The sequence below is a fragment of the Streptomyces sp. NPDC059398 genome, assembly GCF_042751845.1.
GTDB lineage: Bacteria > Actinomycetota > Actinomycetes > Streptomycetales > Streptomycetaceae > Streptomyces.
In genome coordinates, this window is the sequence record NZ_JBHYWP010000032.1 from 10,406 (window position 1) to 68,076 (window position 57,671).

Annotated in this window: 39 protein-coding genes and 2 pseudogenes (1 of these 41 cut by a window edge); 24 read left to right on the forward strand and 17 right to left on the reverse strand. The window is 69.7% G+C overall.

Translation table 11 applies throughout. The annotated features are described in order from the left end of the window. Positions 1-186: 186 nt before the first annotated feature. From ACFXBC_RS14390 to ACFXBC_RS14400, 3 genes are all read right to left on the reverse strand, one after another. Entirely contained in the window at positions 187-738 is a 552-nt protein-coding gene (locus tag ACFXBC_RS14390) for an isochorismatase family protein (RefSeq protein ID WP_385023305.1), read from the reverse strand. A gap of 8 nt (positions 739-746) precedes the next feature. Beyond that, positions 747-2,198: an MFS transporter gene (locus ACFXBC_RS14395; RefSeq protein WP_385023307.1), complete on the reverse strand. Its 1,452-nt coding sequence runs from the start codon at positions 2,196-2,198 to the stop codon at positions 747-749. Positions 2,199-2,386: 188 nt separating this feature from the next. Then, complete coding sequence (locus ACFXBC_RS14400; protein ID WP_385023309.1) at positions 2,387-2,833, reverse strand: MarR family winged helix-turn-helix transcriptional regulator; 447 nt, start codon at positions 2,831-2,833, stop codon at positions 2,387-2,389. Positions 2,834-2,956: 123 nt separating this feature from the next. On the opposite strand from ACFXBC_RS14400, the gene ACFXBC_RS14405 reads away from it, so the two are divergent. Then, the gene (locus tag ACFXBC_RS14405) at positions 2,957-3,289 is read left to right on the forward strand and encodes a YkvA family protein (RefSeq protein ID WP_385023311.1); all 333 of its coding nucleotides are present in this window, start codon (positions 2,957-2,959) and stop codon (positions 3,287-3,289) included. Positions 3,290-3,323: 34 nt separating this feature from the next. Beyond that, positions 3,324-4,352, forward strand: a complete 1,029-nt coding sequence (locus tag ACFXBC_RS14410; protein WP_385023313.1) for a transglutaminase domain-containing protein — start codon at positions 3,324-3,326, stop codon at positions 4,350-4,352. Positions 4,353-4,415: 63 nt separating this feature from the next. Here ACFXBC_RS14410 and ACFXBC_RS14415 read toward each other — a convergent pair whose 3' ends face one another. After that, positions 4,416-5,036 (reverse strand): TetR/AcrR family transcriptional regulator, encoded by a 621-nt coding sequence (locus tag ACFXBC_RS14415; protein ID WP_385023315.1) that lies wholly within the window; start codon positions 5,034-5,036, stop codon positions 4,416-4,418. A 358-nt stretch (positions 5,037-5,394) separates the two neighbouring features. Between ACFXBC_RS14415 and ACFXBC_RS14420 the strand changes: the two genes are divergently transcribed. Further along, positions 5,395-6,348 (forward strand): cyclase family protein, encoded by a 954-nt coding sequence (locus ACFXBC_RS14420; protein WP_385023317.1) that lies wholly within the window; start codon positions 5,395-5,397, stop codon positions 6,346-6,348. Positions 6,349-6,392: 44 nt separating this feature from the next. Here ACFXBC_RS14420 and ACFXBC_RS14425 read toward each other — a convergent pair whose 3' ends face one another. The 4 genes from ACFXBC_RS14425 to ACFXBC_RS14440 all read right to left on the reverse strand — a co-directional run bounded on the left by ACFXBC_RS14425 (position 6,393) and on the right by ACFXBC_RS14440 (position 9,884). After that, positions 6,393-7,277, reverse strand: a complete 885-nt coding sequence (locus ACFXBC_RS14425; protein ID WP_385023319.1) for a class I SAM-dependent methyltransferase — start codon at positions 7,275-7,277, stop codon at positions 6,393-6,395. Positions 7,278-7,693: 416 nt separating this feature from the next. Then, on the reverse strand, positions 7,694-8,314 hold the full coding sequence (locus ACFXBC_RS14430; protein WP_385023321.1) for a helix-turn-helix domain-containing protein: 621 nt from the start codon (positions 8,312-8,314) through the stop codon (positions 7,694-7,696). Between the two features lie 63 nt (positions 8,315-8,377). Continuing rightward, positions 8,378-9,001 carry a TetR/AcrR family transcriptional regulator gene (locus ACFXBC_RS14435; RefSeq protein WP_385023323.1) on the reverse strand — a complete coding sequence of 208 codons (624 nt, stop codon included), beginning with the start codon at positions 8,999-9,001 and terminating at the stop codon, positions 8,378-8,380. Between the two features lie 187 nt (positions 9,002-9,188). Beyond that, positions 9,189-9,884, reverse strand: coding sequence for a DUF3159 domain-containing protein (locus ACFXBC_RS14440; RefSeq protein WP_385023325.1), 696 nt, complete (start codon positions 9,882-9,884; stop codon positions 9,189-9,191). A gap of 232 nt (positions 9,885-10,116) precedes the next feature. On the opposite strand from ACFXBC_RS14440, the gene ACFXBC_RS14445 reads away from it, so the two are divergent. Together ACFXBC_RS14445 and ACFXBC_RS14450 are read left to right on the forward strand one after the other, a co-directional pair. Continuing rightward, on the forward strand, positions 10,117-12,015 hold the full coding sequence (locus tag ACFXBC_RS14445; protein WP_385023327.1) for a S9 family peptidase: 1,899 nt from the start codon (positions 10,117-10,119) through the stop codon (positions 12,013-12,015). A gap of 94 nt (positions 12,016-12,109) precedes the next feature. Beyond that, positions 12,110-12,763, forward strand: a complete 654-nt coding sequence (locus ACFXBC_RS14450; RefSeq protein ID WP_385023329.1) for a GPP34 family phosphoprotein — start codon at positions 12,110-12,112, stop codon at positions 12,761-12,763. A gap of 71 nt (positions 12,764-12,834) precedes the next feature. Here the strand turns inward: ACFXBC_RS14450 and ACFXBC_RS14455 are convergent, their stop codons facing one another. Then, positions 12,835-13,917, reverse strand: a complete 1,083-nt coding sequence (locus tag ACFXBC_RS14455) for an Lrp/AsnC family transcriptional regulator (protein WP_385023331.1) — start codon at positions 13,915-13,917, stop codon at positions 12,835-12,837. A gap of 172 nt (positions 13,918-14,089) precedes the next feature. Between ACFXBC_RS14455 and ACFXBC_RS14460 the strand changes: the two genes are divergently transcribed. The 4 genes from ACFXBC_RS14460 (at position 14,090) to ACFXBC_RS14475 (ending at position 20,011) form a co-directional block, all read left to right on the forward strand. Next, a complete protein-coding gene (locus tag ACFXBC_RS14460; protein ID WP_385023333.1) occupies positions 14,090-14,992 on the forward strand; it encodes a polysaccharide deacetylase in 903 nt (300 codons plus the stop codon). Between the two features lie 512 nt (positions 14,993-15,504). Then, complete coding sequence (locus tag ACFXBC_RS14465) at positions 15,505-16,809, forward strand: MFS transporter (RefSeq protein WP_385023335.1); 1,305 nt, start codon at positions 15,505-15,507, stop codon at positions 16,807-16,809. Beyond that, on the forward strand, positions 16,809-17,660 hold the full coding sequence (locus ACFXBC_RS14470; protein ID WP_385023337.1) for an SDR family NAD(P)-dependent oxidoreductase: 852 nt from the start codon (positions 16,809-16,811) through the stop codon (positions 17,658-17,660). Before ACFXBC_RS14465 ends, ACFXBC_RS14470 begins: the two co-directional genes overlap by 1 nt. Next, the gene (locus tag ACFXBC_RS14475; protein WP_385023339.1) at positions 17,657-20,011 is read left to right on the forward strand and encodes a 2-dehydropantoate 2-reductase; all 2,355 of its coding nucleotides are present in this window, start codon (positions 17,657-17,659) and stop codon (positions 20,009-20,011) included. Before ACFXBC_RS14470 ends, ACFXBC_RS14475 begins: the two co-directional genes overlap by 4 nt. Positions 20,012-20,091: 80 nt before the next feature. Here the strand turns inward: ACFXBC_RS14475 and ACFXBC_RS14480 are convergent, their stop codons facing one another. Continuing rightward, a complete protein-coding gene (locus ACFXBC_RS14480) occupies positions 20,092-21,510 on the reverse strand; it encodes an ATP-binding protein (protein WP_385023341.1) in 1,419 nt (472 codons plus the stop codon). A 507-nt stretch (positions 21,511-22,017) separates the two neighbouring features. Here ACFXBC_RS14480 and pglW point away from each other — a divergent pair. The 5 genes from pglW to pglX all read left to right on the forward strand — a co-directional run bounded on the left by pglW (position 22,018) and on the right by pglX (position 34,168). Continuing rightward, the gene (gene pglW, locus ACFXBC_RS14485) at positions 22,018-26,694 is read left to right on the forward strand and encodes a BREX system serine/threonine kinase PglW (RefSeq protein ID WP_385023343.1); all 4,677 of its coding nucleotides are present in this window, start codon (positions 22,018-22,020) and stop codon (positions 26,692-26,694) included. 77 nt (positions 26,695-26,771) lie between these two features. After that, positions 26,772-27,299 carry a hypothetical protein gene (locus ACFXBC_RS14490; RefSeq protein ID WP_385023345.1) on the forward strand — a complete coding sequence of 176 codons (528 nt, stop codon included), beginning with the start codon at positions 26,772-26,774 and terminating at the stop codon, positions 27,297-27,299. Next, on the forward strand, positions 27,296-28,699 hold the full coding sequence (locus tag ACFXBC_RS14495; protein ID WP_385023347.1) for a KGGVGR-motif variant AAA ATPase: 1,404 nt from the start codon (positions 27,296-27,298) through the stop codon (positions 28,697-28,699). The genes ACFXBC_RS14490 and ACFXBC_RS14495 overlap by 4 nt, the downstream gene beginning before the upstream one ends. Then, entirely contained in the window at positions 28,696-30,228 is a 1,533-nt protein-coding gene (locus tag ACFXBC_RS14500) for a hypothetical protein (protein WP_385023349.1), read from the forward strand. The genes ACFXBC_RS14495 and ACFXBC_RS14500 overlap by 4 nt, the downstream gene beginning before the upstream one ends. Positions 30,229-30,331: 103 nt before the next feature. Next, positions 30,332-34,168: a BREX-2 system adenine-specific DNA-methyltransferase PglX gene (pglX, locus tag ACFXBC_RS14505; RefSeq protein WP_385023351.1), complete on the forward strand. Its 3,837-nt coding sequence runs from the start codon at positions 30,332-30,334 to the stop codon at positions 34,166-34,168. Between the two features lie 65 nt (positions 34,169-34,233). Here the strand turns inward: pglX and ACFXBC_RS14510 are convergent, their stop codons facing one another. Beyond that, positions 34,234-34,437, reverse strand: coding sequence for a DUF397 domain-containing protein (locus tag ACFXBC_RS14510; RefSeq protein WP_385023353.1), 204 nt, complete (start codon positions 34,435-34,437; stop codon positions 34,234-34,236). After that, a pseudogene (locus tag ACFXBC_RS14515) lies at positions 34,434-35,286 on the reverse strand (helix-turn-helix domain-containing protein). Before ACFXBC_RS14515 ends, ACFXBC_RS14510 begins: the two are co-directional and overlap by 4 nt. 276 nt (positions 35,287-35,562) lie before the next feature. On the opposite strand from ACFXBC_RS14515, the gene ACFXBC_RS14520 reads away from it, so the two are divergent. The 5 genes from ACFXBC_RS14520 (at position 35,563) to ACFXBC_RS14540 (ending at position 46,255) form a co-directional block, all read left to right on the forward strand. Next, positions 35,563-36,051 (forward strand): ATP-binding protein, encoded by a 489-nt coding sequence (locus tag ACFXBC_RS14520; protein ID WP_385023355.1) that lies wholly within the window; start codon positions 35,563-35,565, stop codon positions 36,049-36,051. A gap of 76 nt (positions 36,052-36,127) precedes the next feature. Continuing rightward, positions 36,128-40,036: a hypothetical protein gene (locus ACFXBC_RS14525; protein ID WP_385023357.1), complete on the forward strand. Its 3,909-nt coding sequence runs from the start codon at positions 36,128-36,130 to the stop codon at positions 40,034-40,036. Continuing rightward, positions 40,033-42,765 carry a BREX-2 system phosphatase PglZ gene (gene pglZ, locus ACFXBC_RS14530; RefSeq protein ID WP_385023359.1) on the forward strand — a complete coding sequence of 911 codons (2,733 nt, stop codon included), beginning with the start codon at positions 40,033-40,035 and terminating at the stop codon, positions 42,763-42,765. The genes ACFXBC_RS14525 and pglZ overlap by 4 nt, the downstream gene beginning before the upstream one ends. Then, on the forward strand, positions 42,762-44,093 hold the full coding sequence (gene brxD, locus ACFXBC_RS14535; protein ID WP_385023361.1) for a BREX system ATP-binding protein BrxD: 1,332 nt from the start codon (positions 42,762-42,764) through the stop codon (positions 44,091-44,093). Before pglZ ends, brxD begins: the two co-directional genes overlap by 4 nt. After that, positions 44,090-46,255 carry a DEAD/DEAH box helicase gene (locus tag ACFXBC_RS14540; RefSeq protein ID WP_385023363.1) on the forward strand — a complete coding sequence of 722 codons (2,166 nt, stop codon included), beginning with the start codon at positions 44,090-44,092 and terminating at the stop codon, positions 46,253-46,255. Before brxD ends, ACFXBC_RS14540 begins: the two co-directional genes overlap by 4 nt. A gap of 6 nt (positions 46,256-46,261) precedes the next feature. Here the strand turns inward: ACFXBC_RS14540 and ACFXBC_RS14545 are convergent. From ACFXBC_RS14545 to ychF, 3 genes and pseudogenes are all read right to left on the reverse strand, one after another. Further along, positions 46,262-47,010, reverse strand: a pseudogene (locus tag ACFXBC_RS14545) (transposase family protein). A 492-nt stretch (positions 47,011-47,502) separates the two neighbouring features. Continuing rightward, a complete protein-coding gene (locus tag ACFXBC_RS14550; protein ID WP_385023365.1) occupies positions 47,503-48,468 on the reverse strand; it encodes a tyrosine-type recombinase/integrase in 966 nt (321 codons plus the stop codon). Between the two features lie 1,483 nt (positions 48,469-49,951). Continuing rightward, entirely contained in the window at positions 49,952-51,040 is a 1,089-nt protein-coding gene (ychF, locus tag ACFXBC_RS14555; RefSeq protein ID WP_385023367.1) for a redox-regulated ATPase YchF, read from the reverse strand. Positions 51,041-51,353: 313 nt separating this feature from the next. On the opposite strand from ychF, the gene ACFXBC_RS14560 reads away from it, so the two are divergent. Then, positions 51,354-51,737, forward strand: a complete 384-nt coding sequence (locus ACFXBC_RS14560; protein WP_385023381.1) for a DUF6542 domain-containing protein — start codon at positions 51,354-51,356, stop codon at positions 51,735-51,737. A gap of 270 nt (positions 51,738-52,007) precedes the next feature. On the opposite strand, the gene ppgK is transcribed toward ACFXBC_RS14560, so the two are convergent. Together ppgK and ACFXBC_RS14570 are read right to left on the reverse strand one after the other, a co-directional pair. After that, entirely contained in the window at positions 52,008-52,745 is a 738-nt protein-coding gene (gene ppgK, locus ACFXBC_RS14565) for a polyphosphate--glucose phosphotransferase (RefSeq protein ID WP_385023369.1), read from the reverse strand. 124 nt (positions 52,746-52,869) lie between these two features. Then, the gene (locus ACFXBC_RS14570; protein ID WP_385023371.1) at positions 52,870-53,901 is read right to left on the reverse strand and encodes a 4-hydroxy-3-methylbut-2-enyl diphosphate reductase; all 1,032 of its coding nucleotides are present in this window, start codon (positions 53,899-53,901) and stop codon (positions 52,870-52,872) included. Between the two features lie 122 nt (positions 53,902-54,023). Between ACFXBC_RS14570 and ACFXBC_RS14575 the strand changes: the two genes are divergently transcribed. From ACFXBC_RS14575 to ACFXBC_RS14590, 4 genes are all read left to right on the forward strand, one after another. Then, positions 54,024-55,394: an APC family permease gene (locus tag ACFXBC_RS14575; protein ID WP_385023373.1), complete on the forward strand. Its 1,371-nt coding sequence runs from the start codon at positions 54,024-54,026 to the stop codon at positions 55,392-55,394. 337 nt (positions 55,395-55,731) lie between these two features. Further along, complete coding sequence (xseA, locus tag ACFXBC_RS14580; protein ID WP_385023375.1) at positions 55,732-56,976, forward strand: exodeoxyribonuclease VII large subunit; 1,245 nt, start codon at positions 55,732-55,734, stop codon at positions 56,974-56,976. A gap of 125 nt (positions 56,977-57,101) precedes the next feature. Continuing rightward, positions 57,102-57,359, forward strand: coding sequence for an exodeoxyribonuclease VII small subunit (locus tag ACFXBC_RS14585; protein ID WP_385023377.1), 258 nt, complete (start codon positions 57,102-57,104; stop codon positions 57,357-57,359). Positions 57,360-57,558: 199 nt separating this feature from the next. After that, a protein-coding gene (locus ACFXBC_RS14590) for a malonic semialdehyde reductase (RefSeq protein WP_385023379.1) crosses the window boundary here: on the forward strand, positions 57,559-57,671 show its beginning. Its footprint extends 478 nt past the window's final position; the window shows 113 of its 591 coding nt (coding positions 1-113); its start codon is at positions 57,559-57,561; its stop codon lies beyond the right edge, outside the window.

Sequence of the window (57,671 nt, forward strand, 5' to 3'; positions counted from 1 at the left end):
AGCTTGTCCTCGTCGAGCCCCGGCGCGTCGAACGGGTTGCGCCTGCGGCGGTGGGGGGCGGGGCGCGCGGCCGCCCGGCCCCCCCACGAGGGCCGGGTCTGCGGTCGGCCCGCCCCCCGCCCCCCCGCCGGCGCGGGGGGGGGGCCCACCCCCGCCCCGCCCCCCACCCCGCGTCCGCGTCCGCGCTCAGCCGAGCAGCTTGATGACCGCGTCGGTGGTGTCCGTCTCGCCGAGGCGCGGGAAGATCCGCTCGACGGCGTTGCGGTGGGCCTCGGGGTCCATGTCGGTGACCGCGTCGGTGGCGACGGTCACGTGGTATCCGTGCTCCTGCGCCGACCGGGCCGTCGACTCGACGCCGATGGCCGTGGCGATCCCGCCGAGCACGACCTGGGTGACACCGAGACGGCGCAGCCGCATGTCGAGGTCGGTCCCGTAGAAGGCGCCCCAGGTCTGCTTGGTGACGACGATGTCGCTCTCCTGCTGGTTCAGCTCGGGCACCAGCTCGGCCCAGTCGGCCGGGGGCGTGCCCTGCCGGGCGGGCGTCTCGTTGCGGCCGGGCGCACCGCCCGTGACACGTACGAGGACGACCGGCAGGTCATGGGCGCGGAAGGCTTCGGCGAGGCGCGCGGCCCGCTCGATGATCTCGCCGGCGGGGTGGGCGGTCGGCAGCCCGACGATGCCCTTCTGGAGGTCGACGAGGATCAGCGCGGTCCGGGCGTCGAGGGTGGTGGCTGTCATGGCGTGGCTCACTTTCGGTTACGGGCACGGAGCGCCCGGTCGGAGACGGTCAGGGCGACGAGCCCCAGACCGAGGACAAGGGAGACGGCGGCCATCAGATGCAGCCCGCCGTCGCTCGCCCGCTGCCCGTAGGCGAGGGCGATGAGGCTGGAGGCCGTGATGGCGCCGATGTACTGGGCGGTCCGCTGGAGACCGGCGGCCGAGCCGACGGTGTCGGCGGGCGCGTACTGGTAGACGGCGGCCTGGTTGCCGGTACCGATCAGCCCCTGCGGGATGCCGAAGCAGGCCCCGGCGATGAGCAGGACGGCGACAGGGGTGGCGCCGGAGGTGAACATCAGCAGGGCGCTGCCCGCCGCGACCAGTACGGCGGCGGTGGTGAGGGGTGCCCTGATCCCCTTCGTACGGGCTCCGAGCAGCGAACACACCAGCGCGGCCACCGACATGGGGAGCATCAGCAGACCGGTGTGCAGGGACGAGTAGCCGCGGCCGTCCTCCAGCCACTGGGTGAACCCGTACATCACGCAGTAGATGACGAGGTAGCTCAGACCGTGCCGCAGATAGGTGCGGGCGAGCGCGCTGTTGCGGCCGAGCATCCGCAGATCGATGAAGGGGCTCGGGCAGCGCAGCTGCCACCAGGTGAGGACGGCGGCGAGCACGGCGACGGGACCGAGCAGCCACCACTCCGGGTGGGCCAGGTCGAGGAGGAAGAAGACGAGGGCGGTGAGGGTGCCGGTGAAGAGCACGATGCCGAGCGGGTCGAGCCCGGCCGGTTCACGCCGGGCGCCCCCGCCGTCGGGTGCGGCCGTGCGCCGGCCGCCGTCCTTGGGGATCCACCGGACGGCGCAGACGCACGCGATGCACGCGAGCGGCACATTGACGGCGAAGATCGCCCGCCATCCCCAGGTCGCGACGAGCAGCCCGCCGAGGGTGGGGCCGACCGCGGCGCTGCCCAGCCCGGCGAAGGAGAGGCGGCCCAGGACCGGGCGGGGGGTGGGCCGGCCGAGCCTGCGCGACTCGGCACGCAGCACGGCCATGGCCGCCGGGTAGGCGGCGGACGTCCCGATGCCGAGGAGCAGCCGGGAGACGATCAGCCAGCCGAAGCCGGGCGCGGCCGTCCCGACGAGTCCGGAGGCGGCGACGACGGCGAGCCCGGCGAGGAAGACACGGCGCGGACCGATGGAATCGGCGAGCCGGCCGAGCACCGGCTGCGCGACGGCGCTGGCCAGGTAGAGCACGGAGACCAGCCAGACGGTGCTGGAGGCGCCGATCCCGAAGTGGTGGCCGATCGACACCAGGGCCGTGGAGATCATGGTGGTGTTGAGCGGATTGAGCAACGAGCCGAGCAGCAACGGGGCGGTGAGCCGGGCCCCGAACCCCGGGTCGGGGGCGGTGGGGGGCGTGGCGGTGCCGGCGGCTGTGCCTGTGCCGGCGCCTGTGCCAGTGCCAGTGCCGGTGGACATGTCCGGCCTCGTGGATATGTCGGCGTCGGGGGACGTGTCCGTGCCGGTGCACGTGTCCGTGCCGGTGGATGCGTGTGTACCGGTGGACGTGTCCGTGCCGATGGACGCATTCGTACGCGTGGATGCGCCCGTACCCGTCCCCGTACCCGCGCCCGAACCCGCGCCCGTCTCCGCCTCGCCGCGGGACGTCACCGCTGCACCAGCCGTTCGAGCAGCGCGACGGCGTCGGTGAGCGTGCGCCGCTCCGATGGGTCCAGTTCGTCGCTGATGGCGAGCGCGAGCCAGCCCCGCTTGTCGGCACGTACGCCTTCGAGCGTGTGATGGCCGAGTTCGGTGACCGACATGACGGACTGCCGGCCGTCCGTCGGGTCGGGGGTGCGCTCCACCATGTCCCGGGCCTCCAGGGCGGCGAGCGTCAGCCGCATCGACTGCGGCCTGACCAGTTCGGCGCGGGCCAGCGCTGCCGTGGTCATCGGCCCCTCCCGGTCCAGCAGGGAGAGCGCCGACCGCTGGGACTGCGTCAGCTCCAGACCGGGAGACGCCTGCCTCAGCCTCCTCGCCACCCGTCCGAGTGCCACCGCGAGTTCGGAGGCGATCTGCTCGGGGCTGGGTTCGCGGGGGGAGGTGGTGGCCATGGAGGTCACCGTAAGAGGTCGACAGGCAGCCTTGCAAGTTTCCCTGCCCATCCACCCTCGCCCGCATGCGGCGCCCGGGGGCGGCCCAGCGTGGCGTTCCGGGCGGCGGGTACCCGTACAGCCATGGACCTCCACTCGAAAGTGCTGCTGGCCGTCATCGCGCTCGCACTCCTGGCGACCCTGGTGGTCGCGGTGGTCCTCGTCGTACGCCTGTTCCGCGCCCGGCGCTTCCTGCGTGACGCGGGCATCCCCCTCCAGAACAAGCTGGCCTTCTGGGGAGCGCTGATCTACACCATCAGCCCGGTGGATCTGCTGCCCGACCCGGTGTACCTGGACGACATCGGCGTCCTGCTGTTCGCCCTGCACTCGCTCGAACGGGCGGCCCGCCGGGGAGTTCCGCGGAAGCCTGGACACCCGGCCGGGAAATTTGACACGGTGGGGCCGCCGGCCCCGTAATCGAACGTGCGGCCGAATACTTCGGGGGTCCCACATGCCATCTACCGGCAAGCCGTCCATCAGCGAGCCCAAGCCCCACGCCCGTCCGTCATCGGCTGGCCTGTCACCCATCGACCAGGCGCCGGAACCCGCCGAACTCGCGCCGGATGCGGTCGGCCTCGCGCCGGATGTGGCCGCGTACTACACCGCCCAGAGCACGTTCTCCAGCCCCGGCACACTCGCGCCGCTCTACGCCGCACTCCCCGCCGACCCCGCTCAACTCGCCAAGGTCGCAAGGGACTTGACGATCCACCGGCTGGAGGGCGACCTCTTCGGTCACGCCATCCCCGAGGACCGCATCCACCACGACGCCGAGACGCGCTACACCGACGACATCCTGCGCCTCATCACCGCCCGGAACGGCGCACCGCTGACCGTGCCCCGGGCGCCCGGCGACCGCTTCGTGGGGGTCTGCCGCGACATCGCGCTGCTGCACTGCTCGTTCCTGCGCCACACGGGCGTCCCGGCCAGGCTGCGGTCCGGCTTCGCCGACTACTTCGGCACGGACGGCTTCCACCACGACCATGTGGTCACCGAGTACTGGGATGCCCGGCGGGGCTGGCTGCTCGCCGACGCGGAGCTGACCGACCCGGCGGTCGCGGCGCGTTACGCGGTGCCGTTCGACCCGATGGACGTTCCGCGCGACCGCTTCCTGGTGGCGGGCGAGGCATGGCGGGCCATCCGCGCGGGCGAGGCCGACCCGAAGACGTTCGGACTGCTGATCCCGGCGGCCACCCTGACCGGCATCTGGTTCGTGGCGGGCAACGTACGACTGGACCTCGCGGCGCTCAACCGCACCGAGACGCTGCTGTGGGACGTCTGGGGAACGGGTGCGGGGGACGACGAGGGGATGACGGAGGCGATCTGCGGCCTGTACGACGCGGTGGCGCGGGTGGCGGGCAACGAGGTCCTGTTCGAAGCGGCCCGCAGGCTCTTCACCGAACAGGACGGCCTGCGCACACCCCGCACCGTACGGTGCCTGGCCGCGTTCGAAGGTCCGCACGAGGTGGAGCTGCGGGCCTGAGACCAGGACCGGGCGGCTCCACTCAGGACCGGGTCCGAGGGGCATCAGGGCCCGGCGGCGCCCTCAGGACCGGGTCGCACCCTCAGGGCCGGGCGGTGCCGAACCGCTCGGCCCGGTACCGAACCCCTCGTCCAGGATGCGGCAGGTCTCCTCCAGGAGCCGTTCCCGTCCGGCCGGATCGGTGTCCGACGGATTCATCGTGACGGTGAGCGCGGCGACAGCGGTCACCGCGCCGAGCCGCACCACATGGGCGTCGACCGGCAGGCCCAGGCGCTCGGCCATCCCCGCCTCGACGGCCCGGACGACCTTACGGGTGAGCTGGGTCGCCTGTGCGGCCACGTCCGGATGGTTGGCCATCACCTCCCGGACGACGGTGGCCCGGCTGCCCGGCTCGGAGGGGAAGGCGGTGGCCGTCATGGCCCACAGGGCCGCCCGCACCGCACTCTCGGACGGGGGCCGGTCCACGATGAGGCCGGCGATATAGGCATCGTCGGAGGCGTCCCAGGCGAGGAAGACCTCGTCCTTGGTGGCGAAGTGATTGAAGAAGGTACGGCGGGAGACTCCCGCATCGGCACAGATGTCGTCGATGGTGACCTGGTCGGCGCCGTGCCGGCCGGCCAGTTTGGTCGCCGAGTCACGCAGCCGCGCGGTGGTCGCCCGCTTCCGGTACTCACGCTGGCTCACTGCCTGCCCCTCTCCCGGGCCCTTCGCACGACTCGCCGCCCGGCCCGCCGCATGGTCCTGCGGCTGGCCTGCCTGACCTGCCTGGCTCGGCGTCTGACCTGGCTGGCTCGCTGCATCCCGCCGGGATTCCATCCGTCACTCTTCTGTCCTGTGCCCTGTCGACCCTGCGTCCTGTCGACTGGCCGAGTTCACCAATCGACTGGCCGAGTTCACCAAACGTAGCCTTTTGCACTCATTGCACCCCCAGGGTACCCTCACCACCAGAGTGCAATGAGTGCATCTTTTCTGTCACCAATGGTGCATTCAGTGCACTGGAGACCTCGCGGGGCACTGCCGCCCCCGAGGAGAAAGGCACGACATGTTCGACACAGAAGACACGGAAGACACACGGGACAGGACCGCGTACACGTTCAAGGAGACCGGCCGGAAGCTCTCCAACTGGGGGCGCTGGGGCGACGACGACGAGCGGGGCACCCTCAACTTCGTGACACCGGACACCGTGAAGCAGGCGTTCGAGGCCGTACGGACCGGTGAGCGGTACGAACTGAGCATCCCGGTGGGCGACAGCGGGCCGCAGACCGGCTGGATGCGGCGGATCAACCCCGTACACACCATGACGGTCACCCCGCACGACTTCACCGCCGCCGAGGGCCTGGTCATCAGCGACGACTTCATCGCAATGCCGCTTCAGTCCGGCACCCAGCTCGACGGCCTCACCCACGTCGGGTACGACGGCGCCTTCTACAACGGCGTACCCGCCGACGCGGTCACTCCGGCGCGCGGGGCCACCCGCAACGCGATCGACGCGACCCTTCCCGGCTTCGCGGGCCGCGGCGTCCTCCTCGATGTCGCCGCCCTGGACGGCGGAGCGTGGCTGGAACCGGGCCGCGCCATCACCGTGGCCGATCTGGAGAACGCCGAGAAGGCCGCCGGCACCCGGCTCGGCAGGGGCGACGCGCTGCTCGTCCGCACCGGCTGGGTGCACAAGGGGCTCACCGAGGGCTGGGAGAAGTGGCTGGACGCCGAGCCCGGCCTCGCACCGGAGTGCGCGGCCTGGATCCACGACCGCGAGCTGGCGATGGTGGCGGCCGACAACTGGGGCGTCGAGGTCCAGCCCACCACCGGCGGCCTCATCCCCCTGCACGCCGTCCTGATCAGGGACATGGGCATGATGCTCGGCGAGATGTGGAACCTCGACGCACTGGCCGCGGCCTGCCGCGCCGACCACACCTGGGACTTCTTCCTCACGGCCACCGCCCTGCGCATCACCGGCGGCGTCGGCTCCCCGGTCAGCCCGGTGGCGATCCGCTGAGCCCGGCCCCGAATCAGGGGTGTTGGGGACCGTTCACGGAGGCATCAGCCGCTGCGGCGCGCGGCCCAGACCGTGCGTTCGGTGCGTACCGCGAGGTCGTCGCGGCGCAAAATGCTCTGCGGGCTTTCGGTGTCGAGCAGCCGGTCGAGTGCGGCGAGGTCCTCGGCCGGGAGTGCGTCGGCGACGGTTCCGCGGATACGCCGCAGGCTGCTGAGGGCGTACGCGCCGATGGCCTCGTTGCGGGACCCCGGGATGTCGACGGTGACCGTGCGTTCGGCTTCGACGGTGAATCCGGCGGCGGTGAGCTTGGGGCCCCAGTCGGCGCCGCGGTGGGGCACATGCTCGGCATGATGGCGCTCGCTCGCCGTGTGGCAGCGTTCTTCCAGCCCCGGCCGGTCCTCCGGGGCGTTCTCAGGCAGGAAGCGGGGGAAGCCGGCCAGTTCGACGACCGCGAACAGCCCGCCGGGCGCGAGGGCGTCGTGGACCGCACGCAGCGCGTGGTCGGGGCGGGCCATGTGGTGCATCGAGGCTGATGCCCACACCAGGTCCGGCGTGCCGAGGCCGGGCCAGACCTCCTCGTCGAGGTCGGCCGGGACCGTACGGACGCGGTCCGCGACTCCCCGGGCGGCCGCCTTCTCCCGCAGCCGCTGGAGGTGCTCGGCGGAGGAGTCGACAGCGGTGACGCTCGCTTCGGGGAAGCGGTCGAGGAGTGCGAAGGTACCGGCCCCGGTCCCGCAGCCCAGATCCACGATCCGGCGCGGGGGCGCGTCCAGGGGCAGCCACCGCGTGATGCCGGCGATGTGCTCGGCGAGGACTTCCGCGTCCAGGTCGAGGATCTCCGCCTGGCTGTCGACGCCGGGCTGCTGGTGGTGGGGGTGGTCGGGCTGGGCGGCGGCGTGGTGGGATGAGTGCGTGTGTACGTGAGGCATGTGGCCACGTTAAATCGGCCATGCGCACACGGCACGAGAGCTTTCGGTATCGGCAAGAAGATGGCCGTACGGCGGGCGGGACGCGCAAGACCGGGGCCCGGTGGGCGCTGCGTACGGCGTCGGGGTGTGGTCGGCGTTGAGCCGAGGTGCGATCCGTACGGCGTCGGGGTGTGGTCTGCGTTGAGCCGAGGTGCGATCCGTACGGCGTCGGGGTGCGGTCCGCGTTGAGCCGAGGTGCGATCCGTACGGCGTCGGGGTGCGGTCCGCGTTGAGCCGAGGTCGGCGTGTGGTCCGTACGGCGTCGGGGTGTGGTCCGCGTTGAGCCGAGGTGCGATCCGTACGGCGTCGGGGTGCGGTCCGCGTTGAGCCGAGGTCGGCGTGTGGTCCGTACGGCGTCGGGGTGTGGTCCGCGCAGGTCAGACGTCGGTGCCCGGGTCGCCGTCCGTATCCCGGTCACCGTCCGGGCGTCGGCCGCCCTCGGCGCGCTGGTGGCCGCGGCGCGCGTCGCGGTCGAAGATCCCCAGGACCTCGCAGGGGCCGCCGTCGGCACCGATGGCGTGCGGCAGCATCGTGGGGAACTCGGCGGCCTGATGGGCTTCGACGCGGAACCGCCGGTGCCCCAGCATGAGGATCGCGGTGCCGGACAGGACGACAAGCCATTCGTGGCCCGGGTGCGCGCGCATCCGGGACGGGTTGTCCGGGGGCGGTTCGGTCATCCGCTGGCGTACCACGGTCATGCCCGGGTCGGACTTCACGAGCCAGCGCATCCGCCCACGGGCACCATCGATCACAGGGCTGGTGACGACGTCGTCGGGGGCCGTCTCGACGAGCTGGTCCAGGGTGGTGTCCAGGGCGCGGGCGAGCGTCACCAGACTGTCCAGCGCCAGCCGGCGCCGACCGTTCTCGATACGGCTGAGCGTGGACTGACTGAGCCGGGCCCGCCCGGCCAGCTCCTCAAGCGACCAGCCCTGCGCCAGCCGCAGGGCACGGATGCGCTTACGTACGAGACTGTCCAGCTCGGCATCGTCTTGCGTCATGGGCAGTACCGTATGCCTCACATGCAAGCCGAGGGCGGCTGCGTCACCCGCCACCCGCTCGTCTCAGTGGGCGACCGGGTCTCCCACGGCCCCTCCGGTGGCTCTGCGGATGGCCGCCGCCACGCGTGCGGGGGCGTCGGAGAACTCCGCCGGATCGGCTCCGTCGAGGAGCGCCGCGCCGATGTCCTCGTTGAGGACCCGGAAGGCGGCGGAGGCCGCGGCGGCGTGCAGGCGCACCTGGAGATCGGTGGCCGGCTGCCCCAGCCGTTTCGCGATGATCCCGGCCATCTCGCGCTCGACCTGGTCGCAGGCCATCAGCCAGGCGGTCCGCAGAGCCGGTTCGGTGTCCGCCAGCCGGATCATCCGCATCGCGAGTGCGTTGTCGGCCAGTTCGACGGCGCCGGCCTCACGGCCGTAGCGGCTGACCTCCTCGCTGAAACGCTCCTCCAGCGAGAGATGGGCGGGCCAGTCACGCAGCGTACGCATCTCCCACTCCAGGCCCTGCGTCACGATGGGTTCGGCGCAGCTCTCCTTGCTGCGGAAATGGCGCCAGATGGTACGGGTGGACAGCCCCACCGCTTCAGCGATCTGGTCACCGCTGGTGGCATCCACGCCACGCTCCCAGAACAGCCGGGACGCCTCCCGGGAGATCTCCAGGCGCAGCCGGTGACGTCGCTGCTCGCTCATTCCGCCACCACTCCCGGCCTTCGCCGCCATGCCGATTGCCTCCCGCTCGTATCCCGTTCGCACATCTCGTATCCCGTCCGCACATCCAGTGCCAGAATGACACTGAGTGACACCCGAGTGCCACTCCGGCGTACGCACCGCTCACCGGCACCCGAGCACGCTGAGGCCATCGGCCAGGGGTCCGGCGTCACCGCTGCGGGCCGACGGACGGCGAGCCGATGGCCGCCAGCCGCTTGTTCGAGCGCCGGACGGCCCAGGCGACGACGAGGAAGGCCAGGGCGAGCAGGGGGAAGCCCATGGCTATCTTGGCGAAGCCCAGCGAGCCGACCTGGTCGGTCTCGTAGAAGTACTGCTGGACGGCGAACCGGACACCGAAGACGACCGCCAGCACCAGGGTGGCGATGTCGTAGGAGATCCGCGAGTGCCTGTCGGTGCGCCAGGCGCTCCCCTTGCGCGCGGTGACGTTCCAGACCACACCGGCCAGCGGCCAACGCACCAGGACGGACAGGACGCAGAGGACCGCGCCGGCCAGGCTCGCCCAGATCCCGATGAGAAAGTAGTCCTTGGCGGAGCCGGTCAGCCAGACGATGCCCACGGCGATCACGACGCCGAACATGCCACCGATCGCCGGCAGCACCGATTCCTTGCGCACCAGCCGCTCGACGCCGATGGCCACCGCGACGGAGAGGGCGGCGACGATCGACACCTTGAGCCCGCCGAGGTTGTTGGCGACGACGAACGCCAGCACGGGCAGCGTCGAGTAGACGACACCCCTGACACCTCCCATCTGGTCGAGCGCCGAAGGCCGCTGCGGCTCCGCCTGCTCCGTCCGCTGCTCCGTCCGCACGCCGGACTCTGTCTTCGAGAAGCCCTTGGTCTTCACCGTGATCAGTCCTTCCGAGTTCCTCTGGGGCAAAGGGCAGGTTCGTTTGTGTCACTTAATGACAGCACGACAGTTAGCGACAGGTCAACACCCCCAGGACCGCCGGACGAGGCGCCGCCGCGAGACACCCTTGCCGCGCCTGTCATTTAGTGACACTGTCATTAAATGACAGAAAGTCGTCCCCCCTGCCCGCTGTCCGGCAGCGGAGCCCCACCCCAGAGGAAGGACCGGTATGGCACTGCGGGAGACCATCTCCGTCGAGGAGCTCTTCGGGCCACCGCCCCGCGCGCGGACGACCCTCTCCCCCGACGGTGAGCGGATGGCGTACCTGGCGCCGTGGAAGAACCGCCTGAACGTCTGGATCGAGAGCGTCGACGCCCCGGGGGACGCGAGGCGCGTGACCGCCGAGGACCGCGGGGTGCTGAGCCACCACTGGACCGACGACCCGCGGTGGCTGCTCTTCACCCGGGACCAGGACGGTGACGAGAACACACACATCCACCGTGTCGATCTGACGGACCCGGAGGCCCGCGCGGTGGACCTCACGCCCTTTCCGGGGGTGCGGGCCGTGGGTCTGGACCTGCCCGCAGGGCGGCCCGGCAAGGCGGTCACCCAGCTGAACCTCCGCGACCGTGCCCAGTTCGACCTGGTCGAAGTGGACATCGCCACGGGTGACATCCGGACCCTCGCCCAGAGCACCGGCGGACATGTCGACGGATGGCTGTACGGCGAGCGTGACCTGTTCGCGGTGGCGACGACGGCCGACGGCGCCGTCGAGCTGTCGCGGTGGGACCCGTCGACGGAAGCGCTGGATCCCGTGGCGCGGTTCGACGGCGGTGACGCCCCGCTGGGCGTCTACCCCATGGAGATCACGCCGGACGGCACCGGGGTGTGGCTGGGTTCGAGCCGTGGCGGCGACCGCCTCCGGCTGGCCCGGCTCGACCTGGCCACCGGCGAGGAACACGAGGTCGACTCGCACCCGCGCTACGACCTGGACATCCGGGCCCGGGTCTTCCCCGCCCTGCCCTCCCCCCTGATCCGCAGCAGGCGCACCGGTGAGCTGCTCGGGGTGCGCTATCTCGGCGAGCGGCAGACGATCCACGCCCTGGACCCGCACTTCGCCGCGGTACTCAAGAATCTGGAGAAGCTGTCCGACGGCGATCTCGCCGCGCTCTCATCCGACGTCGAAGGGCGGCGCTGGGTGGCCGGTTTCACCCACGACCGCGACCCCGGGGCCATCTTCCTCTACGACCACACCACGGATGAGAGCCGCCTGTTCCACCGGGCGAGGCCACATCTCGATCCCGGGTCGCTGGCCCCGATGCATCCGGTGACGATCACCTCCCGGGACGGTCTGGCCCTGCCCTCCTATCTGACGCTGCCGGTCGGCGGCGAGCAGGAGCGGCTGCCGCTGGTGCTGCTCGTCCACGGCGGTCCGTGGACCCGGGACAGCTGGGGATACCACCCCGTCGTTCAGCTCTTCGCCAACCGCGGCTGTGCGGTGCTCCAGGTCAACTTCCGCGGCTCCACCGGCTACGGCAAGGCGTTCACCCGGGCCGGCATCGGAGAGTTCGCGGGCCGGATGCACGACGACCTCATCGACGGCGTGCGGTGGGCGGACGACCGGGGATACGCCGACCCGGACCGCGTGGCGATCATGGGCGGCTCCTACGGCGGGTACGCGTCCCTGGTCGGCGTCACCTTCACCCCGGACGTCTTCGCCGCCGCCGCCGTCGACGTCGTCGGCGTCGGCGTCACGGATCTCGCCCACTTCCTGCGCAGCCAGCCCGACTTCGTCAAACCGATGGTCGCCCACAACTGGTTCACGTACGTCGGTGACCCGGCCGACCCGGAGCAGGAGGCCGACATGCTGGCCCGCTCCCCCATCAGCCGCGTCGACCGGATCCGCACCCCGCTGATGGTGGTGCACGGCGCCCATGACGCCCGTGTGGTCCGCGCCGAGTCCGACCGCTTCGTCGAAGCCCTGCGCGCACGGGACATTCCCGTCGACTACACCGTCATGGAGGACGAGGGCCACGCCATCGAGAACCCGGAGAACGTGATCGCCCTCTACACCGCGGTGGAACGCTTCCTCGCCGGGCACCTGAAGTTCGGGACCCACCCGGCATGAGGCCACCCGGCTCCGGATCGGGCTCCGCCCCGGTGCGGCCCGCACCCCTCAGCCATCCGTCCCGGCCGACCACTTCCTTCCCCTGGGGGACCACATGATCCAGACACTGCCGCAGCGGCTCTATCTGCTCTGTTACACCGTGGACAAGGGCAAGTTCCAGCTTGAGAACCTGCAAGGACGGGGCCAGTTGCTGCGTGCCGGCGCCCTGACCGAACTGGCCCGCGACGGACTGCTCGACGCGGCCGGGAAGAAGGTCGTCCGAAAGCCCGGGAAGGCACCGGAGGATCCCTTCGCCGCCGCGGTCTGGGACGACCTGCCCGACAGCACCCCGAAGGGCTGGCTCAAGTTCGTCCACGACAAGGCCCACACCGCGGAGACGCCCGTACGCGACCAGCTGCGCGCCGCCGGGGAGGTCTCCGTCTCGCGCGACCGGGCGATGGGGGTCATCCCTGTCGAGCGGGTCACCGTCACACACCCGGAGAAGGTCCGCGCCCTTCAGGAGCGGGTACGTGCCACCGTGCTCGACGGCGCCGACCCGGCGGCGGTCCCGACGGAGGAGCTGACCATGGCCGTGTTCACCGTCGAGCTGGAGGTGACCAGCGTATGGAGCCGTGCGGAGCTGCGCACCCACAAGCAGGCGGTCACGGCACTCGCGGCGCGGTACGACGAGATCGTCCCCGGTCTGCGCAAGGCCCTGCGCGACTCGTACCTGTCGAGCCGGGCGGTCGGCGGCGGCTGGAGCGCCTGACCGACGGGCCGCCGGTCGCGCTGCCGGCCGGGCCGGACCGACCCGCCTCCGCGTCGATCGGCGAAGGCGGATCACCCCGCCTCCGCGACCCCGGTCTCTCCGTCGCACCACGGGTCGATGGGCGCGCTCTCCAGACGGCGCCCCAGTTCGTCGAGGATCCAGCCCTGGCGCTTCACCGTCCGCAGCACGATGCCGTGGTCGACGATCTCAAGCCCCGGGCACTCCGCCCCGATCCGCTCCTCCAGGTCATGGGCGCTGTCCACGGAGTGCAGCCACGTGGAGAGCAGGATGTTCGTCTCGCCGCTGGTCGCCGTCAGCAGCCGGACACCCGGCAGCCGGCTGAGCCGCTCACAGATCTGGCGCCGCTGCTGGACCGCAACCCGCGCCCACATGAGCGAGGTGACCGGCCACCCCGTGATGTGCTGGGCGATCTCGCAGCGGAACGCGACGGCGCCCGTACGCTCAAGCCGGGCGAGACGGCGACGGGCCGAGGTCTGGCTGGTGCCCGTACGTTCCGCGAGATCGGAGACGGGCAGCCGGCCGTCCGGGGCGAGGGCCAGCAGCAGGTCTCTGTCCGGACCGTCCAGCGTGCCGGGCAGGGCCTGGCGCGGTGCCGTCTCGTCCGCGGCGGCCTGGAGCAGCAGCTGCTCCGAGCGGGGGAGCGCGTCCAGCCGCCAGTCGCTCCCGGAGACCAGGATGCGCGTGGTGATCTTGGTACTGACCCGCACCACACCGGGCAGCCGGCTCACCCGCTCCAGGATGAACCGGGAAAGCCCCGGCAGATCCCGGGTCACGGCGTTGACGTGGATGTCCCGTCCGCTGGCCAGCTCCATCACGGACTTCGTACGCGGGTCCCTGGCCAGGGCGAGCGCCACCGCGTGCCGGGCCGACGGCTCACAGTCCACGTCGATGAACGCGTTGCACAGGGACCGCCAGAGTCCGGGGCTGCCGGTCGCCGTCACCCAGGCCAGGCCGCGGTCCGAGATCCGCCCCCAGCGGCGCGCGACCGTCACCGCGCTGAGCCCGAGCACCTCGCCGATCGCCGTCCAGGAGGCACGTGGCGCGATCTGCAGGGCATGGGCGATGGCCATGTCCGTCTCGTCCAGCTCGGCCTGGAGCGCGACGGCGGAATCCTTCACACGGAGACGATCCATGGCGATTCTCTTCGATTTCGTGGGTCGGTGAACGGGAGATGCCCACGATGGGCTACCAGCAAGGGGCCACGCAAGAGTGTCGAACGGAGCACTGCCCATCGGGCGGACCCCGGGCCGCCCACAGACCCCGGACAACCCAGCACACACACCTCTCAGGAAAGGCCGGATTCCGATGGCGGAGAGTGAACAGCAGCCGTGGGAATGGGACGAGCCGACCTGGCGCGGCCATGTCGAACACGTACGCGCCGGGCGCTCCCTCGCCCCGGACACCTGGCCCGGCGGCGCCCGCTGCGCGGTGGCCGTCTCCTTCGACTCGGACCACGAGACCCCGGCCCTGCGCGACGGTGAGACGCGACCGGCGAAGCTCGCGCAGGGCGAGTACGGCGCCCGCGTGGCCGTGCCCAGGATCCTTGACCTGCTGGAGCGCCACCGCGTTCCCGCGAGTTTCTTCATGCCTGCCGTCTGCGCGCTGCTGCGCCCGCAGGAGGCGAGGGCCTACACGGCCGCCGGCCACGAACTGGGCATCCACGGCTGGATCCACGAACGCAACACTCTGCTCACCGCGGAGACCGAGCGCGAACTCCAGTTGCGGGCCGCCGACACCCTGGAGCGGGCCGGCGGCGTACGTCCTGTCGGCATCCGCACACCGAGCTGGGACTTCTCACCGCACACCCTGGCGATCACCCGTGAGATGGGCCTGCTCTACGACTCCTCGCTGATGGCCGACGACGAGCCCTACGAGCTGGTCGAGCACGGCGAGCCGACCGGCGTGGCCGAGATCCCCGTCGAGTGGATCCGCGACGACGCGCCCTATTTCATGATGGACCGCTTCGCCTCGCTGCGGCCCTACATCGCGCCGCGCGACGTGCTCCGGATCTGGCAGGACGAGTTCGCCGCCGCGTACGCGGCCGGCGGCCTGTTCCAGCTCACGATGCACCCGCACATCATCGGACACCGCTCGCGTCTCGTCGTACTGGACGAGTTGCTCACACACATCGGCGAGCACGACGGGGTGTGGTTCGCCACCCACCGGGAGATCGCCGAGTACTGCCTCGCACAACTTCCGGCCGGCTGACCGCACGGGTTCGTATCAGCTTCCGTACGGCCTCCGTGTCGGCTTCCGTACGAACTGGCCTCCGTACCGGCCTGCGTACGGGCCTTCGCGCCGGCCTCCGTGTCAGCTTCCGTACCGACCTCCGCACTGGCCTCCGCGTCAGCTTCCGTACCGTCCCCCGCATCGACGACAGCCGCCGTCGATCACCACCCCGGCGACCGCGCCACCATCGGCCACCACCATCGGCCGCCACCATCGGCCGCCAGAGGCGACGGCGGCACTCCGCCCACCCCGTCTGCGCCCAGCGCACATCCCCGTATACGTCGCTTCTGGGCGCACACCGGCATCCCGGCGCCCACCCCCGCATCCCCGCCCCGGCACACAGGCCCCAGCCCCACACGGGTCCCAGCCCCACAGGCCCCAGATTCCAGGCCCGAGGCCCTCAAGACCCGGACCCGGGAGCCGAGTTCCCTCCCCCGCTCCCTCCCCCGCTCCGTCCCCCGTGACGTTCCAAGGAAGGCGAGGAATTCCTCGTGCCACTCGACACCGCCGCATCCGGTATCGCCCCCTCGCCCAAGCTGACAACCCGGCAACGCAAGGCCCTTGTCGCCGGAGCCGTGGGCAACACCGTCGAATGGGTCGACTGGGCCCTCTACGGGATCTTCGTGAAGATCATCGCGGATGTCTTCTTCCCGAAGGCCGACGGAACGGTGGCGCTGCTCTCCACCCTCGCCGTCTTCGCCGTCGGCTTCGTGATGCGCCCGGTGGGGGCCGCCGTCCTCGGTGCGTACGCCGACCGGCACGGCCGCAAGAAGGGGCTCGCCCTCACCATCGGCCTGATGGCCGGGGCCGGTTTCGTCATCGCGCTGACCCCGGGCTACGAGACGATCGGCATCGCGGCCCCGGTGGTCCTGGTGCTGTCGCGGCTGGCCCAGGGGTTCTCCGCCGGGGGTGAGTTCGGCTCCTCATCCGCGTTCCTGGTCGAGTCCGCTTCGCCCGGCAGGCGCGCCTTCGCCGGGTCCTGGCAGCAGGTGTCCGTGGCGGGCGGCGTTCTGATCGCCTCCCTGCTCGGCACCGCCTTCACCTCACTGCTCAGCGAACACGCCCTGCACACCTGGGGCTGGCGGGCCGCCTTCGTGATCGGCGCGCTGCTCGGTCTGGCCGGGCTCTGGCTGCGTGTCTCCGTCGATGACACCGAATCATTCACCGAGGCCAAGGCCGGCGGACAGGCCAGGAAGAACCCGTTGCGGGCGATGCTCGTCGAGCACCCGGCCGCCGCACTCCGGGTCGCGGGCATCACGATCGCCGGCACCCTGACCTATTACATCTGGGTCACCTACCTGCCGACGTACGCCAACCTCACCACCGGCATACCGCTGAAGCGGGCGCTGCTCTCCCAGACGCTGTGCCTGGTCGTCTTCGTGGTGCTGCTGCCCTTCGCGGGCCTGCTCTCCGACCGGCTCGGACGCAAACCCACCATGGCGGGCTTCGCGGCGGGCTTCACCGTCCTGGCCTGGCCGATGCTGCACGTCCTGACCGACAGCTTCCTTGTGCTGTTCCTCGTGCAGCTCACCGGCATGCTGCTGATCCTCGGCTACTCGGCGAACTGCGCGGTGATCATGGCCGAGCAGTTCCCGCCGGAGGTACGCGCCACCGGCATAGCCCTCCCGTACGCGCTGGCCGTCGCCGTCTTCGGCGGTACGGCCCCGTACGTCACGACCTGGATGAGCGACTCCGGCCACGCCGACAAGCTGTGGCTGTACGTCTCCGGTTCGGCCCTGATCTCCCTGCTCATCTACCTGACCATGCCCGAGACGAAGGACAAGGAGTTCACCTGATGGCGCATGTACTGGTCACCGGCGCCGCGAGCGGTATCGGACGGGCCGTCGCCGGGCACTTCGCCGCCGCCGGCCACCGGTTGACGCTCGTCGACATCGACGCCGTTCCGCTCGCGGACGCGGCGAAAGCACTGGACGCGGCCCACCAGGTCCGTGACCTGTGCTCGGCCGAAGGGCCGGCCACCGCGGTCGACGACGGATGGCAGGCCCAGGGGCCGGTGGACATCCTGGTCAACGCGGCCGGTGTCTACCCGTCGCTCGACATGACCGAGGTCACCGCCGCCGACTGGGACCGCGTCTTCGCCCTCAACACCCGCGCCCCGGTGCTCGCGACGGCCGAACTGGCGCGGCGCGCCATCGCCGCAGGCCGTACCGCGTCGGTGGTCAACATCTCTTCCGGCGCGGCCCTGCGCGCCCGGCCCGGCGGGGGCCCGTACGCCAGCTCCAAGGCGGCGCTGGAGATGGCGACCCGCGCGGCCGCCCTCGAACTGGGCCCGCACGGCATCCGCGTCAACGCCGTCAGCCCCGGCTTCGTCGGCGTCGACAGCACCTGCAACCCCGTCACCGACGAGTACGCGGCGGCCGTCTCCGTCAACCCGCTGGGGCGGCCCGGCACTCCGGCGGACATCGCCCGCGCGGTCGTGTGGATCGCCGGACCCGACGCCTCCTGGGTGACCGGCGAGATCCTGCGCGTGGACGGCGGCAGCGGCACCGGCGCGACCCACCTGCCCCGACTGTGGCCCCCGCGGGCCACCTCGCCCGCCGACGGCTCGTACAGCGGCGCTTCCTCCACGGGTGCCACCCCCACCGACTCCCCCCACCCGGACACCACGAAGGGACACATTTCATGACCGGCGATGCCTACACCGTTGTCGGGGCGGGCGCCATTGGCGGCACCCTCGCCCACAGTCTCGCAGCGGCCGGACACCCGGTCACCGTCATCGACACCGACGCCGACCATGTGGCAGCGATCCGGGCGAACGGGCTGACCATCCTGCGCGACGGGGAACGCGAGAGCGTCCGCCTCGACGCGGCCACTCCCGACACGTACCAAGGGCCGCCCCTGGGCCGGGTCCTGCTCAGCGTCAAGGCCCACGCGACCCAGAAGGCCATGCGCTGGATCGCGCCGCGCCTCTCCCCCGACGGCTATGTCGTCTCCGTACAGAACGGCTTCAACGAAGCGCTCATAGCCGAACACGTCGGCGCCGGACGTACCGTCGCCGCCTTCGTCAACATCTTCGCCGACCTCGTCGAACCGGGCGTGGTGCGTGACGGCGGGCCCGGCGCCTTCGTCATCGGCGAAGTGGGCGGTGCGCCGGTCTCCGCCCGGGTACGCGACCTGGTCGCCGATCTCCAGGCGTGGGGGCCCGCCCGCGCCACCGACAACGTCGACGGCCATCTGTGGGCGAAGGCCGCGTTCGGCGCGATGCTCTCGGCCACCGCACTGGCCGACGCGCCCATGGCGGACCTCATGGACCGCCACCGCTCCACCATGTACGCGCTGGCCGCCGAGGTGTACGCGGTGGCGGACGAGGCCGGCGCACGCCTGGAGTCCTTCGACGCCTTCGACGCGCCCGCCTTCCGGCCCGACAACGACCCCGCCCTGCGCGACGCCGCGTGCGACCGGCTGACCGCGTGGCTGCGCACCCAGCCCAAGGACCGCAGCGGCATCTGGCGCGACCTGGCCGTCCGCCGCCGTCCGGTGGAGGTGACGACGCATTACGCACCGGTCATCGGTCAGGCGCGGCGCGCGGGCCTGGACGCTCCGGTGCTACGGGCCGTCCTGGACGGTCTGCGGGAGCTGGAGCAGGACCCGTCCACCATGTCCGAGTCCCGGCTGGACACCCTCGACCGCCTCGCCGTGCCAGGTCGTACCGCCGGACCGGAAGACCCAGGGCACCACACCCACCCCACCGAACCGAAAGAGCCAGGGCACCACGCCCACCCCACCGGCCCGGAAGACCCCAAGCGCCACACCCACCCCACCGAACCCGAAGAACCGGGGCACCACACCCTCCCCGACGGCCCCGTACTCACCGACGCGCAGGCGGTGCTCGTCCACGCCTGGCTGGACGAGCACCGCGACGCGATGGCCGCCGACCTCGCCGCCTACACCTCCCACGAGAGCTCCAGCGACGACACCGCGTCCCTCGCCGCCTGCCTCGACTGGCTGCGCGGCTGGCTCGACGCCTCCCTCGGCGCACCCGTCAGCGAGGAGGTGAGCCCGCGCGAGGACGCGGGCGACATCCTGGTCCGCCGCTACGCCGGCACCGGCGGCCCGTCAGCAGAGGCCCCGCTCCTGCTCCTCGGCCACTACGACACCGTCTGGTCCACCGGAACCCTGCCGGACTGGCCCTACCGCCGGGAGGGGGACAGTATCTCCGGCCCCGGCGTGTTCGACATGAAGGCCGGACTCGTCCAGGCCGTCTGGGCGCTGCGCGCGCTCACCGCGCTCGGCCTGCCACGTCCCGAGTGCACGCTGCTGCTCAACGGGGACGAGGAGACCGGCAGCAAGGCGTCAAGCGGCGTCATCGTCGCCGAGGCGCGGAAGTCCCGGGCGGCGCTGGTCTTCGAGGCGAGCGCGGACGGGGCGGTGAAGACGACCCGTAAGGGGGTCGGACTCTTCTCCCTCACCGTCACCGGTGAGGCGTCCCACGCCGGACTCGACCCGACATCCGGCGCCAGCGCCATCAACGAGATCGCCCGCCAGGTGCTCGCACTGGAGGCCCTCGCCGACCCGTCGGCCGGAACCACCCTCAACGTGGGCGTCCTGCACGGCGGCACCCGCAGCAACGTCACGGCGGCGGCGGCGACCGCACAGCTGGACATCCGGGTCGCGACCGACGACGAACGCGCCCGCATGGACACCGCCCTGGCCGGACTCACCCCGTACGACCCCCGGACCAGCCTGCGGCTCGACGGAGGCTGGAACCGCCCCGTCTTCGAACGCACCGATGGCGTCGCCCGCATCTTCACACTCGCCAGGTCCTGCGCCGCACCACTCGGCCTGGACCTCCGCGAAACAGCGGTGGGCGGCGCCAGCGACGGAAACTTCGTCCTCGCCGCGGGCACCCCGGTCCTCGACGGCCTCGGCGCCGTGGGCAACGGCGCCCACGCCCGCAGCGAACACGTCACACTCACCGGCATGACCGAACGCTCGGCCCTGACGGCGGGTGTCCTTGCCGCTTTCGCCACGGGCTGAGGGGAGCCGAGGGGCTTCTCCGCAGCATCTGCGGCCCCACCGCGCTCACGAACTCCCGCGCCTCGCCGGCGATCCGCCACTCACAGCGGCCAAGCGGTCAGCAGATCACCGGGGCCGTAGGCTGCATCGAGGCCCGGAGATTCGACGCCGCTGCGTGAGACCGCCATGACTGGAACGGACTCGCCGGTGAGGGCGGCCCGGTGCCGATGGAGAGCTGCCAGGTCGTGCCGGTCGAACGGCGACTGCTCCAGCCACTTGACGGAGCCAACAAAGAGGAGCTCCTTGGCGATGGGGGCGCGATCCGCCCCGACGATATCGATCTCGACGTCGTTGGTACGGGTCCAGTAGCCGCCCACTGCGGGGGCTGTGGGCAGCCGATCATCGGGCAGTATCCGCGCCAGGGCCTCGCGGACAAGGGGCTCGACGGCCCGGCCGCGCCAGCTGGTCCAGCTTTCCCGGATCCGCGCCAAGGTCAGATCGCCCCGCCCCCGCTCGATCTCCTCCATGGAGGGGCCGAGCAGGTGCAGCCAAAACCGCGGGTAGGGATCTGCCACCCGGTAACGGCGGTCCTTCGACGGACGCAGCGATACGGGCAGCTGCGCAGCGACGATCCGCTTATCCGTGAGCAGCTCCAGCGCTCGTTGCAGCGGCGTGGCCCCGATCCCGTCGGCTGCACGACCGATATTGGTGAAGGTCCGCTCACCACTGCCGATAGCCGCCAGCACCGTACGCGCCTGAGCCTGCGGGGGAAATTCGGCAGCCAGCGAACGTTCGGCCGACACCAGCAGGGCCGAGACCGGGTCGCTCAGCGCCTCACCGAGAAAGTCCCACAGCCCTGCGCCCCGCGGCCACTCCGCGCAGATCAGCGGCAGACCGCCAGTGACCAGCGCGGCATCGAAGGCTTCCGCCGGATCCAGCCCGAGCATCCGCCCCACCTCCGCGGGGTTCAGCGGTCCCAGCACCATCTCCCGGCCGCGCTGGTGGAAGGGTCGTCCATAGCTGTTCAGCGCCTCCATCATCGACAGATCGGAGCCGATGAGGACCAGCAGCACCGGCTTCGTCTCCAGCACCCGATCCCAGGCCCGCTGCAGCATCCCCTCAAAGGCTCCGCCGGCGACCATCAGGTACGGCACCCCATCGATGACCAGCACGCTCGCCCGGTCGGCGGGCAGTGCAGCAGCCAGCACATCGAACGCGGCATCCCAGCTCTCCGGCCGTGCGGCGGCCACCAGCCCCGCCAACGGCAGCGTCGACGCTTGGGCGTCCCGGGCCAACCGTGCCAGATCATCCCTGGGGGACGCACCGGTCGCCGCGTAGAACAAGAACGGGGCTCCGGAGTGCTCCGCAAACCGCTCGACCAATCGCGACTTGCCCACCCGGCGCCGCCCACGCAACATCACGCACCGACCGGGCCGCTCCCCGCCAACCCCGGCCGCCACCTTCTGCAGCTCTCGCTCCAGCGTCGCCAGCTCCTGCCGACGGCCTACGAAATCCACCACGCCTATCAACCTCCAGGCATGGCACTAACAATGATGTTAGTAACATGAAGGTTGGCGTGCGCAGTCTTCGTCAGCCGTCGTTCCCAGTCGCGTTCTGTACTCAGAGGCCAAAGGTCCGACCCCGAAGAGCCGGACCCTTCATGACCTGCACATTTGCCAGATCAGCTACGTGGTGACATGTCACCCGCTATACGTTGAACCGGAATCTCTGTCTCAGAGCTCCCACCTGCGGAAACACGGTTCTGGAGGGGTTCCTCCCAGCACGATCCCAGCACGGCCTCTTTCTCCCAGCACCATGCGGCTCAGGAGCCCCCATGGCCACCCGGACGGTGTGTGTCGGTACTGGTGCTCTCCTCCTCCGAGGGTTGGGGTCCTGCGTTGAGTGGCGCGGGCCTCATGGCCCGCTGTAGGGCCTCCCGGCAGCGATTCCCAGGCGTTCGGCAACAGGTGTCCGTAGACGTCGGTCGTGGTGTTGACCGAGCGGTGGCCCAGCCAGAGGGAGACCTCGTGGATCGGGACGCCGTTGGCCAGAGCGGTCGATGCGAAGAAGTGCTGCAGGCAGCCGGGAGTGTACTTGGCTATCCCGTCGACATCGGCCAGGCCGGCCGAGGGCTGTGGGTGGAGACGAGCGGCATCACGTATTGCTTCCCGCAGGTTGCAGCGTCCGAACCGTGTTCTCGGCGGTACGCACTGCAGCGCGGCACCGTGGGCAACATCGCTAGTCTTGCCACGTCTTTGGCATTGCCCCACAGCGGAGGTCCTCAGGTGACGCCGACCCATCCCCAGCCCGGCTCTCCGGCGCCCCGTGAGCGCTGGTTCCAGCCGCGTCGGTCCGGATTCCGGTGGGAGCAGGAAGGCTTGGAGCACGTGCGGCAGATCATGCCTGCCGCAGAGCCCTACCGGGCGTGGGCGACGTTCCGGTTCACCGGCGTTACGGGGCGGGTCAACGAGTGCGACCTGCTGATCGCCGTGCCCGGCGGCATCTACTTGCTGGAGCTCAAGGGCCACCCGGGCCGGGTGGTCAATCGAGGCGACACCTGGCAGTTCCACGACGACCGTGTGCGCACGCTTCGCAACCCACTGCATCTGACCGACCTCAAGGCGAAAGAGCTGAAGGCCCAGCTGCAGCGTGCTGCGCGGGCGGCGGGAATCCCCGAGGCGAAGATCCCCTTCGTCAAACCCGCGGTCTTCCTGCACGATCCGGGCCTCGTGAGTGAGCTGGACGAGTTCCAGCGCGTCTCCGTTTACGGACGTAACGACGGCACAAGCGGTCTTCCGGGTATCTGGGACGGTCTACTGGGTCTGCCGCCGGAGCGAGAGAGCTGGCGTGTTACCGCGCAGGACAGCCAGCGCCTGGAAATGCTGATGAAGCGCATTGGCATCAGCCACTCCACCGCCCACCTGCGCTTCGGGGACGACTGGCGGCTCGCCCCACGAGCACTGGACGCCGGTCCCGGCTGGGAGGACCGGCTCGCGGTACGCGACGACGAGCTGGTCAAGGAGAACGGCCGGGTTCGCATCTACCTGGCGGGACAGGCCGCGTCGGCGGAACAGCGCAGCCGGGTGGACCGGGCGGCCAGACGCGAGTATCAGGTGCTCCAGGGCATCAATCATCGCGGTATCGTGCAGGCGGTCCAGATCCGTGAGCACCAGGGCGGTCCGGCCATCCTTTTCCGGCACCGCGAGTCGGACCTGCGGCTCGACTCCTACCTGAACGCGTACGGGGATCAGCTCACGCCCGCCGTGCGCATGGACCTGGTCCGCCAGCTCGCCGAGGCTCTCCGCTACGCCCACAGCCGGGCGCTGTACCACCGGGCGCTCTCCGCCCGGTCGGTCTATGTCTCCGCGGCCGAGGACGGCACTCAGCCGGTACTGAGGATCGTGGACTGGCAGACCGCTGCCCGGGACTTTGACACCACCTCGCATCTCACGCTCGGCCCCACACCGCTCGATTCGGGTCTGGTCGCTGACATCGCGCAGGTCTATCTCGCTCCGGAAGCCTCACGTGAGTTCGCCGATCATGCGGATCTCGACGTGTTCGGTCTCGGCGCGCTGTCCTATTTGCTGCTCACCGGCAAGGCGCCAGCGGAAGCCCGCGGGGCCCTGGTCGACCGGCTGGCTACGGAGGGGGGCCTGCACCCCTATGCCGTATCCGACAGTGTGTCCGCCGCGCTGGACGACCTGGTCTTTCGGGCCACCGCCTCCGACGTGCAGAACAGGCTGGCGTCCACCGAGGAGTTCCTGCGGCTGCTCGACGCGGCGGAAGCGGATGACGTCGCCGCCGGTGCTGTCGAGGTGGAGGATCCGCTCACCGCCAAGGCAGGCCGGCACGTCGACGCCGAGTGGGAGGTCGTGCGGGTGCTGGGAACCGGCGCCACGGCTCGCGCACTGCTGGTGCGGCGGGTCGAGGAGGGGCTGCCGGACCCAACGTCGCTGCGGGTGTTCAAGGTGGCGCTCGACCAGGAGAAGGGTGCCCGCCTTTACGCGGAGGCGAAGGCGCTGCGCGAGGTGGGCGGCAGCCGCATCGTGAAAGTCCTCGCAGACCCGCGCGAGCTGGGTGGGCGTACGGTCCTGGAGATCGAGTACGCGGGCGGATTCCGGCCTGCGGACGACCACGAGCCGGTCAGTCTGGGGTCCCGGCTGCGCAGTGAGGGGAAACTTGGATACGCCCAACTGGAGCGATTCGGCAAGGATCTCTTCGAGGCCATGGACACGCTGGCCGCACGAGACGTCCGTCACCGTGACATCAAGCCGGACAATCTGGGCCTGTTCAAGCGTCGCGAAGGCTCCTGGCAGCTGATGTTGTTCGACTTCTCCCTGGCTGATGCCAACGACCAGGACCTGCACGCAGGCACCCGCGGCTATCTGGACCCCTTCCTTGGTGGCAGCCGCCGTTCCCGTTACGACGATCATGCCGAGTGGTACGCGGCCGCGGTCACCCTGCACGAGATGGCCTCGGGCGAGCGGCCGGTGTGGGGGGATGGACAGAGCGATCCGCTGACTGTGCCGGACGCTCAGCTCTACGTGGCCCGCGAGCTGTTCGACCCGGCACTGGCCGATGGGCTCGCTGCATTCTTCGAGCGGGCGCTGCACCGTGATGTCGAGCAGCGTTATGACAGCCTCGACCGGATGCAGGACGCATGGCGCGAGGTCTTCCGCCGGGCCGACTCCAAGCGCCCGCCTACGACGCCCGCGACGGTGGACACGCAGGCCGAGGACGTGGAGGACGCCCGTGAGCAAGCCGCTGACGCCGCAGACCTGACGACACCCCTGGATGCCGCAGGTCTGTCGCCGCGAGCCGTGTCTGTTGCGGCTGGGCTCGGTGCCGAAACGGTGGGGCAACTACTGGACATTCCTCCCCACGCGATCTCTCGTGCCCGGGGCGCGGGCAATGTGATCCGCAAGGAGCTGAACCGGCGCCACCGTCAGTGGACTCTGGATCTGCGCAAGCGCAGCGCCCACAAGAAGCCCGCCTCGGTGGCGGCCGATGCTCCGGTGGACGTCCTGGAGTCGGTTGAGGGTCTCGCGGCCCGGTTGACCGCTCCGCCGGGCGGGAGCCTCGCGCATGCCACGGTGCTCGCATGGCTGGGCCTGCCGGGGACGGACGGCGCCCGTGATCTGTCGCTGTGGCCGTCCCAGTCCGTCATCGCCACGACCCTAGAGGTCAGCCAGTCCACCGTCTCGCGGCAGCTGAGTGCCGCACTCGAACAGTGGTCGCAGCTTCCCTGGCTGAACGCGATCCGCGACGAGGTGGCGGCGGTTCTCGCTGGGCAGGGCCGAGTGATAACTGCTCAGGAACTGGCCAACGAGCTACGAGCACGGCACGCATCGAACGATGACGCCGGGAGTATCGCGCAGGATCCGGCCGGTCTCCAGACGCAGGCCCTGGCCGTTGTCCGGGCGGCAGCCGAGATCGAGTCCCGCCGCGATGATGCTTCCGCCGCGACGGCCCAGGAGAACGCGGGAGAAGGCGCGGCCAGGTTCTCGTTCCTGCGCCGCGGCGGTGTGATCCTGCTGGCCCTGGTGGACGTGAGCAGTGACGACCCCACACCGGTGGAACTCGCCGATTACGCAACGTCGCTGGGCCTCAAGGCCGAAGAGGTGGCGGCCCGTGATCCGCTGCCGGGTGGGGCCACGGTCCTGCGCGAGCTGCGCGCGGTGCCCGCGCCGGAGGGGATGACTCCGGTGGCTGACACGCGCCTGCTGACGCTGGCCGCGGCCATGGCAGGCGGAGTCGGTGTCACACCGCGCCTCGAACTGTTTCCGTCCTACCTCAGCCTCGCGAAGGCGCTTCGGATCTCACAGGCTGCCGCCGGCGTCCGCTCGACCGTCGGGATCACCACCGACGAACTGCTGGCGCGGGTACGCGCCCGATTCCCCGGTCTTGCCGCACTCGCCGACGTCACCTTCGTGGAGCTGGAGGAGGCGCTGCCCAAGGCCGACTTCCCGCTGGAGTACCGCCGGGGCACACAGCGATTCTTCCCACCGGTCAGGGAGTCCTCGCACAGCCTGATGATGTTCAGCGGCTCCGTCCTGACGAGTACCGGAGCGCTGTATGACGCCGCACAGGGACAGATCGCGGAGGGCCGCGACCCGCGTCGCGTGACAGAGATACGACTCCAGGAGTCGGTGCGCAGAGGCGGATTCCTGGCCCTCACCGTCAAGGGGGCTTATCTGCCGGGTACGGCACAGAGGCTGGCCGTCCTCTTCGGCGTACAGCCCGTTGATCTTGACGAGCTGTTCCTGACCGCTCTGCGGGAACTGGCGGACGAACAACAGATCAGGTGGCGGGCCCTGCTGAAGGCGGACGGCAAGTTTGCTGCGACCGGCCGCATCGGTGCGGCGCTTGCGTCCTACACCAGGCTCGCGGCCGAGCGTGTCGCCTCCCGCTGTACGGATCTCGCAGAGCAGGCAGGCCCTCGTACGGTGCTGCTCGCACACCAGGCTTCCCTGGTGGCCCGCTACTGGGAAGTCGGCGGCCGTGAACTGCTCGTGGGTCTGCAGCAGTCGGCCCGCAGCAGCACCACCGGACCGCACGGGCTGTGGCTGCTCGTGCCGATGGACGACCCGCAGGCCACCCCGGCCCTGGACGGACGGACCGTGGACGTGGTGGACAGGCAGAGCGAATGGGAGGTGCTGGAGGGGCTGTTCATCAGAGAGCTGTCGCTCCATGCGGCAAGCTGACGGGTTGTCGCGTCGGCCGCACCGAGGGCGACGGAGTTCACCGGATCGGAGCAACCCAGCGCTCTATGATCGGCATCGTGCCGGACGACAAAGCCGCGGGTGCACAGCCCGCAGACCCCGCAGAGCCCACGACCGACTACCCCTGCGCGGGGGAGCGGCACTTCACCGACGCCTGCTATCTCCACGATGACGGAAGGCTGTTGACCGCAGACCACCTCTTCGGTCTGGCGGTGGAGTGCCTGATGAAGGGGCTGCTGCTCAGGTTTGGCACGGCGTACGGGGTCTCCATGAGGAGGAAGCCGGAAACGGATGACAAGGACAGCAACCGGCCCTGGTGGGACAATCCCGGCACGGGTAAACGCGAGCCGTTGGGGCACTGGAGCGAGGTCGTCCAGGCGCTGCCGATACTTCTCAGCGGCCGCTCCGCTCCCTCGCTCCACCACGCCGTCGCGAGACTCTCCGCGGACTTCGACACCTGGGTCGTCGACGACCGCTACACCGATGGCGCGCACCTGGAACCGGCCCTCATGACCCTCCGCAGGGAGTCGGCCACCCTCGCCAGCGACCTGCAATTGCACGTGGCATTCACCGGAAGGCTCCCATGACCTACTACGACGTGCCGGTCCGCTTCGACGAGGCCCGTCCGGCAGCTTTCTCGCTCGCCCGTGAAGTGGCGGGCGAGGGCTTCGACGTACTGCTCGTTCGGGACGTCCTGGGCCGATTCTCCCTCCTGGTGGACGACGCCGAGGGGGAGGACGCGAGCAGGGAGCAGGCCGACCGCTGGCGGGAGCTGGCCGAGTCCCGCCTCGGCCGCTACCGCGGGGAGCGTCCCCTCGTGCTGACCTCCGTCACACGCCTGCCGAGGACGCTGACGGCCCCGCCGCACGCCATGGACGTCGTGGAGGCCACCGGCACGACGGGCTCGGTGCGCTTCCTCGACAACACCGTGGTGGGCGAGGACTGGTCCAGGGTCACGCTCCCCTCCACCGACGAGCAGGAAGAGGGGGCGCAGAAGCAGCCCGTCCGGCGCACCGCCCTGTACGGCTTCAAGGGCGGCGTGGGCCGCACCACGGCCGCCGCAGTGCTGGCGCGGGCCCTTGCCGACGACGGGAAGATCGTGCTCGTCGTCGACCTCGACCTGGAGTCGCCCGGGGTGGGACCACTCCTGCTCGGATCGGGCACCCTGTGCCGGCACGGCGTTGTGGATCATCTGGTGGAGTCGGCGCTGGACAACGCTGAAGGGCTGGAGATCGTGGCCCGCTCCGGCTACACCCCCCGCAACAAGGGCGAGCTGTGGATCGCCCCGGCGCGCGGCGCGGGCACCGATGGAGTACGTAACGGATACGTGGACAAACTCAACCGGGTGTACGCGGACGCGGGCGGGGCCCGTTTCGCCGACCGGCTGGCTGCGACGGTCCGCGCCTGCGAGGACGCGGTGGCACGAGGCGACAGCGGGCGCGGCCCGGACGTGGTGCTGCTCGACAGCCGGGCGGGCATTCACGATGTGGCCGCCGTGACCATCTCGCACCTGTGCGACTACGCCCTGCTGTTCGGCGCGGACAACGCACAGACCTGGGCGGGGTACGGCGACCTGTTCGAGGCGTGGGCGGTGTCGGGGCAGGCCGCAGCCATCCGGCAGAAGCTGCGCATGGTCGCGTCGATGGTGCCGGACTCGGCGCACTACTCGAAGGACGTCCACCTCAAGTCCTTCCGCGCGGAGGCATTCAGGACCTTCGGCGTCCTCTACGCATCGCTGACACCGGAAGAGGTCGCCGGTGACGGGAAATCGGCCTGGGACCTGGACGACGACCCGGCACCGCACTCCCCGATCCCGATCCTCTTCGAACCGGGCATGGTCGGCATGAACGTGCCCGACTCCCCCGACTGGCAGGAGCGTGCCTTCGTGGAGGCCGCGTACCGTGACTTCCTGAGCACGGCCGTACCCCTGATCATGGCGGGCCCGGCCGGCGAGGCCCCCGCCGAGCCAGAGGAAGTCAGCCTGTGACCGATCCGCTGTCCCCCGGCGAGTACCGCGGCCTGCTCCTGCACGCGCTGGAGGGCACCGTCGACGCGGACACCCGCCCCCCCACCCCGCACACCCTGTACATGCCGGACGCACACCGCACCGCCCTGTACGTGGACAGTACGGTCGTGCTGGGGGACCGAGGCGTCGGCAAGACCTTCTGGGCGCGCTCGCTCCTCGACGCCGAGCTGCGCGAGGCCGCGGCCGACGAGTACCGCATCTCCCGGCTGCGCCGACTGCGCGTCACCGGTGGTTACGGCATGGACATGTTCTCCCCGCACTATCCGGGCCCGCTGGTCCTGCCTTCCCTGCTTGACGGTGGCGCCCGCCCGGAGGAGATCTGGTACGCCGTCCTGCTCACGGCACTGGGACAGCCCGAGTTGCGGGCGACGGCCGACTGGGCCGCGCGCATCGCATGGCTGCGCACGCATGCCCCGGAGGCGGAGGCCACCCTAGCCCGGGCGGACGCGCGCGCCGCAGCCGAGGACGAGGTGCAGCTGCTGGTCTTCGACGGCCTGGAGCACCTGCACCGCGACTGGGAGACACGCAACCGGCTGATCGCCGAACTGCTCCGGGTGGCGTTGCGGATGCGCTTCGGCACCCGCAACATCCGGCTGAAGGTCTTCCTGCGCCACGACATGTTCGAGGCGGCCAAACAACTTTTCCCCGACGCCTCCAAACTGTCGGGCAACGGCGCCCGCCTGGAGTGGGAGCACGCCGATCTGTACGGTCTGCTCTTCCACCACCTGGGGAACGGGGCCGAAAGCGAAGGCGACGCGATCGACGCGCTGGAGGCGGCCGACGACTCGGCGGCACGCTTCCGCCACTTCACCGGCGGCTGGGACGACCCGGCGCCCTCGGGACCCCTCCGGTACGCGCCTCCGCACATCCTTCGCAATGAGGAGAAGACTCAGCGGCCGCTGTTCGAGCGCATCGCGGGCCCCTACATGGGCACCAACATCCGTCAGGGCCGCCCCTATACCTGGCTGCCCAACCACCTGATGGACAGCAAGGGCCTGATCAGCCCGCGCAGCTTCCTCAAGGCGCTCCACGCCGCCGCCGCGACGACCGCCGCCGCGCACTCCTCGCACCCTTACGCGCTGCACCACGATGCCATCCGCTCAGGGGTGCGGGAGGCGTCCAGGGTCCGGGTCGACCAGGTCAGCGAGGACACGCCGTGGGTGGATCTGGCGATAAGGCCGCTCGCAGGCTGCCAGGTACCGATCTCCCAGGGTGACGTCATCCGCGTGTGGGAGCGGGACAACCTCTCCGCGCGGCTGCGTGAGGACGCGGCCCACTACACCCAGGCCGACCGCCCCGAGCTGGTCCGCACCGGACCCCGCCACCCCGACGACTTTCCGCGCCTCGTCGAGGAGCTCATCGACCTCGGTGTACTGCGTCGCCGGGACCAAGGCCCTGCCGACAAGTTCTCGCTCCTCGACCTGCCCGACATCTACCGCCTCGCCTTCGGCTTGGGCCGCCGCGGCGGGATTCCGCTGGTGGGCCGGTAGGAGCGGGGCACGCCCGTTCGGGGGTCCGGCCTGGCAGGATGGACCAGATGGCGTGTGAGAGCAACCGCGCCGGACCCAGAACGAGAGGACAAGAGGTACTCCGGTGCCCTCCGAGGAAGCCCGTACGACCACCGAAGCGCCGGACGCCCCTGCCGCGCCGCCGCACGCCACCCTCCTCAAGGACCTCCAGAAGCAGGTCGCGCTCCTGGAGGAGGATCTGCGCAGGCGGGCCCAGGAGGACAGTGACCAGACCCGGGCACTGAAGGCGGAGTACGAGGAGGCCGCGGGTAAGCGCACCGAAGCGGCCCGGTACGAGTCATGGCTGGAGGAACGGGTGGTGCAGATCGCCGCCGCCTGGGTCCTTGCCTGTGTCTTCGTCCGCTTCTGCGAGGACAACGGTCTGGTCCCCGACGCCCGCATCTCCGGTCCGGGGGAGCGGCTGGTCGAGGCGCAGGACAACCACGACGCGTTCTTCCGCGAGAATCCCCAGCTGAACGACCGCGACTGGCTCAAGGAGTGCTTTCGCAAGCTGGCCGGTGAGCACGCCGTCACCGAGGGCCTCTTCGACTCCGGTTACAACCCCCTGTGGGAGCTCGACCCGTCCTACGACGCCGCCGCCCGCCTGCTCTCCTTCTGGCGTGAACGCGGCTCGGACGGCCGGCTCCGTCACGACTTCACCGATCCCACCCTCAACACCCGTTTCCTCGGCGACCTCTACCAGGACCTGTCCGAGCACGCCCGCAAGACGTACGCGCTGCTCCAGACCCCGGAGTTCGTCGAGAAGTTCATCCTCGATCTCACGCTGACCCCTGCGCTGGAGGAGTTCGGCCTCGACCCGGTGTGGAAGCACCGCCCCGAGGGCTGGACGGGCGAGACGTACGAAGAGATCGACACCGACGGGGCCCCGATCACCGTGGTGCGCGGTCTGCGCTGCATCGACCCGGCCTGTGGCTCCGGCCACTTCCTGCTTGAGCTCTTCAAGCGGGCCCTGGCGGCGTGGCGAGAGGCCGATCGGGGAGCGGAGAACTGGCTCCTGGTACGCCGAGCCCTGGAGTCGGTCCACGGCGCCGACAAGAACCCCTTCGCCGCCTCCATCGCTCGCTTCCGACTGCTGGTCGCGGCCCTTCAGGAGTGCGGGGAGCAGAGGCTGTCCGCCATGCCCGGCATGCCGATCCGCATTGCCGTCGGGGACTCGCTGCTGCACGGACGAGAGGCGGGCCGCGACACGGACCGGACCCTGGACGATGCCGTACGCGAGGACGAGACGTTCACCTACCGCACGGAGGACGTCAAGAGGCACGTGAAGGAGGCCGACCTGCTGGGGCGCGGCTCGTATCACGTGGTCGTCGCCAATCCGCCGTACATCACGGTCAAGGACAAGACCGAGAACGAGAACTACCGCAAGATCTACTGGGCCTGCTCGGGAAAGTACGCACTGTCGGTGCCTTTCGCGCAGCGCATTTTCGAGCTTGCGGTGCGGGGGAGCGGGGATCACCGGGTGGGTGGCTTCACCGGGCAGATCACGTCGAACTCGTTCATGAAGAGGGAATTCGGGGCGACGCTGATCGAGTCGTTCTTCCACGGGGGGCCTTACAAGGATCCGCAGACGCGGCGCAGGCGCGACTTCCCGGGAGTGGAACTCACGCATGTGCTGGACACGTCCGGGGCGTTCATCCCTGGGCACGGTACGCCGACAGTGATCTTGGTGGGACGTAACCGGACAGCTTTGCAGCGGGAGCCGATTCGGGCAGTGCTGGGGGTGCGGGGGGAACCTGGCCAGCCGGAGGACCCGGCGCAGGGCGTGGTGTGGCAGGCGATTGTTTCGCAGTGGCGGAAGCCGGGGGTGGGGTCTGAGGAGTGGGTGACTGTTGAGGACCGGCCTCGATCCGACCTGGCCTCATTTCCGTGGAGTTTGTCGGGGGGCGGGGCGTCCGGGCTGATGAACAGGGTGGAAAGGGCACCTCGTAGACTCGGTGCGCTTCTCGACGGGAAGATCGGGTTCGCGAGCTTCCCTGGTCAGGACGAGGTGTTCTTCCTGACCCCGTCCTGGTTCCGTCAACGGCCAGATGCGCTGGAACTGCGTCGTCCTCTGGTCACAGGCGATGTCGTACGAGACTGGGACATCGATGCAGAGGCGCCGGCTCTGGTGCCGTACGACGCGGATCTTGAGCCCATCGCGTATGAGCCGCAGACAAGGTGGGGACAGCATCTGTGGACCATGCGCACACAGCTCGGGTCCACGACCGGGTTCGGCGGCAAGACACGCGCCGAGTCCGATGAGCCGTGGTGGACGTGGTATCGGTGGGTGGCGGATCGGTATCGGACACCGCTGACTATTGCGTATGGCGAAGTCGCCACTCATAACCACTTCGTGCTGGACGGGGGCGGAAAGGTTTTCAAGCAGACCGCACCCGTGATCAAGCTGCCCGAGTCCGCGAGCGAGGAGCAGTATCTTGAATTGCTGGGGGTGCTGAATTCCTCAGTAAGCTGCTTCTGGATGAAGCAAGTGAGTCACGTCAAGGGTGGCAGCGGGATTGGGCGAGGCATTCAGGATGAAGCCTGGGAGAACCGCTACGCGTTTAACGGGACTCGTCTACAGGAGTTTCCTGTCCCGGCTGAACTGCCTCTTCTGTGGTCCCGTCAACTCGATTCCCTTGCTCAGCAATTGGCCAGCCAGGAGCCCGCTGCCTTCACATCTCCAGGCGTCGCGGCTCCCACCCGCGAAACCCTCGAAGCCGCCAAGGGCGAGCAGGAGCGGATTCGCGCGCGGATGATCCTGCTCCAGGAGGAGCTGGACTGGACCGTGTACGGGTTGTACGGGCTGCTGACCCCCGCCGAGGTCGCTCGGACCACGCTGCCCGGCGACCCTATGGAGATCGTCGACGCTAACGTGCCTGAACTCAAGCTCGGCCAGCGGGCGTTCGAGATCGCTCTGGCTCGCAGCGGGATGGAAACCTCCTGGTTCGAGCGGCACGATTCCACTGATAATCGGACCACCGAGGTCCCCGTCGAGGGCTGGCCCGAGCCCTACCGGCAAATCGTTCAGGCACGTCTCGATCTCATCGCCGAGAACAAAGACATCCGCCTCATCGAGCGGCCGGAGTTCAAGCGCCGCTGGTCCACCAAGAAGTGGAAGGACCGCGAGGCCGCCGCCCTGCGGTCCTGGCTGCTCGACGCCTGCGAGCGTGAGGAGCTGTGGTTCGAGGAGCGGGACGGACTCGACTCCCCCCGCCCGCTCACCATCTACCAGCTCGCCGATGCCCTCCGTCACGACCAAGACGTCCAAGACGTCGCTGCGCTCTATGCTGCCGACCACCTCGGCGCGCGCGACGTTCCGACCTCCACGGTCCTGGCGGCCGTCGTCGAGTCCGAGCACGTCCCCCACCTGGCCGCCCTCCGCTACAAGGAGTCCGGTCTGCGCAAGCGTGCCCAGTGGGAGGCGGTGTGGCAGGAGCAGCGCAAGGAGGACGAGGACGGCGAGCGGCGCGACATCAAGCCGCCGCCCAAGTACACCTCCGCCGATTTCCTCCAGCACAGCTACTGGTCGAACCGCGGCAAGCTTGACGTCCCCAAGGAGCGGTTCGTTTCCTACCCGGGTTCATCGCCGGACAACGATCCCTCCCTCCTGATCGGCTGGGCGGGCTGGAATCACCGCCACCAGGCCGAAGCCCTCGTCAATCTTCTCAACGACCGTTTCAACGTGGATGGTTGGTCCAAGGAGGACCCTCGCTACGTTCCGCTCCTCGCCGGACTCGCGGAGATCATGCCGTGGGTCAGGCAGTGGTACAACGCGTACGACGAGGAGTGGGAGGGGAACCCGTCCGAGGACTTCGACAGCGCCCTCACCGCTGGCCTGTTCGGCCGTGACCTCTCCCGGGCGGACCTTGAGGCATGGCGTCCGGAGAAGAAGGGTCGGGGTCGCCGCAAGGGTGGTGACTAGCTCCAGCTCTGAACACGGCTGAGGGACCGGGGCTCGATGTCCCGGCCCCTCTCCTGTTCAAGGTTTCAGCCGCGCCTGTCCGCCATCTTCAGGAACGCAGCCCACTCCGCGGGGGCGACCGTGAGGACGGGCCCGGCGGCTCGCTTCGAGTCCCGTACGTGAACAAGCGCGTCCGCCCGGGCAACCTCGACGCACTGGCCGCCGTCTCCGGAGCTGTAGCTGCTCTTTGCCCAAAGCAGTTTGGCCGGTTTTCTGCTGTTCGCTGTCACAACTCTCCCAAGAGCTTCTCGATCCAGTCCAGCGACTCCTTTGGAGTCAAGGCCTGGGCCCGCAAGATGCCATACGTGGCTTCGAGATTCTGCACTTTTGCCAGGTCCGCATGCACGATGCTCTGGCTCTGCGCTTCCACGTAGGCCATCCTGCGCCGAGCCTTCGAGAGGAGCAACGTGAAGGGGCCTGCCAAACTGGCGTGTTCGTCGCGTTCGATCGGCGTCACTTGGATCTCGACGTTCCGCTGATGCCCCACGATCAGCAGTTGTTCCAACTGGCATCGCAACACCCTGCGTCCGCCCAACGGCCGCCGCAGCGCCGCCTCTTCAATGACGAAGCTCATGAGTGGCGCAGGCCTGCGCGTGAAGATCTTCTGCCGCATCAGTCGCGCCGCGAGGCGTTGTTCGACGGTTACTTCGTCGAGCAGGGGGCGCCACATCTCGAACACAGCCCGCGCGTATTCCTCGCACTGGAGTAGTCCGTTCGCCAAGAGGGCGTCGTAGGCATGCAGCTCAACGGCCTCTGCCTCCAGGTGGGCGAACTTTTGGAAGAACCCGGATACCGCGCCTTCTCCACCTCCCCCTTCATCACCCCAGCACCCCACCCGCCCCCAGCACCCGGTCCAAGTCGTCCACCAGCCCCGGCTTCGGGATGCGCCGCCCCTATTCCACCGACGCGATCTGCGCTTCCCCGTACCCCACCAGTGCCCCCAGCTCCGCCTGGGTGAGGCCCGCCGCCTCCCGGAGCAGCTTCACCTGGCGGCCGAAGCAGCGCAGGAACCCGCTTCCCGCCTCTCCCGCGTCCGCGCCCACCTCCGCCACCGTGTCCGTGTCCACATCAGAGTCCATCAGATCCATGTCCGCCGCCCCTGGCCGTTGAGCCCCAACAGCGCCCACACCCAGGCAAGTTAATCAGCGTACGGACAGCCCTCCCGCCCGCGAGGGCCGATCGCGGAGACTTCTCCCATGTGGGTGACACCACGGACGTGCGGTGGCCCCGTACAACCCCGACAACCGCCCCCACCCGCCCCCACCCGCCCCACCCGCCCCACCCGCCCCGACAGCAGTTCTCCGTACCGGCTCACCCCCTGTCCGTGCCGGTCCCGGCCGCGCCACCGTCGGCGTATGACAACTCCCTCACCCGCTCCCTTCGAGCTGCGCTTCACCTCCACTCCACGAGGTGCCCGGCTCGCCCGGCGCCTCGCCGCGCACTGCCTCGATGCCTGGGGGTACGGCTACGACACGCCCGCTCACCACGATGCGAGCCTCGTTGTCGCGGAGCTCGCTGCGAACGCCGTCACGCACGGTGCGGTACCCGGCCGTGACGTACTGCTGCGCCTCACTCTGCTCCCGGCACAGGGACGACAGGAACAGCTGCGCATCGAGGTCAGCGACACCCGGGGGGAACGTCGGCCCGCCATCCGCACCCCCACCACCGCCATTGCCCCCATGCTCGAAACGGGGCGAGGCCTCCTGATCGTCGCCGCGCTCGCCGAGAGCTGGGGAGTGGAGCCCCGGAGGGGCGCGCCCGGCAAGACGGTCTGGGCGGTGGTGACCTTGATCGCTCCGGTTTCCGTGACCGTCCGCTCTGCGGCCGTACCCCTGGCACCATAGAGAGACGTGGTGTGTGCGGGACGCGGGCGAAGGCCCGGGCCCCGCCGGGAGCAGGTGTGGGGAGCGGAAGCGGCGGATGGCGCGAGGCAGCGGGACCGTACTGAAGGACGTCCTCGACATCAAGGAGGACCTCCACTCCGGCGACTTCAAGGTCGCGCTGACCGAGGGGTTCGCCGGGAAGGCTGCCGGGTCGGTCGACGACTACGTCGTCACCCCGCAGCTCCAGGAGCAATTCCGTACAGCGCTGAAGGTGGTCGGCAGGGCCGTCCGCACGAACGGTTCGTACGCCGCCTACCTGCACGGCTCCTTCGGTTCCGGCAAGAGCCACTTCCTGTCCGTGCTGCACGCCGTACTCAACGGGGACGAGGCCGTTCAGGGCAAGGACCGGCTGCGGGAGGTCGTCGCCGAGCACGCGGACTGGCTGCCCGGCAAGAAGTTCCTGATGGTGCCCTACCACCTGGTGGGCGCGGCCAGCCTGGAATCCGCGCTGCTGGGCGGGTATGTGAAGACGGTGCGCGAGGAGCGCCCGCGTGAGGCGACGCCGCTGGTGTTCCGGGCCGACTCGCTGCTCGCGGACGCGCGGGCGCTACGCGAGAACATCGGCGACGAGGCGTTCATCCGGCTGCTGCCCGCACCTGTGGCCCCCCACCCGGCGGCCGCCACCAGTGACGCCACGGACACCGCCGAGGACGACGAGGACGGGGATCTGCAGCCCATCGGCGCCGCGCCGGTGCTCGGCTGGACCACCGGCGCCCTGGACGCGGCTTTCCGAGCTCCGGCCGGCGACCCGCAGCGGGACCAGCTGCTCACCGCCCTGTTCAGCGGACCCAACAAGTCATACGCGGACAGCGTCAGCGGGGACGCCGCAGCGTACGTCTCGCTGGACGACGGGCTCAGCGAGATGAGCAAGCACGCACAGCGGCTCGGCTACGACGGTGTGGTGCTGTTCCTGGACGAGCTGGTGCTGTGGCTGCAGGCCAGGATGTCCGACCGGACGTTCATCAACGACGAGATCCAGAAGCTCGTCAAGCTGATCGAGTCGAGCAACCCGAACCGGCCGGTGCCGATCGTCTCGTTCATCTCTCGCCAGCGCGACCTGTCCCAGCTCGTCGGCTCCGAGATCCTCGGTTCGGACGTGGAGAACCTCCAGCAGGCCATGGAGTACCTCAAGGAGCGGGTCACCGTCATCGGCCTGGAGGACAGCAACCTCCCAGACATCATCAAGGAGCGCGTCCTCAAGCCGCGCCCGGGGCAGGAGCAGGCGCTCGACGCCGCGTTCGCCGGGGTCGACAGGGCGGGACAGCTGGTCAAGGACGTCCTGCTCGACGGCGAGGGCGCCACGGGGGCCGACTGGGACGACTTCCGGGCCGTCTACCCGCTCTCGCCGGCCCTGCTGAACGTACTGGTCGCCCTCGCCGGCACGCTCCAGCGCGAACGCACGGGTCTCAAGCTCGTCCAGCAGCTCCTGGAGAAGAACGCGGACGCGGAGATCGGGCGGCTGATCCCGCTCGGCGACCTGTGGGACGTACTCGTCGACAACCAGAGCACTGCGTTCACCGCGAGGCTCCAGCAGGAGTCGGAGACCGCCCGCCGCTTTCACGAGCGGGCCCGTCGCTTCCTGCTGGGCAAGTACGGCAGCGCCGACCACCCCGACTTCATCGCCGACGACCGCTTCGTCAAGACGCTGCTGCTCGCCGCGCTCGCCCCCGACGTGCCCGCGCTGCGCCGCCTCACCGCCAGCAGGCTCGCTGCCCTCAACCACGGATCAGTGCGCTCGCGCGCCGTGCCCGTACGGGACAAGGTCGTCCAGCGGATCCGGGCGTTGCAGGGCGAGTTCCCCTCGGAGCTGCGCTCCGAGGGGAGTGACGACCCGGTGTACTCGCTGCACCTGTCGGACTTGGACATCGAGCCGATCCTCGCCGCCGTCGTCGGCGAGGACAAGGCCGGACCGCGGCGCACCTGGCTGCGTGAGCGGCTGTGGGAGGAGCTGGGCCTCACCGGGAAACAGGGCCAGCTCGTCGACGAGAAGAAGATCGTCTGGCGGGGCTCGGAGCGCACCGTGGAGTTCGTGTTCGGCATGGTGCGCGACCCGCGCAGCATCGCCGACGAGGCCTTCGAACCAGCCACCGCGGGGAACCTGCGCATCGTCCTGGACTGCCCCTACGACGAGGAGACCGGCCACTCCCCGGACGACGCCTACCGCCGGGTCACCGCGCTGCAGCGGGCGAACCCGTCCGGCACCCCGGTCCTGGTCTGGCTGTGCGACCACTTCTCCGAGCAGCGCAAGGCCCAGCTCGGTCAGCTCATGCGGATCAACTTCCTGCTGGAACGCGACCGGCTGTCGGAGTACATCCGCAACTTCTCGCCGGACGACCGGGCCAAGGCCCGCCGCCAGCTGGAGCACGGCCGCGAGAACCTCACCCGCACTCTGGTCGAATCCCTGCGCGAGGTCTACGGGCTCGCCGAGGTCACCGAGGGCACCCGGGGAGCGGAGGTGTACGACGGCCAGCACGTGCTGTCGCTGCAGCCCGAGTACCCGCGCCCGCAGCCCGAGGGCAGCAAGCCGTTCGGGCAGGCCGTGAACCAGCTCGCCGACGGACTGCTCACGGCTCTTTACCCCAAGCACCCCGACTTCGGCCCCGGACCTGGCAGCACTCCGAAGGCCGTCACGCCGGGCGAGCTCACCACCGCCCTGGAGTGGATCACCAGGGCCATGGACGAGGGCGGACGCATCGAGGTCGAGCCGAAGGACCTGCGGACCGTCAAGCGCGTCGTGGAGGCCCTGAAGCTCGGCGGCGTCCACGACGGCCCGCTCGTGATCGGCGGCACCGAACTGCGTACCCGGATCAACCGGGCCGCAGCCGCCCACAAGCAGGACGGTGAGCTGGCGGTGGAGGACATCCGCAACTGGCTCAAGGACGACCTCGGTATCGGCGGCCTCAGCAAGCTGGTCTCCAGCCTCCTCATCGCCGCCTACGCCCTCCTCGACGACCGCTCGTGGGCGCTGTACTCCGGCACCGAGACCACGCCCCCGCCGCTCGCCGACATCAGCCTCGGCTGGAAGCTGCGCTCCCAGCAGCTGCCCACCGAGGAGGAGTACGACACCGCCAGGGACCGGGCCGGGCGGCTCTTCGGCGTTCCCGCCAAGCCGGGACTGTTCGCGCGGAACGTCAACAAGCTCGCCGCCGAGGTCATGGCCCGTGTGGAGACGTACGACAAGAGCGTCGGCGGGGTGCGCACCGTGCTGAAGCGGCACGCCGCGCTCCTCGGGCTCGACGACGTCACCGCGACCCCGCGCGGCGCCCTGCTGCGCGAGGCCGAAGCCCTCCTCGCCCGGCTCCGTCGCCACACCGACGACGCCACCGGCCTGGTGAGCGAGCTGGCCTCCGTCTCGTACCAGACACGGGCCCGGGACCTGTCCCACGCGATGGGCAGCGCCGCAGAGGTACTGACCGCCCTGAACGACACCGACTGGCGGCTGCTGGCCAGCGTGCGTGCCCTCACCGGCCGCGACGACAGCATCGGCGACCGGTCCCAGCAGCTCATGGACCGCATCAGTGAGGCGGCACACGCCCCGGAGCGCGAACGGTCACTCGGCCCCGAACTCGACGCCGTCCGCAAGCACGGACTCGGGCTGCTCGACGACGCTCTGAACCTGGAACGGCCCGCTCCCATCCCTGTTCCGGTCGAGCCGACCGCCGAGATCGACGCCGATCGGATCCCGCTCTCCCAGCACGGCAACCCGCCCGTGTCCTCGGACCCGACCAACCTCGTGGGGGGGGAACAGGACCCGCTGACCTGGGACCCCGAGCCCGGACCCGGCACCCTGCCCCGGGCCGGACGGCATGTCATCGCCCCCGGACAGGCCGCGCTCCACGCCGATCTCGACGCCGTACGCGAGGCCATCGAAGCGTTCCGCGCCCTGCACCCGGACACGCCGGTGGAGATCTCCTGGCGTGCACAGCAGGAAGGTGAGACCCCGTGACGGCCACCCGGCCCGTCGCGGGCCGACGCGCCATCGAGATGCTCCTGCACAGCGAGCTCAAGGAGGCCCCGGGACGTCGGCTCGTCCTCGTCGACGCCGTCTGGGACGCCGCTGAAAAGGACACGGAGTTCACCGTCCCGGTGGGGGAGGGGAAACACCGCCGGGTCGTCGTCACCGACCAGGACTCACCGCTCGGTGTCACGGATGCCTGGCACCGGCACATGGGGGGAAGCGACCCGCAGGACGACAGCGTCCTCGTCGTCACCGGCACCGTACCCGCCGAGCAGCTCAGCCTGGACCTGCGCGCCCACGCCGTACATCGCCAGCCGCTGCACGTCGACCGGGCGGAGATCGTCACCCAGCTCTTCGGGGCCTCCGACCTGGACCCGCGGATGCTCGGTGAGCACTGGCTCCTCGACGGGCTGCTGCAGGCCGAACCCCTGGACGGCTGGCCCCGCACCGGTGCCGTCCTTACCCGCGACCGAGCCGTGCGCGCTCTGCTCGACGCACGCCTGGGCCTGGGCAGCGTCGCCTCCGCCACCCTGGACCTGGACGCGGATGCCCTCTTCTCCTGGACCCGCAGCCCGGCCGGACCCGCCCGCTACGCCGCCCTGGCCGACAGCGAACGGAACGGACTGCAGACCTGGCTGACACGCGTCGTCGGCCCGGCCGCTGAGACCCTGCTCACACTGGCCGCCGAGGGCCGCGGCGGCGACGCGCTCCCACTGGGCGCGCTCGCCTCCGCCGCACTGGCCTCCGCGGCCCCCGAAGCCGCGGGGTTCGCCCTCGGGACCTTGTTCGGCCCGGCTCTCGCCTCCTTCGACACGCTGCGGCCGTTCGCCGACGCCGCCACCGGTGTGCTCACCCGCTGGATCGCCAGGGCAGAGGGCGCCGCGCCCACCGATGCCGCCCGCGACCGGGTTCTGGCCGTGCTGGAACGCGCCGACCGGCTGGCCGCCGACGCCCGCCTCACCGACCACGTACGTGGCGACCGACTGCTCCCGTCCGGCTATCTGGGGCGGCTGCGCACCCTGGCTGCCTGCCTCGGCAGTCGCGGTAACGGCGCCATCACACTGGCCGAATCCGCGCTGCGCGACCTGGAATCCCATCAGCTCGCCATGGTCCACGGGGATTCCACTGAGACCGCCCGCACCGCCGTCCGCCTGATGCGCTGGCTCGCCACCGAACCCGCCGCGCCCGCCACCGTCGCCCAGGCCGTGCAACAACACATGTCCTCGTCCGGCTGGGCCGATCTGGCCGTCGCCGTCCTCGCGGAAGGCGACGCCTCCCGCGACACCGCAATCGGCGAGGCGTACCGCAAGCTGATAGGAGCCGCCCGCGTCCGCCGCACCGCCGCCGACGCCCGTTTCGCCGGGCTGCTCGTCACCTGGACCGAGAACGCCTGCCAGCAGGCCGACGGTGGTGCGCTGCTCATCGAAGACGCCCTCGCCAAGGCCGCGGCCCCGTTGTCCCACAACGGCGGACGTCCGCTGATCCTCGTGCTCGACGGCATGAGCGCGGACATCGCCGTCGGCCTCGCCGCCGAGCTGGACCGGCGCGTGTGGACCGAGGTGGTGCCCGCCGCCTCGGGAACCGCAGGACCGCAGCGACTGGCGGCCGTTTCCATGCTGCCGTCCATCACCCGCTACAGCCGGGCCTCACTGCTGAGCGGCCGACCCTGCGAGGGCGGACAGTCCGCCGAGCGCAGCGGGTTCAGCGCCTTCTGGCGGCGCCGCCACCGCGAGGCGCACCTCTTCCACAAGGGCTACGAGGGCCCGCCAGGGCACCGGCTCGCCCCCGAACTGGTTCAGGCCCTCGCCTCGGACGACATCGTCGCGGTCGTCCTCAACACCATCGACGAAGCCCTGGACGACGGCCGGGAGGGAGCCGGTGGCCGCTGGCAGCTCGCCGGCATCGGCAAGCTGCCCGATCTGTTGAACGCCGCCCGGGATTACGGGCGCCCCGTCGTCCTGGTCTCCGACCACGGCCATGTCATCGACCGCACCGAACGAGGCCACCTGCCCGCGGAGGTCACCGGAGTGCGGGGGGCACGCTGGCGTACCGGCGAGCCGAGGGATGGCGAGGTCGTCCTGGCAGGTTCACGCGTGCTCACGGACGGCAAACGCATCACCGCTGCCTGGCGCGACGACCTGCGCTACAGCGCCCGCGCCGCCGGATACCATGGCGGCGCCTCGCTCGCCGAGGTCACCGTCCCCGTGATCACCCTGGTGCCCTCCGGCGGAGCGGTGCCGTCGGGGTGGGTGCTGCTGCCACTCGAGACGATCGAGCCCTCATGGTGGACGGCGTCCGACAGCACTGAGGCCCCTCCGGCAGCCGCTCCCGCCTTCGAAGTCGCACGGGAACAGGCGCCCGTCGCGGTCGGGGCCGGTTCCGATGCCCTCACCCTCGGCCTGCGTACCGTACGTAGCGCCTCGTACAAGTCCCAGCTCGAATTCGTCCGCGGTGCACCCGAGCGGAAGGCGGTCGCCGCGGCCCTGGACGCCTTGGACGCGGCAGGCGGAAAACTCTCACCCGGCGCGGTCGCCGCCGCCGCCCAGTCCGCCACCGGCAAATCTCAGCGCAACCCCGCCCGTTTCGCCACGATGCTGGAACGACTCCTCAACATCGACGGCTACCCGGTGCTCCGTCTCGTCGAGTCCGGGCGCACCGTACAGCTGGACCGCGCCCTGCTGGAGCAGCAGTTCCCGTCCTCGAAAGGCACCGCATGACCCGCCCGGTCCTCGACATCAGCGCCGCGCGCCGCCGCGACGTGGTCGACGCGCTGCGCCGCGGCACCGTCCCGCAGGCAGGGCTCGGGTTGTTCGCCGTCGGCCTCGACCGCTTCGAAATTGCGCTCGACGACGACCTGGCCACCGTCGCTCGGGGTGGGGCCGCTTTCCACGCCCTGCGCGGTGAGTACGGATCCGGCAAGACCTTCTTCGCCCGCTGGCTCGCAGAACGGGCCAAACGGCGTGGACTCGCCGTCAGCGAGGTCCAGATCTCCGAGACGGAGACTCCGCTGCACCGCCTGGAAACCGTCTACCGTCGGCTCACTGAGCGACTGGCGACCGCCACCCACCAGCCATCCGCACTGCGTGCCGTCATCGACTCCTGGTTCTACGCGCTGGAAGAGGAAGTGCTGGCGGGCGGGGAGGCGGCAGAAGACGATGAAGCGGCACTGGCAATCGCAGTCGACGCCCTTCTGGAACAGCGACTGGCCGCAGTTGCCCGTACTACCCCCGCCTTCTCAGCTGCGCTGCGCGGCTACCGGCGTGCCGTGGCGGCAGGCGACGGAGCCCTCGCTGAAGCCCTCATCGCCTGGATAGGCGGACAGAAGTCGGTGGCCGCCGCCGCGAAACGAGCCGCGGGAATCCGCGGAGACCTCGATCACTTCGCCGCCCTCGGTTTCCTCCAGGGTCTACTCACCGTGCTGAGGGACTGCGGACACCCCGGGCTTCTGCTGGTCTTCGACGAAGTCGAGACCTTGCAGCGGGTACGCGGCGACGTCCGCGAAAAGTCCCTGAACGCGCTGCGCCAGCTCCTCGACGAGATCGACACGGGCCGATTCCCCGGCCTCTTCCTCGTCATCACCGGCACCCCGGCCTTCTACGACGGCCAACAGGGAGCGCAGCGTCTCGCGCCCCTGGCCCAGCGACTGGCCACGGACTTCACCACCGACCCGCGCTTCGACTCACCGCGCGCCGTGCAGCTGCGCCTGCCCGGCTTCGACCTCGCCTCCCTCGGCGATCTGGGACGCAGCGTCCGCGACATCTATGCCGCAGACGCCCGCCACCCCGAACGGCTCGCCCAACGCGCGGACGACGCCTACCTGGACGAACTGGCAGGTGCCGTCACCGGCGCGCTCGGCGGGAAAGTCGGCATCGCCCCGCGTTTGTACCTGCGCAAACTGGTCGCCGACGTCCTCGACCGGATCGACGAGTTCAATGACTTCGACCCGAGACGGCACTACGCCCTCACCTTGCAGACGACTGAGCTCAGCGCAGTGGAACGCAACGCGGCTACCAGAGCAGCGGACATCCCTCTGGACCTGCCGTGACACGCCGTCCGCCCGACGACGCAGAATCATGGCCCGCCCCCGACGCGTTCGACCTGCTGGATCCCGTGCTCCAGCACCACGTCGTCAACAGCCTCGGCTGGCCGGCCCTGCGTCCGCTCCAGGAAGATGCCGTCTCACCGCTCCTGGCGGGCCAGGACGCCGTACTCCTGGCCCCCACCGCCGGCGGCAAGACGGAAGCCGCCGTCTTCCCCCTGCTGAGCCGTATGAACCGCAGTGGGTGGAAGGGCACCAGCGTTCTGTACGTGTGCCCGCTCAAGGCACTTCTCAACAACCTCCACCCCAGGCTGGAGATGTACACGGGCTGGTTGGGCCGCACCACGGGCTTGTGGCACGGGGACGTCACCACTTCACGCCGACGCCGTCTCCTGATCCAGCGCCCCGACATTCTGCTGACCACACCCGAATCCCTGGAGTCGATGCTGGTCAGCACGCACGTCGACCACCGCTCCTTCTTCAGCGGCCTGCGGTCGGTCATCGTCGACGAGGTACACGCCTTCGCCGGGGACGACCGGGGCTGGCACCTGCTGGCCGTTCTCGAACGCCTGGGACGAATCGCAGGTCGTCCGCTCCAGCGTGTCGGCCTGTCCGCGACGATCGGCAACCCCGCCGAACTCCTCGGCTGGCTGCAAGGGTCAGGGCATGGCACGCGGGTCGGACGGGTTATCGCACCCCCGTCCCAGCCACCAACTCCTCCGACGGACGCCACCAGTCCCGTCGGCGACATCGAACTCGACTACGTAAGGTCCGTCGCGAACGCGGCACTCGTCATCTCAGCCCTTCACCGAGGCGAGAAGCGGCTGGTTTTCTGCGAGAGTCGTCGTACCGTCGAAGAACTGGGCGAGCAGCTACGCCTGCGTGGAGTCGTCACCTTCCTCTCTCACGCGTCGCTCTCGGTGGACGAACGCCGCCGGGCCGAGCAAGCGTTCGCGGAGGCCAGGGACTGCGTAATCGTCTCCACCAGCACGCTGGAACTCGGCATCGACGTCGGAGACCTTGACCGTGTTATCCAGCTCGACGCCCCCCGCACTGTCGCTGCCTTCCTTCAGCGGCTCGGCCGCACCGGACGACGCCCCGGCACCAACCGCAACTGTCTCTTCCTGGCCCTCAGTGAGGAAGGACTGCTCGCATCAGCCGCGCTCCTGCTCCGCTGGGCGCGCGGCTGGGTGGAACCGATCACGCCTCCCCCCGAACCCCGCCACCTCGTCGCCCAACAGATGCTCGCCCTATGCCTTCAGGAACACCGAATCGGTGAGAATCTGTGGCAGCAGGCGTGGGGAGACATCGGCCTCTTCGGCTCCGGCGCCGCACCTGTCGTACAGCACTTGGTCGAACAGGGCTACCTCGACCAGGACTCGGGCATGTTGTTCATCGGGCCCGAGGCCGAACACCGCTACGGACACCGTCATTTCATGAACCTGACGGCGGTCTTCACCGCCCCGCCCGAGTTCACCGTGTTCAACGGCCGCACCGAGATCGGCCGAACCGACCCCGACCTGCTCACGGAACAAGTCCAGGGGCCACGCAGACTCCTGTTGGCGGGACGCAGCTGGCAGGTCACCCACATCGACTTCAGCCGCCGGCGCTGCTTCGTCACCCCGGTCGATGATGGTGGACGCGCCAGGTGGAGCGGGTTCGGCGCTGAACGCATCCTGTCGTACGAGCTGGCACGGGCTGCGCGTGACGTTCTCCTCGGTGAGGACCCGCCCGTCCGTCTCACCACGCGGGCCACGGCACGCCTGGCCGAAGCCCGGGAGGCACATTTGGAGGTGGTGCATCCTGGCGGAACTGTCATCGCCCGTCGCTCCGACGGAGAAACGCGCTGGTGGACTTGGGCCGGACAGCGCGCCAACGCCACACTGGCTGCGAGCCTGGCGTCAACAGTTTCACCTCACCGCAGGGCCCATGCCCATGGGATCCGTTTGCGGGACGATCTCACGCCCGAAGTCTGGGCGCGTGCCATGGCGCGGGCACACGAAGGATTGTGCCTGCCGGATGTCGACCGGCAGGCGGTGCGCGGTTTGAAGTTCGCCGAGGCCCTTCCATTGAGGCTGGCAGAGGCGACGCTTGCCGCGCGTGCCATTGACAAGCAGGGAGCCAGCCTGATCCTTGACACGCCAGTTCGGTTTCTGAATCTTCACTGAACCTTTTCAGCGGTGCTGCTCCAGGGTGAGGACGGCCTTGGCGATTGACGTCATTCGATTCGGGCTGCAGCGGGATCTCCGGAAGATGCGCCAGGTCTTGAGCCACGCCATGCCGCGTTCGACAGGTGCTCTTGCTCCGGCCAGGGCTCGGTTGACGGTGCGTTCGGTCGCGGTCAGTTCTCCGCCGGGCGATCGCTTCTTCCCGGTGGTCACCCACGGTCCGGCACCTTGGTAGGCACGGTCGGCGAGTACGGGCACCCCTGCCGGGTGCAGATCCGGATGATCCGGTGGGTGCGGGCCGCCGTCAGGTCGTGGCACCGGCCGGGCAGCGCCGGCTAGATCCACAGCACCTTCCCGGCCGGGTCGGTGACGACCTGCACGTTCACGCCGTGGCGGCGGTGCTTGGCGGAGTAGTCGGCCGTGCTGTCGCCGACGCGGTCGCACTCCGCCAGGGTGCCGTCCAGCAGGACGTAGTCCGGATCGTTCGGGCGCAGGACCTTCAGCAGGCCCGGGGCCCGTTCGGCAAGCAGAGCGATGACGGCGCAGGTGTAGGTGTGGGCGGTGCCGACGGAGATACCGAAGCCGCCGGCTATCTGCGCGAGGGTGTCGTGCTTGCGTAGGTCCACCAGGCCGACCAGCGCGCGCTGGTGCGGTGGGAGCTTGCAGCGGCGGTCACCCTCGCGGGTGACGATGAGCATGGTGACCCACTCGACCCGAGCGTGGGGCAGATCGAATGCGGCAGGATAGAGAACCAACGTGGCTCCTGCGCTGATGAGTTGAGACGTCGAAAACCTCCCTCAACAGCACGGGAGCCGCGTGCGTTGCGGGCACCTCCACCGTCACTCGATCAGTGGCCACCCTGAAAATGCTCACTGAGTCAGAGAAGTGCTGAGCTGAAGGAACTGGGTGGTAGAGGGCGGCCGACGGCCCGGCGCGTACTGCTGATCATCATGAACGCAATCGCGCTCGGCAGCCGAGATGTTCGCGTAGACGATGAAGAGTGCCTGACGGCGGTGTCCTTCTTCCGGTGCCCCGAGCGGTTGCTGTGTGGTCGGCTGGCCGACCCTGTTCAGGCGCTTCCGGTAACCAGCATGGTGGTTGGGGAGTTTCTCAGCACCATCCCAGCACGGCCTCTTTCTCCCAGCACCATGCGGTTCAGGAGCCCCTATGGCCACCGGGACGATGCATGTCGGTACTACAGCCTTCTTCCTCTGAAAGTTGAGCCACAGCGTCGAGTGGCGTGGGTCTCATGGCGTGCTGCAGGGCTTTCTACAGCGGTCCCAGGAGCTCGGCAGTAGATGTCCGTAGACGTCCGTCGTGGTGTTGACCGAGCGATGGCCCAGCCAGCAGGAGACCTCGTGGATCGGTACGTTGTTGGCCAGGGCGGTCGAAGCGAAGAAGTGCCGCAGGCTGCCGGGCGTGTACTTGGCCTTCCCGTCGACATCGACCAGGCCGGCCGACACGCACGCCTTCTGGAAGTGGTAGCTGTAGGTGGAGACGGTCGGCATGACGCCCTTGCCACGCAGTCGCGGAGCGAAAAAGACCTCAAGCTGCCGTCTCTTCTTCCGCCCGGCGAAGACCACGGGCACCGGCTTCCACCTCAAGAGGTGAGTGTCGACCTCCTGCTCGACGAAAGGCGCGGCGGGCACGTCGCGGTACTCGCCCTCCACCCGGTTCTTCAGGGGAACGAAAGCCGTCCGGCAGCCCTCGCGGTGGGCCTTTGAGCTGACCTGCCAACGGATCCTGACGGAGCCGAGCCGTCGGCATTCGGTGGAGAAGGCCAGAGCCTCGCCGGGCCGTTGGCCGGTTCCGGACTGAAGGTAGACGGCGAGCCGGTACTGCGGCGCGATGTGTGCTGCGATGAGGTCGACCTCGGCCGGAGTCGGGATTTCGTCTTCGTCCACTGCCGGCGCATCCCGTCGAGTCACTCTGATGCCCCGCGCGGGATTGTCCGAGATGCGTTTGTCGATGACGGCTGCCTCCAGTACGGCGGCCACCATCACCATGCGGTCATTGACCGTGGCAGCAGCCAGCCCCGCACCGGATCCATGGATGTCCCTGGCGAACTTTTCAAAGTCCCGCCGCGCCAGCCCGGCCAGGGGCCTGTTACCCAGGTGCGGCACGAGATGGTTACGGACGAACCCTTCGTAGTTGCGGCGGGTCGCCTCCCCGATGACTCGCCGCTCAAGCCACTCCTGGGCCCAGACCGACAAGGGCAAGGCACCGCGCGCGGGATCGAAGCCGATACGCGCCTTCTTGTCGCTCTCGACGCCGGCGGCGAAGGCGTCCGCTCCGTCCAGGCCACTCCTCCGCGGAAACGACTTCTCCCGTTGCCGCCCGCTCCTGCCGCCTGCTTCCCGATACCGGACGGTCCACCCATGGCTGCACCTTGGGCGGTCACAGGGATAGTCCCGATTCTTGGCATCCTGCTTACACCGCTGAAAGACGCTCGCCACGCAATACCCCGATCTGCAGCTGGATTCGGCACCTCAAATCGTTGTCATCGCCTCACACATGGACAAGGCTACGTCGCTAATCCGCCCTTTTCGGTGAACTGCGACCCTTCGTCTATTGGGTGAGCGGCCGACCATCCTGTTTGAGCGGCGTCTCTGTACGGCCGGGCTCTGTGTTCTCCGTTACTCGGATGCAGAAGACGTCACTCGCTGGACAGTCGCCAGCTGTCGAAGTTGTTCGCGGCCAGTACAACCTCGCCCCGACCACCGGCTGCGTCGTCCAATCTCCGTCGACGACGCCTACCAGCGCGCCATCCCCGAATACCGCTGGATCCTCCTCCCACCGGACCCGACCTGCTGTATCGAAACCCAGTACGGCGTGACAGCCGAGTCCCTGGCCCTCCGCTCCGGATCTAAGAGGGCGATCCTCAGCGACAGCGCCCCGGCAGGGTCGTCACTTAACTGTCACCAGGACGACCCCGCCCAGCTCTGGACGATGGGTGCCGCGGTCGCCAAGCTGGTCCTCCACGCCCCCCCCCATCCACATCACCGCCAAGATCTTCCGGCGCCCCCACGGAACCCTCGCCATCGCGGTCTTCATCACTGACCTGAAGGCGCCAGACGCTCCTCCTCAAGCCAGGCGCGGAGATCACGAACCCAGCCCTGGCGGCCCAGACCACCTGCCCCGACGACTAACAGTCGGAGCCCCCGGGGCTACTTCGCCACACATAGCTCGCCCCAGACACATCGATATGAGCTCAGCGGCCCAGATCACGTGTACCTGAATTGAGTTCGGCCCACCGACCTCGAAGCCTGGCCCCCCGTGACTTCAACTTCCCTGTCATCGTTATGGAAGTCCTCCGCGAAAGCGTATAGCTCTGACCGTCGCCGTCTGTGGGGTCGCGACGGTGAACAGAACGGAAAGCGAGAAGGGAACTAGGGCAAATTGCGGCCATACAAGATCAAGGGACTCAAGGCGCTTCTATGGCGTCCCCTGTAGCGTCGATAAGACCGCGGTTCCCCGCCGCGCACCGCGAGTGGCTGCCTCCGGTACGAGATCACCGAACTCACATCGAACATTCTGGGGGAAATGAAAAAAATCTGCGGGTGGTACGAGGGATTCAGCAGCAGCTTGGTACCGGTCTTAGTTGCCACCGATGCGGTGCCAACAGAGCAGGGCTCGCCTTAGTAGGCGAGCCCTGCTCAAGGTTTTAATGATCTCAGATCAGAGAGCATTAACTTTCTAAATGTTGAAGCGGAACTCCACCACATCCCCATCCTGCATCACATACTCCTTGCCCTCCATCCGGGCCTTGCCCTTGGAGCGGGCCTCGGCGACCGAGCCCGTTTCGATCAGGTCGGCGAAGGAGATGACCTCGGCCTTGATGAAGCCCTTCTGGAAGTCGGTGTGGATCACGCCGGCCGCCTCCGGGGCCGTGGCGCCCTTCTTGATTGTCCAGGCGCGGGATTCCTTCGGGCCGGCCGTCAGGTAGGTCTGCAGGCCCAGGGTGGCGAAGCCGACGCGGCCCAGGGTGGCCAGGCCCGGTTCCTCCTGGCCCATGGACTGGAGGAGTTCCAGGGCCTCCGCGTCGTCCAGCTCGATCAGCTCGGACTCGATCTTGGCGTTGAGGAAGATCGCCTCCGCGGGGGCGACCAGGGCGCGCTGCTGGTTCTTGAAGTCCTCGTCGACCAGTTCGTCCTCGTCCACGTTGAAGACGTAGAGGAAGGGCTTGGTGGTGAGCAGGTGGAGCTCGTGGAGGAGGCGGCCCTTCTCGGTGTTGGCCGTGATGCCCGCCGCGAAGAGCGTGGTGCCCGCTTCGAGGATCTTCCGGGCCTCCTCGACGGCCGCGAGCACCGCGACCTTCTCCTTCTGGAGGCGGGACTCCTTCTGGAGGCGCGGGACCGCCTTCTCCACCGACTGGAGGTCCGCGAGGATCAGCTCGGTGTTGATGGTCTCGATGTCGTCCTTGGGTGAGACCTTGCCGTCGACGTGGACGACGTTCTCGTCCTGGAAGGCCCGGATGACCTGGCAGATCGCATCGGACTCGCGGATGTTGGCGAGGAACTTGTTGCCGAGCCCCTCGCCCTCGCTCGCGCCCCGTACGATGCCCGCGATGTCGACGAAGTCGACGGTCGCCGGGATGACCTTCTGGGAGTTGAAGACCTCGGCCAGCACGGCCAGCCGGCTGTCGGGGACGCCCACGACTCCGACGTTCGGCTCGATGGTGGCGAACGGGTAGTTGGCCGCCAGCACGTCGTTCTTGGTCAGGGCGTTGAACAGGGTCGACTTGCCGACATTCGGCAGGCCGACGATTCCGATCGTGAGCGACACGTTGGCGACTTCCCGTAGCGAGAGCTGATGTACCGGCCCGGGGTGGGCCGATCCCCCAGTTTACGGGCGTGTCGCCAGGGCCCCGGCGCCCCATCGGATCGAACTGTTCGCCAAGCTCGCCCAAAGCGCGTGTCCAACGCCGGATTCCTCCCGGCTTGCGACCTACTTTGGTCACGTGGAGCAGCGACCCAGGATTCGTACGACTCAGGCCGACGGTCCTTCCGAGAGCACCATCGCGGCGTCCGGGCCTGCGACCGTCTACCGGGCGGCCCCGGTGCGGGCCGCCCGCCCGGCGCCGCCGGTGGTGGTCGCGATGCGCCGGTTCCCCAACCCCCGGCTGACCGGTCTCGGCGGCGGGATCTTCAGCGCGGCTGTGATGTTCCTGGTCGGCTGTGTGGACTCGCTGCTCTTCGACGGCGGGCCGCTGATGTACGGCCTGTTCTTCCTGCCCGTCGCCGCGCTGACCGCTCTCTGGGTGCGGCCCGCCGATCTGGTGACCGCGCCCATCAGTGTGCCGATCTCGTTCGCCTTCGGCTCGCTGATGATCGCCGGGGGCACCGGTGGGGCCGGCGGCCGTATCGTCGCCGTGGTCACGACACTGGCGCTGAACGCCGGCTGGCTCTACGGCGGGACGCTCGTCGCCGGGGTCATCACCACCGTACGGAAGGTCCGGCTGATCCGGCGGCGTTACCGATGACCCGGTGGCACTATCGATGACCCGGCGGCGTTACCGGTGATCCGGTGGCGTTACCGATGCCCCGGCCGCTGCCCCGGCCGCTGCCGGTGACAGGTCCGCTGCCGGTGACCGAACTCGTTCTCGGTGACCGGGCTCGCTCTCGGTCACAGGGCACGCCGTGGGCGAGGGGGCCCGCCGCCGGTCCTGGCTGAAGCTCACTGCCGCTGACCTGGCCGCCCGGCCGGGCGGCCTGCGGGGCGCTCCCGAGAGCGCGCCCCGCTGCCACCGCGCTCAGCGGCTGGACGCCGCCATCGCCGCGCCCACGATGCCCGCGTTGTTCTGCAGTTGGGCGGGGACGATCTCGGCTCGTACGTTCTCGATCAGGGGCAGGAACTTGTCGGCCTTGCGGCTGACGCCGCCGCCGATGATGAACAGTTCGGGCGAGAACAGCATCTCCACGTGCTCCAGGTACTTCTGCACCCGGTGCGCCCAGTGGTGCCAGCCCAGGTCCTCGTCCTCCTTGGCCTTGGTCGAGGCGCGGGTCTCGGCGTCGTGGCCGTGCAGTTCGAGGTGGCCCAGTTCGGTGTTGGGGACCAGCGCTCCGTTACGGAAGACGGCCGAACCGATGCCCGTACCGAAGGTGAGCAGGATGACCGTGCCCTTGTGGTCGCGGCCCGCTCCGAAGGTCATCTCCGCGATGCCGGCGGCGTCCGCGTCGTTCAGCACGGTCACCGGGAGGCCGAGTCTGCCGCCGATCAGCGTGGCCGCGTCGACGCCGATCCAGCTCTTGTCGACATTGGCCGCGGTACGGACCATGCCGTCGGTGACCACGCCGGGGAAGGTGATGCCCACCGTCCCCGACCAGTCGAAGTTCTTGACGACATCGGCGACCCCGTCGGCCACACCGTCGGGTGTGGCCGGATGGGGGGTCAGTACTTTGTGGCGCTCCTGCGCCAAATCTCCGCGGTCCAGGTCAACGGGAGCGCCCTTGATCCCGGATCCGCCGATGTCCACACCGAAGATCTGCATGACCCCACGTTACGGCGTGGAGCGCTCCGTCACTTGTCGGAGGGAGTTCCAGAGAGTTCCGGGCTTCGACGGCTGTAGCCGCTCGGAGAAGGCTGTAGGCGGTTCGGCGGCCGTTGCTGGTCCGCTACCGGTCCGCCGACAGGTCCGCGGCCTCCGCGCGCAGGTCGCGGCGGAGCTCCTTGGGGAGCGAGAAGGTGATCGACTCCTCGGCCGCCTTCACGATCTCCACGTCGCCGAAGCCCCTGGCGGCGAGCCACTCCAGTACGCCGTCGACCAGGATCTCCGGGACGGAGGCGCCCGAGGTCACACCGACCGTGGTGACGCCGTCCAGCCACGCCTCGTCCAGCTCGTCCGCGAAGTCCACCAGGTGGGAGGCGCGGGCGCCGGCGCCGAGGGCGACCTCGACCAGCCGTACCGAGTTGGACGAGTTCTTGGAGCCGACCACGATGACCAGGTCGGCGTCCGCGCCCATCTGCTTCACCGCGGTCTGGCGGTTCTGCGTGGCGTAGCAGATGTCGTCGCTGGGCGGCGAGATCAGCTGCGGGAACTTCTCCTTGAGCGCGTCGACCGTCTCCATCGTCTCGTCGACGGAGAGCGTGGTCTGGGAGAGCCAGACGACCTTCGACTCGTCGCGCACGGTGACATTGGCGACGTCCTCGGGGCCGTCGACGAGCGTGATGTGCTCGGGCGCCTCGCCGCTCGTACCGATGACCTCCTCATGGCCCTCGTGGCCGATCAGCAGGATGTCGTAGTCGTCGTTCGCGAAGCGGACAGCTTCCTTGTGGACCTTCGTCACCAGGGGGCAGGTGGCGTCGATGGTGGCCAGACTGCGCTGGGCGGCCTCGTCGTGGACGACGGGGGCCACGCCGTGCGCCGAGAAGACGACGATGGAGCCCTCCGGCACCTCCTGCGTCTCGTCGACGAAGACGGCGCCCTTCTTCTCCAGCGTCTGTACGACGTACTTGTTGTGGACGATCTCCTTGCGGACGTAGACCGGCGCACCGTACTGCTCAAGGGCCTTCTCGACGGCGATCACGGCGCGGTCCACACCCGCGCAGTACCCGCGCGGGGCGGCCAGCAGGACTCGGCGGGCGCCGGTGCCCCGCGCGGCGTCTCCGGTCGGGGTGGCGGGTGACGGGCTGGGCGTAGCAGTCATGCGGTCCATCGTAACGGCCTGTACCGCCGCGGGCCGTGGGCCGGCGGGGCCGTCCGGCACGGGCGGGACCGTTGGGCCGCGTCAGCCGGGGCAGCGTCCCGACTTGTGGGAAGACTGATGCCATGACTTCTGACGAGACGGCCGCGGGCAGTGGTGTGAAGGCGCCGAAACTACATCGGAATCTCGGATTCCGGGATTTGGTCGTATACGGGCTGCTCTTCATCGCCCCGATGGCCCCGGTCGGGATCTTCGGCACCCTCGACGCCAAGTCGCACGGCGCCGTCGCACTCGTCTACATCGCGTCGACGATCGCGATGGCCTTCACCGCGTTCAGTTACGCGCAGATGGTGCGGGTCGTGCCGCAGGCCGGTTCGGTCTTCGCCTACGCCCGCAAGGGGCTCGGCCCCGGACCTGGCTTCATCGCCGGGTGGATGGCGATGCTCGACTATCTGCTGATCCCGGCGGTCGCGTACCTCTTCTCGGGCATCGCGATGAACTCGCTGGTGCCCTCGGTGTCGCGGTGGGTGTGGACAGCGATCGCCGTGGTGGTGACCACGGGGCTGAATCTGTGGGGCGTACGGGCCGCCGCCCTGGTCGGGTTCGCGGTGCTCGCCATGGAGATCGCCGTCCTGGCGGTGTTCGTGGTGACCGCGGTCGTGGTGCTCGTCCAGAACGGTACGAACCGGGGCTGGGCGACGCCCTTCACCGGCGACGGCGGGTTCTCGCTGACGGCGGTGCTCGGGGCGGTGTCCGTGGCGGTGCTCTCGTATCTGGGCTTCGACGCGATCGCCTCGTTCGCCGAGGAGGTCACCGGCGGGTCGGCGAAGGTCGCGCGGGCGGTGCTGTTCTGCCTGGTCCTCGCGGGGGTGCTCTTCATCGTGCAGTCGTATCTGGCGGCGCTCCTGGAGCCGATGTCGTCCGCCCAGCTGGCCGCGAAGCCGGTGGCGCAAGGCTCGGCCTTCTACGACACGGTGGACGCGGCGGTCGGCAGCTGGCTGCACGACCTGGTCGCGGTGAGCAAGGCGATCGGCGCCGCCTTCGCCGCCCTCGCCGGACAGGCGGCGGCGGGCCGGCTGCTCTTCGCCATGGGGCGCGACCGGCGGCTGCCGCACGCCCTCTCCAAGGTGGACGGCCCCTCCGGGGTCCCGCGGGTCGCGGTGCTGCTGGCGGCGGTGGTGACGCTGATCGCCGCGGTGTGGGCGGCACGCCGGGACGACGGCCTGGACCGGCTGGTCTCGGTGGTCGACATCGGGGCGCTGACCGCGTTCCTGCTGCTGCACGCGTCGGTGGTGGGCTGGTTCGCGGTACGGAAGGGTGAGGGGCCGCCGGTCTGGTGGCGGCATGTGCTGCTGCCGGTGCTGGGGGCGGCGGTGACGATCGCGGTGATCGTGGAGGCGACGAGCGCGGCCCAGTGGGTCGGGCTGGTCTGGCTGGTGGCCGGTCTCGTGATCTTCGCCGTGCAGCGGAGCCGCCGGGCGGGGCTCGACGTGTGAGCAGCGGTACGGGGTGGGGCCGGGGGATGGGGCGTGGGGCGGTCGCCGGTCGTGAGGCAGGGGGCTCGTGCAGCGGGGTGCTCGCCGGGCGCGGTTGCGTGGGGGAGAGCCTAGGGGCTGTCCCGTAATCCCTGGCGGGCGTACGACGCCAGCTACGGCACCTCGCCGCGTTGTCGGAACGCCCGAATACATCCAGTATGCGGACGCCCCTCCGCCTTGCGATGCACCGCATCTGACGCCGTACGCTGATCCACCAGGGATTACGGGACAGCCCCTCGCCGTCACGCGGACCACGTGTGGCCGTCCCGTTGTCGGTGGCACCGCTTAGCCTGCGTACATGGCTCTGAATACGAGTGCGGACGCGCCGCTCCCCGTCGGCGAGGTGTCACGGCTCATCGGAGGGTGGATCGACCGGCTCGGCGCGGTGTGGGTCGAGGGGCAGATCACCCAGCTCTCCCGCAGGCCCGGGGCAGGGGTGGTGTTCCTGACGCTGCGCGACCCCTCGTACGACATCTCGGTGTCGGTGACCTGTTTCCGCCAGGTCTTCGACGCGGTGGCCGATGTGGTGGCGGAGGGCGCGCGGGTCGTGGTCCACGCGAAGCCGGAGTGGTATGCGCCGCGCGGTCAGCTTTCGCTGCGAGCCGTGGAGATCAAGCCGGTGGGCATCGGTGAACTGCTCGCTCGCCTGGAGCAGTTGAAACGGACCCTGGCCGCCGAAGGGCTCTTCGCCCTGGACCGGAAGAGGCCCATACCGTTTCTGCCGCAGCTGATCGGTCTGGTGACCGGGCGCGCGAGTGCGGCGGAGCGGGACGTGCTGGAGAACGCCCGGCGGCGCTGGCCGGCCGTCCGCTTCGAGGTGCGGAATGTGGCGGTGCAGGGGGTACGCGCGGTGTCCCAGGTGGTCGATGCCGTACAGGCACTGGACCGGCTGCCGGATGTGGACGTGATCATCGTGGCGCGCGGCGGCGGCAGCGTGGAGGACCTGCTCCCCTTCTCGGACGAGCAGCTGATCCGTGCCGTGGCCGCGTGCGGTACGCCGGTGGTGTCGGCGATCGGGCATGAGCCGGACTCGCCCCTGCTCGACCTGGTGGCCGATGTCCGGGCGTCCACCCCGACGGATGCGGCGAAGAAGGCCGTACCGGATGTCGGGGAGGAGCTGGAGCGCGTACGGCAACTGCGGGACCGCTCCCTGCGGACCGTGCAGGGGCTGCTCGACCGGGAGCAGCGCGGGCTGGCCGCAGCGCTCGCCCGGCCGTCGATGGAGCGGCCGCAGCGGATGGTCGAGGAGCGCGAGGAAGTTGTCGGCGCGCTGGTGGAGCGCGCCCGGCGGACACTGCGGCATCTGCTGGACCGCGCGGACTCGGAGCTCTCGCACACCCGGGCCCGTGTGGTCGCGCTCTCCCCGGCGGCGACCCTGGAGCGGGGGTACGCGGTGCTCCAGCGGGAGGACGGAGCAGTGGTGCGCGCACCCGGCGAGGTCACGGACGGGGAGCCGCTGCGGGCCAGAGTCGCCGGAGGAGAGCTCGGTGTGACGGTGAGCCCGCAGCGGCGGGAGCCCCGGGGCTCCGAAGAGCCGCAGTAGCCGCAGCAGGTTCAGCAGTTTCCGGGCCTCCGGGGTTCCGGGCTTCCGGGGTGAGATTCAGCGTGGATGTGGCCGCAACGAATGGGGCCGACGGGACCAGGGTGGATGAGACCAGGGTGGATGAGATGGCACAGGCGAAGACGGATGAGACGGCGCTCGGCTACGAGCAGGCGCGCGACGAGCTGATCGATGTCGTACGGCGGCTGGAGACCGGGGGGACGACCCTGGAGGAGTCCCTGGCGCTGTGGGAACGTGGTGAGGAGCTGGCCAAGGTCTGCCGCGGCTGGCTTGAGGGCGCGCGGGCCCGGCTGGACGCGGCGCTCGCGGACGGTACGGGACCGGAGGGGTCGGGTCCGGAAGGTACGGGGTCCGGCGAGGAGTGAGAGCGGTCCGGGGCCGGGGGCCCGGTACGGGGCGGGTGAATGCCGCTGGTCACGGGTCAGGTGCGAGGCCGTCCGAGCGCTTGGCGCGGGTGGGCTGTGAGGCCGGTCACGTCGGGACGGATTTAGTTGAAACTTAATACATCTTCGCCGTACAGTCGGAGCATCCCTTGATCCACCGCATGTCCGGAAGGTACGAAAGATGTCGCTCGTTCTCGACCCCGCCGCCCAGGACCTCCTCTTCCGCGAGGCCCGCACCGCGAACACCTTCACTGACGAGCCGGTGACCGAGGAGCAGGTGCAGGCGATCTACGA

Bases quoted from the DNA above. Each gene is read 5' to 3' on its own strand.
- ACFXBC_RS14390 (WP_385023305.1), bottom strand. From the start codon at position 738: ATGACAGCCACCACCCTCGACGCCCGGACCGCGCTGATCCTCGTCGAC.
- ACFXBC_RS14395 (WP_385023307.1), bottom strand. From the start codon at position 2,198: ATGTCCACCGGCACTGGCACTGGCACAGGCGCCGGCACAGGCACAGCC.
- ACFXBC_RS14400 (WP_385023309.1), bottom strand. From the start codon at position 2,833: ATGGCCACCACCTCCCCCCGCGAACCCAGCCCCGAGCAGATCGCCTCC.
- ACFXBC_RS14405 (WP_385023311.1), top strand. From the start codon at position 2,957: ATGGACCTCCACTCGAAAGTGCTGCTGGCCGTCATCGCGCTCGCACTC.
- ACFXBC_RS14410 (WP_385023313.1), top strand. From the start codon at position 3,324: ATGCCATCTACCGGCAAGCCGTCCATCAGCGAGCCCAAGCCCCACGCC.
- ACFXBC_RS14420 (WP_385023317.1), top strand. From the start codon at position 5,395: ATGTTCGACACAGAAGACACGGAAGACACACGGGACAGGACCGCGTAC.
- ACFXBC_RS14425 (WP_385023319.1), bottom strand. From the start codon at position 7,277: ATGCCTCACGTACACACGCACTCATCCCACCACGCCGCCGCCCAGCCC.
- ACFXBC_RS14430 (WP_385023321.1), bottom strand. From the start codon at position 8,314: ATGACGCAAGACGATGCCGAGCTGGACAGTCTCGTACGTAAGCGCATC.
- ACFXBC_RS14435 (WP_385023323.1), bottom strand. From the start codon at position 9,001: ATGAGCGAGCAGCGACGTCACCGGCTGCGCCTGGAGATCTCCCGGGAG.
- ACFXBC_RS14445 (WP_385023327.1), top strand. From the start codon at position 10,117: ATGGCACTGCGGGAGACCATCTCCGTCGAGGAGCTCTTCGGGCCACCG.
- ACFXBC_RS14450 (WP_385023329.1), top strand. From the start codon at position 12,110: ATGATCCAGACACTGCCGCAGCGGCTCTATCTGCTCTGTTACACCGTG.
- ACFXBC_RS14455 (WP_385023331.1), bottom strand. From the start codon at position 13,917: ATGGATCGTCTCCGTGTGAAGGATTCCGCCGTCGCGCTCCAGGCCGAG.
- ACFXBC_RS14460 (WP_385023333.1), top strand. From the start codon at position 14,090: ATGGCGGAGAGTGAACAGCAGCCGTGGGAATGGGACGAGCCGACCTGG.
- ACFXBC_RS14470 (WP_385023337.1), top strand. From the start codon at position 16,809: ATGGCGCATGTACTGGTCACCGGCGCCGCGAGCGGTATCGGACGGGCC.
- ACFXBC_RS14475 (WP_385023339.1), top strand. From the start codon at position 17,657: ATGACCGGCGATGCCTACACCGTTGTCGGGGCGGGCGCCATTGGCGGC.
- ACFXBC_RS14495 (WP_385023347.1), top strand. From the start codon at position 27,296: ATGACCTACTACGACGTGCCGGTCCGCTTCGACGAGGCCCGTCCGGCA.
- ACFXBC_RS14520 (WP_385023355.1), top strand. From the start codon at position 35,563: ATGACAACTCCCTCACCCGCTCCCTTCGAGCTGCGCTTCACCTCCACT.
- ACFXBC_RS14525 (WP_385023357.1), top strand. From the start codon at position 36,128: ATGGCGCGAGGCAGCGGGACCGTACTGAAGGACGTCCTCGACATCAAG.
- brxD (WP_385023361.1), top strand. From the start codon at position 42,762: ATGACCCGCCCGGTCCTCGACATCAGCGCCGCGCGCCGCCGCGACGTG.
- ACFXBC_RS14560 (WP_385023381.1), top strand. From the start codon at position 51,354: ATGCGCCGGTTCCCCAACCCCCGGCTGACCGGTCTCGGCGGCGGGATC.
- ppgK (WP_385023369.1), bottom strand. From the start codon at position 52,745: ATGCAGATCTTCGGTGTGGACATCGGCGGATCCGGGATCAAGGGCGCT.
- ACFXBC_RS14570 (WP_385023371.1), bottom strand. From the start codon at position 53,901: ATGACTGCTACGCCCAGCCCGTCACCCGCCACCCCGACCGGAGACGCC.
- ACFXBC_RS14575 (WP_385023373.1), top strand. From the start codon at position 54,024: ATGACTTCTGACGAGACGGCCGCGGGCAGTGGTGTGAAGGCGCCGAAA.
- xseA (WP_385023375.1), top strand. From the start codon at position 55,732: ATGGCTCTGAATACGAGTGCGGACGCGCCGCTCCCCGTCGGCGAGGTG.
- ACFXBC_RS14585 (WP_385023377.1), top strand. From the start codon at position 57,102: ATGGCACAGGCGAAGACGGATGAGACGGCGCTCGGCTACGAGCAGGCG.